This is a genomic window from Vibrio sp. MA40-2, from assembly GCF_047302445.1.
Classification (GTDB): domain Bacteria; phylum Pseudomonadota; class Gammaproteobacteria; order Enterobacterales; family Vibrionaceae; genus Vibrio.
This window is the reverse complement of record NZ_CP178627.1, coordinates 519,042-576,712: the sequence shown is the minus strand read 5'-3', so window position 1 is coordinate 576,712 and position 57,671 is coordinate 519,042. Positions and strand designations below refer to the sequence as shown.

General features: G+C 39.3%; 54 protein-coding genes (2 of these 54 cut by a window edge). 31 read left to right on the top strand and 23 right to left on the bottom strand.

The window, feature by feature from the left end; all coding sequences use genetic code 11:
* Positions 1-1,085, top strand: the 3' portion of a protein-coding gene (cysN, locus tag ACLKML_RS02430; RefSeq protein ID WP_413283495.1) for a sulfate adenylyltransferase subunit CysN. 325 nt of this gene lie to the left of the window's left edge; only the last 1,085 of its 1,410 coding nucleotides appear in the window; its start codon lies off the left edge, out of view; it ends in the stop codon at positions 1,083-1,085.
* Between the two features lie 159 nt (positions 1,086-1,244).
* On the opposite strand, the gene ACLKML_RS02425 is transcribed toward cysN, so the two are convergent.
* The 3 genes from ACLKML_RS02425 to ACLKML_RS02415 form a co-directional block, all read right to left on the bottom strand.
* On the bottom strand, positions 1,245-1,847 hold the full coding sequence (locus ACLKML_RS02425; protein WP_413283494.1) for a TetR/AcrR family transcriptional regulator: 603 nt from the start codon (positions 1,845-1,847) through the stop codon (positions 1,245-1,247).
* Between the two features lie 71 nt (positions 1,848-1,918).
* Positions 1,919-2,251 carry a DUF202 domain-containing protein gene (locus ACLKML_RS02420; protein ID WP_413283493.1) on the bottom strand — a complete coding sequence of 111 codons (333 nt, stop codon included), beginning with the start codon at positions 2,249-2,251 and terminating at the stop codon, positions 1,919-1,921.
* Positions 2,248-2,616 (bottom strand): YidH family protein, encoded by a 369-nt coding sequence (locus ACLKML_RS02415; RefSeq protein ID WP_413283492.1) that lies wholly within the window; start codon positions 2,614-2,616, stop codon positions 2,248-2,250. Before ACLKML_RS02415 ends, ACLKML_RS02420 begins: the two co-directional genes overlap by 4 nt.
* A 239-nt stretch (positions 2,617-2,855) precedes the next feature.
* On the opposite strand from ACLKML_RS02415, the gene ACLKML_RS02410 reads away from it, so the two are divergent.
* The gene (locus ACLKML_RS02410; RefSeq protein ID WP_413283491.1) at positions 2,856-4,493 is read left to right on the top strand and encodes a putative bifunctional diguanylate cyclase/phosphodiesterase; all 1,638 of its coding nucleotides are present in this window, start codon (positions 2,856-2,858) and stop codon (positions 4,491-4,493) included.
* Between the two features lie 93 nt (positions 4,494-4,586).
* Here ACLKML_RS02410 and ACLKML_RS02405 read toward each other — a convergent pair whose 3' ends face one another.
* Positions 4,587-5,393 carry an HAD family hydrolase gene (locus ACLKML_RS02405; protein WP_413283490.1) on the bottom strand — a complete coding sequence of 269 codons (807 nt, stop codon included), beginning with the start codon at positions 5,391-5,393 and terminating at the stop codon, positions 4,587-4,589.
* Between the two features lie 343 nt (positions 5,394-5,736).
* Between ACLKML_RS02405 and ACLKML_RS02400 the strand changes: the two genes are divergently transcribed.
* The 3 genes from ACLKML_RS02400 to ACLKML_RS02390 all read left to right on the top strand — a co-directional run bounded on the left by ACLKML_RS02400 (position 5,737) and on the right by ACLKML_RS02390 (position 9,768).
* Positions 5,737-6,954: a 4Fe-4S binding protein gene (locus ACLKML_RS02400; RefSeq protein ID WP_413283489.1), complete on the top strand. Its 1,218-nt coding sequence runs from the start codon at positions 5,737-5,739 to the stop codon at positions 6,952-6,954.
* 152 nt (positions 6,955-7,106) lie between these two features.
* Entirely contained in the window at positions 7,107-7,961 is an 855-nt protein-coding gene (gene yghU, locus ACLKML_RS02395; RefSeq protein ID WP_413283488.1) for a glutathione-dependent disulfide-bond oxidoreductase, read from the top strand.
* Positions 7,962-8,271: 310 nt separating this feature from the next.
* Complete coding sequence (locus ACLKML_RS02390; protein WP_413283487.1) at positions 8,272-9,768, top strand: dihydrolipoyl dehydrogenase family protein; 1,497 nt, start codon at positions 8,272-8,274, stop codon at positions 9,766-9,768.
* Between the two features lie 68 nt (positions 9,769-9,836).
* On the opposite strand, the gene ACLKML_RS02385 is transcribed toward ACLKML_RS02390, so the two are convergent.
* Complete coding sequence (locus tag ACLKML_RS02385; protein ID WP_413283486.1) at positions 9,837-10,271, bottom strand: hypothetical protein; 435 nt, start codon at positions 10,269-10,271, stop codon at positions 9,837-9,839.
* Between the two features lie 221 nt (positions 10,272-10,492).
* Between ACLKML_RS02385 and ACLKML_RS02380 the strand changes: the two genes are divergently transcribed.
* On the top strand, positions 10,493-10,852 hold the full coding sequence (locus tag ACLKML_RS02380; protein ID WP_413283485.1) for a glutaredoxin family protein: 360 nt from the start codon (positions 10,493-10,495) through the stop codon (positions 10,850-10,852).
* Between the two features lie 76 nt (positions 10,853-10,928).
* On the opposite strand, the gene ACLKML_RS02375 is transcribed toward ACLKML_RS02380, so the two are convergent.
* From ACLKML_RS02375 to ACLKML_RS02355, 5 genes are all read right to left on the bottom strand, one after another.
* Positions 10,929-11,135 (bottom strand): cold-shock protein, encoded by a 207-nt coding sequence (locus ACLKML_RS02375; protein ID WP_411572393.1) that lies wholly within the window; start codon positions 11,133-11,135, stop codon positions 10,929-10,931.
* A 186-nt stretch (positions 11,136-11,321) separates the two neighbouring features.
* Positions 11,322-12,230, bottom strand: coding sequence for a homocysteine S-methyltransferase family protein (locus ACLKML_RS02370; protein ID WP_413283484.1), 909 nt, complete (start codon positions 12,228-12,230; stop codon positions 11,322-11,324).
* A 102-nt stretch (positions 12,231-12,332) separates the two neighbouring features.
* The gene (locus ACLKML_RS02365; RefSeq protein WP_413283483.1) at positions 12,333-12,980 is read right to left on the bottom strand and encodes a DsbA family oxidoreductase; all 648 of its coding nucleotides are present in this window, start codon (positions 12,978-12,980) and stop codon (positions 12,333-12,335) included.
* Positions 12,981-13,172: 192 nt separating this feature from the next.
* On the bottom strand, positions 13,173-14,501 hold the full coding sequence (locus ACLKML_RS02360) for an anaerobic C4-dicarboxylate transporter (RefSeq protein WP_413283482.1): 1,329 nt from the start codon (positions 14,499-14,501) through the stop codon (positions 13,173-13,175).
* 247 nt (positions 14,502-14,748) lie between these two features.
* Positions 14,749-15,342, bottom strand: coding sequence for a 2-hydroxychromene-2-carboxylate isomerase (locus ACLKML_RS02355; RefSeq protein ID WP_413283481.1), 594 nt, complete (start codon positions 15,340-15,342; stop codon positions 14,749-14,751).
* A gap of 148 nt (positions 15,343-15,490) precedes the next feature.
* Between ACLKML_RS02355 and ACLKML_RS02350 the strand changes: the two genes are divergently transcribed.
* Both ACLKML_RS02350 and ACLKML_RS02345 read left to right on the top strand, forming a co-directional pair.
* Positions 15,491-16,240: an AraC family transcriptional regulator gene (locus tag ACLKML_RS02350; RefSeq protein ID WP_413283480.1), complete on the top strand. Its 750-nt coding sequence runs from the start codon at positions 15,491-15,493 to the stop codon at positions 16,238-16,240.
* 206 nt (positions 16,241-16,446) lie between these two features.
* On the top strand, positions 16,447-17,202 hold the full coding sequence (locus ACLKML_RS02345; protein ID WP_413283479.1) for a phosphatase: 756 nt from the start codon (positions 16,447-16,449) through the stop codon (positions 17,200-17,202).
* Between the two features lie 53 nt (positions 17,203-17,255).
* On the opposite strand, the gene ACLKML_RS02340 is transcribed toward ACLKML_RS02345, so the two are convergent.
* The gene (locus tag ACLKML_RS02340; RefSeq protein ID WP_413283478.1) at positions 17,256-18,626 is read right to left on the bottom strand and encodes an MATE family efflux transporter; all 1,371 of its coding nucleotides are present in this window, start codon (positions 18,624-18,626) and stop codon (positions 17,256-17,258) included.
* Positions 18,627-18,726: 100 nt separating this feature from the next.
* Here ACLKML_RS02340 and ACLKML_RS02335 point away from each other — a divergent pair, with 100 nt between their 5' ends.
* The 4 genes from ACLKML_RS02335 (at position 18,727) to ACLKML_RS02320 (ending at position 24,760) form a co-directional block, all read left to right on the top strand.
* Positions 18,727-19,677, top strand: coding sequence for a LysR family transcriptional regulator (locus ACLKML_RS02335; protein WP_413283477.1), 951 nt, complete (start codon positions 18,727-18,729; stop codon positions 19,675-19,677).
* A gap of 151 nt (positions 19,678-19,828) precedes the next feature.
* Positions 19,829-20,719, top strand: a complete 891-nt coding sequence (locus tag ACLKML_RS02330) for a PA4780 family RIO1-like protein kinase (protein ID WP_413283476.1) — start codon at positions 19,829-19,831, stop codon at positions 20,717-20,719.
* A 222-nt stretch (positions 20,720-20,941) separates the two neighbouring features.
* Positions 20,942-21,301, top strand: a complete 360-nt coding sequence (hpf, locus tag ACLKML_RS02325) for a ribosome hibernation-promoting factor, HPF/YfiA family (RefSeq protein ID WP_413283475.1) — start codon at positions 20,942-20,944, stop codon at positions 21,299-21,301.
* A 225-nt stretch (positions 21,302-21,526) separates the two neighbouring features.
* Positions 21,527-24,760 (top strand): EAL domain-containing protein, encoded by a 3,234-nt coding sequence (locus tag ACLKML_RS02320; RefSeq protein ID WP_413283474.1) that lies wholly within the window; start codon positions 21,527-21,529, stop codon positions 24,758-24,760.
* 62 nt (positions 24,761-24,822) lie between these two features.
* Here ACLKML_RS02320 and ACLKML_RS02315 read toward each other — a convergent pair whose 3' ends face one another.
* From ACLKML_RS02315 to ACLKML_RS02305, 3 genes are all read right to left on the bottom strand, one after another.
* A complete protein-coding gene (locus ACLKML_RS02315) occupies positions 24,823-25,902 on the bottom strand; it encodes a glycerol dehydrogenase (RefSeq protein WP_413283473.1) in 1,080 nt (359 codons plus the stop codon).
* Positions 25,903-26,325: 423 nt separating this feature from the next.
* Positions 26,326-26,709, bottom strand: a complete 384-nt coding sequence (locus ACLKML_RS02310) for a VOC family protein (protein WP_413283472.1) — start codon at positions 26,707-26,709, stop codon at positions 26,326-26,328.
* Positions 26,710-26,746: 37 nt separating this feature from the next.
* The gene (locus tag ACLKML_RS02305) at positions 26,747-27,664 is read right to left on the bottom strand and encodes a LysR substrate-binding domain-containing protein (protein WP_413283471.1); all 918 of its coding nucleotides are present in this window, start codon (positions 27,662-27,664) and stop codon (positions 26,747-26,749) included.
* Positions 27,665-27,853: 189 nt separating this feature from the next.
* Between ACLKML_RS02305 and ACLKML_RS02300 the strand changes: the two genes are divergently transcribed.
* The 4 genes from ACLKML_RS02300 to trpS all read left to right on the top strand — a co-directional run bounded on the left by ACLKML_RS02300 (position 27,854) and on the right by trpS (position 31,849).
* A complete protein-coding gene (locus tag ACLKML_RS02300) occupies positions 27,854-29,047 on the top strand; it encodes a glycine C-acetyltransferase (protein ID WP_413283470.1) in 1,194 nt (397 codons plus the stop codon).
* Positions 29,047-30,078, top strand: coding sequence for an L-threonine 3-dehydrogenase (gene tdh / locus ACLKML_RS02295; protein WP_413283469.1), 1,032 nt, complete (start codon positions 29,047-29,049; stop codon positions 30,076-30,078). Before ACLKML_RS02300 ends, tdh begins: the two co-directional genes overlap by 1 nt.
* Positions 30,079-30,270: 192 nt before the next feature.
* Positions 30,271-30,516 carry a hypothetical protein gene (locus tag ACLKML_RS02290; RefSeq protein WP_413283468.1) on the top strand — a complete coding sequence of 82 codons (246 nt, stop codon included), beginning with the start codon at positions 30,271-30,273 and terminating at the stop codon, positions 30,514-30,516.
* A gap of 310 nt (positions 30,517-30,826) precedes the next feature.
* Positions 30,827-31,849 carry a tryptophan--tRNA ligase gene (trpS, locus tag ACLKML_RS02285; RefSeq protein WP_413283467.1) on the top strand — a complete coding sequence of 341 codons (1,023 nt, stop codon included), beginning with the start codon at positions 30,827-30,829 and terminating at the stop codon, positions 31,847-31,849.
* A 107-nt stretch (positions 31,850-31,956) separates the two neighbouring features.
* Here the strand turns inward: trpS and ACLKML_RS02280 are convergent, their stop codons facing one another.
* Positions 31,957-32,871 (bottom strand): LysR family transcriptional regulator, encoded by a 915-nt coding sequence (locus tag ACLKML_RS02280; RefSeq protein ID WP_413283466.1) that lies wholly within the window; start codon positions 32,869-32,871, stop codon positions 31,957-31,959.
* A 117-nt stretch (positions 32,872-32,988) separates the two neighbouring features.
* Between ACLKML_RS02280 and ACLKML_RS02275 the strand changes: the two genes are divergently transcribed.
* A complete protein-coding gene (locus ACLKML_RS02275; protein WP_413283465.1) occupies positions 32,989-33,900 on the top strand; it encodes a DMT family transporter in 912 nt (303 codons plus the stop codon).
* A 71-nt stretch (positions 33,901-33,971) separates the two neighbouring features.
* On the opposite strand, the gene ACLKML_RS02270 is transcribed toward ACLKML_RS02275, so the two are convergent.
* Complete coding sequence (locus tag ACLKML_RS02270) at positions 33,972-34,865, bottom strand: LysR family transcriptional regulator (protein ID WP_413283464.1); 894 nt, start codon at positions 34,863-34,865, stop codon at positions 33,972-33,974.
* A gap of 121 nt (positions 34,866-34,986) precedes the next feature.
* On the opposite strand from ACLKML_RS02270, the gene ACLKML_RS02265 reads away from it, so the two are divergent.
* The 3 genes from ACLKML_RS02265 (at position 34,987) to ACLKML_RS02255 (ending at position 37,982) form a co-directional block, all read left to right on the top strand.
* Entirely contained in the window at positions 34,987-37,011 is a 2,025-nt protein-coding gene (locus ACLKML_RS02265) for an alkyl/aryl-sulfatase (protein ID WP_413283463.1), read from the top strand.
* 228 nt (positions 37,012-37,239) lie between these two features.
* The gene (locus tag ACLKML_RS02260) at positions 37,240-37,515 is read left to right on the top strand and encodes a putative quinol monooxygenase (protein ID WP_413283462.1); all 276 of its coding nucleotides are present in this window, start codon (positions 37,240-37,242) and stop codon (positions 37,513-37,515) included.
* A 152-nt stretch (positions 37,516-37,667) separates the two neighbouring features.
* Positions 37,668-37,982: a DUF4144 family protein gene (locus ACLKML_RS02255; protein ID WP_413283461.1), complete on the top strand. Its 315-nt coding sequence runs from the start codon at positions 37,668-37,670 to the stop codon at positions 37,980-37,982.
* A gap of 129 nt (positions 37,983-38,111) precedes the next feature.
* Here ACLKML_RS02255 and ykgO read toward each other — a convergent pair whose 3' ends face one another.
* The 6 genes from ykgO to ACLKML_RS02225 form a co-directional block, all read right to left on the bottom strand.
* Positions 38,112-38,252 carry a type B 50S ribosomal protein L36 gene (ykgO, locus tag ACLKML_RS02250; protein WP_413283460.1) on the bottom strand — a complete coding sequence of 47 codons (141 nt, stop codon included), beginning with the start codon at positions 38,250-38,252 and terminating at the stop codon, positions 38,112-38,114.
* A 1-nt stretch (position 38,253) separates the two neighbouring features.
* Positions 38,254-38,523 carry a type B 50S ribosomal protein L31 gene (locus ACLKML_RS02245; protein ID WP_413283459.1) on the bottom strand — a complete coding sequence of 90 codons (270 nt, stop codon included), beginning with the start codon at positions 38,521-38,523 and terminating at the stop codon, positions 38,254-38,256.
* A gap of 340 nt (positions 38,524-38,863) precedes the next feature.
* Positions 38,864-40,078 (bottom strand): anaerobic glycerol-3-phosphate dehydrogenase subunit GlpC, encoded by a 1,215-nt coding sequence (gene glpC / locus ACLKML_RS02240; RefSeq protein ID WP_413283458.1) that lies wholly within the window; start codon positions 40,076-40,078, stop codon positions 38,864-38,866.
* Positions 40,075-41,415 carry a glycerol-3-phosphate dehydrogenase subunit GlpB gene (gene glpB / locus ACLKML_RS02235; RefSeq protein WP_413283457.1) on the bottom strand — a complete coding sequence of 447 codons (1,341 nt, stop codon included), beginning with the start codon at positions 41,413-41,415 and terminating at the stop codon, positions 40,075-40,077. The genes glpC and glpB overlap by 4 nt, the downstream gene beginning before the upstream one ends.
* 1 nt (position 41,416) lies before the next feature.
* Positions 41,417-43,072: an anaerobic glycerol-3-phosphate dehydrogenase subunit A gene (gene glpA, locus ACLKML_RS02230; protein ID WP_413283456.1), complete on the bottom strand. Its 1,656-nt coding sequence runs from the start codon at positions 43,070-43,072 to the stop codon at positions 41,417-41,419.
* Between the two features lie 222 nt (positions 43,073-43,294).
* Entirely contained in the window at positions 43,295-44,056 is a 762-nt protein-coding gene (locus ACLKML_RS02225) for a DeoR/GlpR family transcriptional regulator (RefSeq protein WP_413283455.1), read from the bottom strand.
* Positions 44,057-44,391: 335 nt separating this feature from the next.
* Between ACLKML_RS02225 and ACLKML_RS02220 the strand changes: the two genes are divergently transcribed.
* The 10 genes from ACLKML_RS02220 (at position 44,392) to ACLKML_RS02175 (ending at position 54,613) form a co-directional block, all read left to right on the top strand.
* Complete coding sequence (locus tag ACLKML_RS02220; protein WP_413283454.1) at positions 44,392-45,255, top strand: MIP/aquaporin family protein; 864 nt, start codon at positions 44,392-44,394, stop codon at positions 45,253-45,255.
* A gap of 63 nt (positions 45,256-45,318) precedes the next feature.
* Positions 45,319-46,833: a glycerol kinase GlpK gene (gene glpK, locus ACLKML_RS02215; protein ID WP_413283453.1), complete on the top strand. Its 1,515-nt coding sequence runs from the start codon at positions 45,319-45,321 to the stop codon at positions 46,831-46,833.
* A gap of 271 nt (positions 46,834-47,104) precedes the next feature.
* Positions 47,105-47,935, top strand: coding sequence for a DUF3100 domain-containing protein (locus ACLKML_RS02210; RefSeq protein ID WP_413283452.1), 831 nt, complete (start codon positions 47,105-47,107; stop codon positions 47,933-47,935).
* 5 nt (positions 47,936-47,940) lie between these two features.
* Positions 47,941-48,411: a hypothetical protein gene (locus ACLKML_RS02205; protein WP_413283451.1), complete on the top strand. Its 471-nt coding sequence runs from the start codon at positions 47,941-47,943 to the stop codon at positions 48,409-48,411.
* Between the two features lie 64 nt (positions 48,412-48,475).
* The gene (locus ACLKML_RS02200; RefSeq protein ID WP_413283450.1) at positions 48,476-49,648 is read left to right on the top strand and encodes a M20 aminoacylase family protein; all 1,173 of its coding nucleotides are present in this window, start codon (positions 48,476-48,478) and stop codon (positions 49,646-49,648) included.
* Between the two features lie 17 nt (positions 49,649-49,665).
* Entirely contained in the window at positions 49,666-50,568 is a 903-nt protein-coding gene (locus tag ACLKML_RS02195; protein WP_413283449.1) for a LysR family transcriptional regulator, read from the top strand.
* 225 nt (positions 50,569-50,793) lie between these two features.
* Positions 50,794-51,765, top strand: coding sequence for a LysR substrate-binding domain-containing protein (locus ACLKML_RS02190; RefSeq protein ID WP_317715619.1), 972 nt, complete (start codon positions 50,794-50,796; stop codon positions 51,763-51,765).
* A 228-nt stretch (positions 51,766-51,993) separates the two neighbouring features.
* Positions 51,994-53,364, top strand: coding sequence for an L-serine ammonia-lyase (locus ACLKML_RS02185; RefSeq protein WP_413283448.1), 1,371 nt, complete (start codon positions 51,994-51,996; stop codon positions 53,362-53,364).
* Between the two features lie 70 nt (positions 53,365-53,434).
* On the top strand, positions 53,435-53,950 hold the full coding sequence (locus tag ACLKML_RS02180) for a GNAT family N-acetyltransferase (RefSeq protein WP_413283447.1): 516 nt from the start codon (positions 53,435-53,437) through the stop codon (positions 53,948-53,950).
* A gap of 192 nt (positions 53,951-54,142) precedes the next feature.
* Complete coding sequence (locus ACLKML_RS02175; RefSeq protein ID WP_413283446.1) at positions 54,143-54,613, top strand: hypothetical protein; 471 nt, start codon at positions 54,143-54,145, stop codon at positions 54,611-54,613.
* A 167-nt stretch (positions 54,614-54,780) separates the two neighbouring features.
* Here the strand turns inward: ACLKML_RS02175 and ggt are convergent, their stop codons facing one another.
* Positions 54,781-56,526 (bottom strand): gamma-glutamyltransferase, encoded by a 1,746-nt coding sequence (gene ggt / locus ACLKML_RS02170; RefSeq protein WP_413283445.1) that lies wholly within the window; start codon positions 56,524-56,526, stop codon positions 54,781-54,783.
* A gap of 729 nt (positions 56,527-57,255) precedes the next feature.
* Between ggt and tnaA the strand changes: the two genes are divergently transcribed.
* Positions 57,256-57,671, top strand: partial view of a tryptophanase gene (gene tnaA, locus ACLKML_RS02165; protein ID WP_317715624.1) — the 5' portion only. It continues 1,000 nt past the right edge of the window; 416 of the gene's 1,416 nt are visible here — the first part of the coding sequence; its start codon is at positions 57,256-57,258; its stop codon lies off the right edge, out of view.

The window sequence follows — 57,671 nt, the reverse complement described above, 5'->3', positions numbered from 1 at the left end:
CCGATACGCCAGGGCATGAGCAGTACACACGTAACATGGCAACAGGTGCTTCTACTTGTGAGCTAGCCATTGTAATGGTAGATGCTCGCCATGGTATCCAAACGCAAACACGTCGTCACAGTTATATTTGTAGCTTACTGGGAATCAAACATATTATTGTTGCAATCAATAAGATGGATTTGGTCGATTATAGTCAAAAAACCTATCAACAAATTAAAACGGCCTACAGAGACATGGCGAAAGATTTTAATATTGATGATATTCGTTTTGTGCCTATTTCTGCTTTGAAAGGTGACAACGTAGTTACACCGAGTACACAAATGGATTGGTATCCAGGCGCGACATTGATGAAGCTTCTGGAAACAGTGAAGATCGACCAAGACAGAAACCTAGAGCATATGCGTTTCCCTGTTCAGTATGTGAACCGACCTAATCTTAACTTTAGAGGTTTTTGTGGTACGTTAGCGTCTGGTATTGTAGAAGTTGGTGATGAGGTTACGGCACTACCTTCTGGTAAGTCGTCTCGAGTTAAATCTATTTATACTTATGATGGTGAATTGGATTTAGCCCTGCCAGGACAAGCTATAACAGTAACATTAGAAGATGAAATAGATGTTTCTCGTGGAGATATGTTAGTTCATAAAGGTCATGAGCCTGTTGTAACTAAAGCGATTTCTAGCCATGTGGTTTGGATGAGTGAGACGCCACTTCGAACTCATAAAGAGTTTATATTTAAGTTTGCTACTAAATCATGCATCGGTAAAGTAACCAATATTGACTATAAAGTTGATGTAAATACTTTACAGCAACATGCTGAAAATAGTGAAGCCGTTGATTTGAATGAAATAGCGGTGACACAAATTAGCTTAACTGATTCGGTGGTGGTTGATAAATATAAAAAGCTTCCACAAACAGGAGCATTTATCATCATTGACCGACATAGCAACGTTACTGTTGGTGCCGGTATGATCGATACGGTTGGGGCTGAATTTGATGAAGACAAACGATTCTATAGCCAAGCAGAGCGAGATCTTAACGCCCATATTCGTAAGCATTATCCAGAATGGGGTTGTGCAGAAATTTAACGAGTCTGTGCGAAATTTTCTGTAATATTAATAAAGCTAGAATTTGATTCTAGCTTTATTATTTTCTGCGCCACTATTTGAATAGAAAGAGAGAGTTGAATAGAAAGAGATAGTTGAATAGGAAGGGAAAGTTGGTAGCGTTATGAACGCGATATTCCCTTAAGCGCTTTTTGCTGAATTGAGTGCTAGATTAGAAAACAATTCATCAATCATTTCTTTGCCTATCTGCATGTCTTTGTTGGCTCTTATATAAGTTCTTAAGCCAATGATCTGTACTTGCAAATGACGAGCGATCTTATCGGGCTGGCAGGACGAATCAAGTTCACCTTGTTCGATAGCTTGCTTAATTATGCGAGCAAAAATCTCCTCCACACCGGCTAACTTCTGTTTGGCTAAATCTACTAATTCTTGATGCTCATCAGTCAGTTCTGCTATGGTTTTCACTAACATACACATACCACTAGGGGCTGTATTTTGGCTTCCGACCACAATATTCGTAATGAATATTTTAAGTGCCTCAAGAGGTGATTGTGTTTCTTGTAAGCATTTTTTTAATTGAGTGCTACTTAAATCAGCATAATGGTTAAGCGCTTCTTTAAATAGATTCTCTTTACTACCGAAACTGGCGTAGATACTGCCAGGACGCAAATCAACCACTTCTTGAAGGTTGCGCATAGACGTACCATGAAAGCCTTTTTCCCAGTATAGATTGGTGGCTTTGTCTATGACTTCTTCTCTGTTGAATTTGATATGCTTACTCATAATTGTACCTCTTCCCAAAGGCATGAACGAACGTTCATAATAACGTGAACGGAAGATTAAATCTAGCAAGTTTATAGTGCGAGGTAGCGAGCGAGCGATTCAATAGCACAGGTAAATGCAGATAATGCAATAGTAAAAGCTAGGATCCTCTTTGTGTCGATATCTTTATTTTTTACCGCATGATTTAAATCTAACGATTGGCTAAAGCGTCGTCGACTGTAATAAATACCAAGTAGTGTTGCCAGCAATAGAAATGCACCATTTATTTGCACAATTAAGCTTTCGTTACTGCCACCGATCCTCAGCATCAAGGCACCTAATCCTAATGATAGCATGTGAGTGCGCATCCAAGACATTGAGGTTCTCTCTGGTTGTAAGCCAGGATCTCTTTCATGCTCTTTCATATGGAAATGGTAAAAATAATCGCAAGAGTTAAAAATAGCAACACAGCACTGATGACTTTCAAAAAGCTGGTGTAAGGAAGTTGTTGTTTGTTTCTCATCGCTTTTTCGTTTAATGACCATCTTTTGTAGGCAAATATGGCGAGCAAACCAGAACAAAGACAGAGTAAAGTCGACAAAAATATTCGGATTTCCGGGTTGGCGAGATCGGGTGTTAATTGATCTATACCTATTGCTCCAGCAAGTAAGGCTAGGGCTGTTCTAATCCAAGCTAAATAAGTCCGTTCGTTGGCGAGAGAGAAGCGATAATCAGGAGCTTCCCCTTGATGACGCCAATTGAGTTTGGTTGTTCTATCTTTTCGCTTCATAGTTTTATTCTTTATATATGAGAAATATTCTTAAAAATAATATTTTTTACAGATACCGACTATTTATCGTTTTATTTGAGCTATAATTTACATTAATCCGTTGTTATTGAAAATGAATCTAAGAAAATGAATCTAAATAGTTTAACTATGATGTATTCGTCTTCAGTCTACCCTGTAATGAAGATGATTGGTATGGGGAGTGTTGTTGATTAATTATTGTAAAACATTAGAAGGTAGGAATGAACGATTTTGAAAATCAAATGCTGCCTGTTCTAACGGTAGATAAAGGATTCGTTACCTCTTGTAACCAAGTGTTCATAGAATTGTTCGGCTATGCCCAGCATGATATTTTGGGTGCTCCGCTTGATAGTTATATTAGTTTAATCGACTGTGACTATACGTTGGATCAGTTCGTTTCACGTGCGAAATTACAAGCTGATGGCTTAATAATAACAGCGAAGGTCAATAACATTTACCATTATGCTTTGCCTGTTAAAATTCATTGTCAAAAAATAGGCATGAATAATGATGATTTGGTTAGAATTTGCTTTCGCGTATTAGAAAATAAGTCCGTGGATCCTATTTCAGGATTACCTAACGGTTGGGCCATTTCTTCTAGGGCACAACGTTTATTAAATCATTCGGATAATATTAAAAATATTTTTGTATTGATATTTTTTAATGTTGATAACTTTTCAACTATCAATTTTCGTTACGGTTTCGATGCTGGTGATAATTATCTGCTTGTGTTGGGCCGAACCTTAAAATTACTGTTGGGAGAAAGTACCGTTGTTGCGCGTTTTAATAATGCTAAGTTCGGTATATTGATAGAAAATAAACAAGGCCTGCATCTAGATAATTTCCACACTTACCTTGAGTTGTTATGTGAAAACTTATGTAAGTTGTCTGACACTCCTCTAAAGTTGGACAATGGATTAGAGATTAATAAGCCATATAGTATTGGTGTAAGTCAACCTAGTATCGAATATAACAGTTTTCATGCCATAGAAATTGCGGCTGAAACGGCTATGTTACAAGCTAAAAAATACAGCACATCCAGGTATCACTTTTCTACCTCTAAAACTTTGGGGGATATTCTTTCTCACAAACTAATTATCGACGCCTTACCCAGTGCAATAGAACAAAATATAATTGATATTTATTTTCAACCACAATATGAAATTAACACTGGCAAACTTGTCGGCTTAGAAGCTCTATCTCGTTGGCAGCATGGAACACTAGGTAATATTAGGCCAGATGTTTTTGTTGGCATTGCGGAAGAAATAGGCTTGCATTTTGATTTTGATTTATGGGTTTTAAATCAAGTCTGCTCACAGATTGTGTTATGGCAAAGACAAAAAATAGTCACGCCAAAAATTGCTATTAACATTTCATTTAAAACCATAGAAATGACGACTTTTATTAATCGACTGATTGAGGTTATTGAACAGACAAAATGTCCTACAGAGTTAATAGAAATAGAAATTACGGAAACAGCATCGGCCAAAAATATGGATGTGTTGAATAAAAATATTGTTAAGGTTAAGCAATTAGGTATCAGTATCGCGATCGATGATTTTGGTGCCGGTTATTCTTCATTAAGTATGATTCGTGAATTTCATCGTTCTCTGGATAAGCTCAAATTGGACCGGTCGTTAGTAAGCAATATCTGCAATACCGACGTTGATAGAGAGTTTATTCGTAAAATTATAAAGCTTGGTAAAGTACTGAATGTAGAAATTTTAGCTGAAGGAGTAGAAGAGGAGGAACAAAAAATTCTACTTCAGAAACTCGAGTGCGACTATGCGCAAGGATACTATTTTTCTAAACCATTATCCAAACAGCATGTCGAGACCTTACTTAAAACCACTTGTTAGTATCGACGTCTCTTTTCGTGTCGGTGTTAATGGTATTGACGAGTATCCCGATATTTTATACTCGTCTTTGTTAACACAAAACCTAGTGAGAGATTACTCAATGCTGCTCAAATGTTGACTAATTACCTTTAGCACGCCTAAATCTTTGTTGCTTGGGGCAATATGGTTTGCGTGAATCTTCACCCTTTCATGTGCATTTTCCATAGCGTAGGAATGAAAGCTTGCTTGGAGCATTTCTACATCATTGAAGTAGTCACCAAAACTCATCGTCTGTTTGAAACTAAATCCTAGCGTTTTTTGTAAGTGTTTAATTGCTGCACCTTTTGAAGTTGCCGAGTGCATGATATCTAGCCAAATTTTTGCACTAATAACCACTTTGTGGCTATGACCAAATGCTGCGTTAATAGACGGATGAATGTAGCGCTCTGAGCCATCGAAATGACAAATAGCTACTTTAATAATATCGTCCTCGACATCGAGTAGGTCGGCGACTTGTTCATAGCGATGATAATACTTTTTGATCTCTTCAATTGCCGGTTCAGATCTGGTTTCAATATAAGCTGAGTTCTTTCCAGATAATACAATGTGCGCACCATCAATTAGACGAGCTTGAGCGATAATCGCTTTAATCGACGGCTTATCAATGCTATGGCTATACAGTTCTTTATCTTGATACATCACTAACGCGCCATTTTCTGCGATAAATAGGATGTCATCTTTGATGGGAGAGAAGGTGTTCCTCAGACTAAAGTATTGGCGCCCTGATGCTGCACAGAATAATATGTCTTGCTCTGCTAAGTGATGATAAATATCAAAAAATTCTACAGGCAATTTTCCTTGTTGGTCAAGTAAAGTGCCATCCATATCGGCGGCGATAAACTTTATGTCGTTTTGTGGCATTTTATAGCTCCATTCTAATAACTGTTCATCTTAATAGCTGTCGATTTCTAATAAAACGTATTGTCGTGGCTGTGCTGATAAGTGATTAGCTTTGATATCAAATCAGTAAGGTTTCTTGGCAAAATAAGATTTATTGGCGAAGGTGCTCACGTATTTATTCAACAATATGATTATCCTCTGTCAGTTCAACTGAATCAACAGTATCCTAATAGTTAATTGCTTTAGAGTGTATGGCTAAAAATATATCCTTATAAATTAAGCAAATAGTTTTTTTATTTCTTGTATTGTTTCTACATTTTGGAAGCATATACATTGTTAGTGTTGTTTGAATGTGAGTGTAACGATGTCTATTTTAGAATGTGTTATTTTAATGACAGGTTTACTGTTTTGTTTAAATTTGCTTTATTGGAGTTCGAAGACTTGGGGGATGGTTCTCACCTCTGTTTTACTTTTGGTTGCCCTCATTTCTACTTTGTATTGGCCGCTATTTTTAGGTGCCGGCGTTGCCTTTGTCTTTGTCATGGTTTTAAACCGAGCGGAACCAGAGTTAGCTCGCGGCAAGGTTCGAGAGAATACATTAAGAAATTGGGTCCAATATCTGATGTCTTTATCTATGTTACTAGTCGGTGTTCAATACGTTATTTATTATTCGTTGTTAGGTTACGGAATTAAGCTCGGCTTGTCTCGGCCTGATGTTGTTGATGCCTTTCTACCCATCGCGGGTGGCTTGGAGTTAAAGGCGATTATTACACTTGGTCTTTGGGACCAAAGTCATCCGGCGGCGGCGGTAATGCTGTTTACGGTTTTGCTGAGTGGCTTATTGTGTAAACGGGCATTTTGCGGTTGGATATGCCCTCTTGGCCATGCGGGGTCGTATCTGTACCAGTTTCGATTACGCTTTGTTCAAGCAAAATATCTTCCGCCAAATTGGCTAGATTGGCCGTTGAGAATGCTCAAGTATTTATTATTACTTGGCTTACTCTATATTATTGTTTTAGCCCTACCAAGCCGTGCTTTGCCGCATTATTTATCTGGTTACTATCAACAAATAGCTGACTTAAAAATGGCAATGTTTTTTGTTACACCAAGTGTTATTGAAGCGATGCTAATCGGTTTAGTTATTGCTTTAGTATTTTGGCAGGACAGGGCATTTTGCCGTTACCTTTGCCCGTATGGTGCAATGCTTGGATTATTGGGCTTCTTTAGTCCGTTTAAGGTAAAAAGAGATACAACGCACTGTTTGATAAACAGTAAGGGAATAGAGTGCGATAAATGTACACGTGCTTGCCCTGCAAGAATCAGTGTTCATACTTTACAAACAGTACGAACAGATGAGTGTCAAGCGTGTATGCGATGTGTTAACGCTTGTCCACAAAAGAAGGCACTAGGTATAAAATCGGTCACAGGACATACACTCTCGTCTACTGGTGTTCTCATTATATTGCTGTTGCTGATGTTTGGCATTCCTCTTGCTGCTTATGTTGGAGGCTTTTGGCATAGTCAAGTGACCGATGATGTTCGGATGGAATTAATGAAATATATCCATCAAATTAATCATTAATTGAACTAGTATAAATATAAATTATGCGCCTTATAATGATGAGAGTTTATCCGATAAGACTTGAATAAGTGTAAAGAAAGCGCTACTTTCAATGTTGAACGACTGTTCATGACATTATATTGACAATCCTAATTAGATAGAGGTACATAGCGATGAATGAATATACACCCCCTAAAATTTGGGTGAATGATACTAATGGCGGTAACAAATGGGCAAATATCAACAGTCCTGAGTCAGGGGCGAGATTCGAAAAAGACTTGCCAGTTGGCGACCATTCTTTACAGCTATACTCTCTAGGAACACCAAATGGTCAAAAGGTAACAATATTACTTGAAGAATTATTGGCGTTAGGAATAAAAGAAGCGGAATACGATGCCTTTTTGATCAATATCGGTGAATCGGATCAGTTTTCATCCGGTTTTGTTGGTGTCAATCCGAACTCTAAAATTCCTGCTCTAGTTGATAAATCTGGAGAAGAAGATGTCAACGTATTTGAGTCGGCTTCTATTCTTGTTCACTTAGCGGAAAAGTTTGCAGTTTTTTTACCTAAAGAAGGCTCTGCGCGCACTCAGACATTTAACTGGTTATTTTGGGCGCAAGGTTCTGCACCGTTTTTAGGTGGTGGTTTTGGCCATTTTTATGCGTATGCCGATGAGAAACAAGAGTACCCAATTAATCGTTTCGCTATGGAAGCAAAACGCCAATTAGATGTACTGGATAAGCAGCTCGCTAACAACACTTTTGTTGCAGGCGAAGAGTACACTATTGCTGATATGGCAATTTGGCCATGGTATGGCAATTTAGTACTAGGTAGACTTTACGATGCGGCTGAATTTTTACAGGTTGAGTCTTATACCAACGTTGTTCGTTGGGCGAAAATGCTGGATGCTCGTGAGCCAGTTCAAAGAGGAAGAATAATAAATAAACCGTTTGGCGAAGAGTGGGAAAAAGTGACTGAACGCCATTCTGCTGAAGATATCGACAAGGTCCTCAAGCTTAAGCCGTAGTTTTATCTGCTTTGTGTCAATGTTAAACGTTGTGAGTAATAAACTATTCACAACGTTGCTTCTTACGTGGCTAAGGTTGCTTTTTCCGTAGCTCTAGTTAGGTGCCAATCTTGAACTGATAGTAAGCAAGATGTAACCGGCTTCTACTTCGGTCGACAATACTGATTGAAGAATGGTTAATGACCAAGATTACTGACTAATTAAAATAAATCGTCAATTAGTTGAAATTAATTTCTAATAACACCTGTCTTCTATTATATGCAAGTTAAGCGAACGAATTGTTCCATTCACAATGAAAATGGTAGTAAAAATGAATAAAGACGGATTAAGTAAAAATTGGAAAAAGCCACGTAGTTTTGATCGTAATTTAATTGTGATTGGTGGTGGTGCGGGTGGTTTGGTAACCAGTTATATTGCAGCAGCAGTAAAAGCGAAAGTGACTTTGATTGAAGCAGGAGAAATGGGAGGTGATTGTTTAAATTACGGTTGTGTTCCAAGTAAAGCGATAATCAAAAGTGCCAAAATTGCTTATCAAATGAAAAATGCCCACAATTATGGCTTAGAAGGCACCGTCGTACCGTTTTCATTCAAAAAAGTGATGCAACGTGTTCATGACGTAATCGCTGAAGTGGCACCACACGATAGCGTTGAGCGTTATACCGATCTTGGTGTTGAAGTTCTTAAAGGTTACGGTAAATTGATTGACCCGTGGACGGTCGAAATTGCCTATGAAAATGGTTCTACAACTCGTCTAACGGCACGTAGCATCGTTATTGCTACAGGTGCTCGTCCATTTGTTCCACCTTTACCGGGTATAGAAGAAACAGGCTATGTAACCAGTGATACGCTTTGGAGTGAGTTCGCTAAACTAGAGCAAGCACCAGAAAAATTGGTTGTATTGGGCGGTGGGCCGATTGGTTCAGAACTGGCGCAGTCTTTTGCTCGACTCGGTTCGAATGTCACTCAAGTTGAGATGGCAGATCGCATTATGATTAGAGAAGATCTCGAAGTGTCTGAATTTGCCACTAAAGCGTTACAAAAGAGTGGTGTGAATATTCTAACGTCTCACCAAGCGCTTCGTTGTGAATTAAAAGATGGCAAAAAATTTATTGTCGTGAAGCACAATGATCAAGAAATAGAATTGGAATACGATCAATTACTTTGTGCGGTAGGGCGTAGTGCTCGCTTAGAAGGCTATGGTCTTGAAGATCTTGGTATTGAAACCAACCGAACAATTGTGACAAATGAATATCTAGAGACTTTGCATCCAAATATTTTTGCTGCTGGTGATATTGTAGGTCCATATCAATTTACCCATGTTGCTGCACACCAAGGTTGGTATGCCGCTGTAAATGCTTTATTTGGTCAGTTTAAGAAGTTTAAAGTCGATTATCGAGTGATTCCATGGACGACTTTTATCGATCCCGAAGTTGCTCGAGTCGGTATTAATGAACATGAAGCAAAAGAGAAAGGAATTGATTACGAAATTACTCGCTTTGATTTTAAAGAGCTAGACAGAGCGATTACTGACAGTGCGACCGAAGGTTTTATTAAAGTGATTACTCCGAAAGGAAAAGATAAAATTTTAGGTGTGACGATTGTTTCTGAGCATGCAGGTGATCTTATCGCTGAATTTGTGTTAGCAATGAAACATGGCCTGGGGTTGAATAAAATATTAGGCACGATTCACAGTTATCCCACTTGGGCAGAAGCGAATAAATACGCAGCAGGCGAATGGAAACGCGATCATGCACCACAAACGATTCTTCGTTTGTTAGAAAAATATCACACCTGGAGACGCGGTTAATTGTTGATTTAGACGGTATTTTACCGTCTAAATATGCTAAATTAGAGCGCATTCTGCGCCTAATTTAGCTAACTCAATGTACCACTACAAATAGTAGATATTAGCGCTAATACAACAAGTAGCGCATGTGGATAAGCGATAGTTGGTCTTAAAGACTGACAAATATATTCTTTTACTAAGCCAAATTGGCTTGGTCTAGATAACAAATATTGGCTATTAAATTGGAAAGCTAGACAGTCACTCTTTTCTGATTCACCGTTTTTTATTGCTTGTTCTAGTTCGAGTAATCTTGGTTCAATTCTTGATTGAAAGGTTTTCCAAATAGCATCCTGTATCCATAAAACAAATAAAATACCGATGACTATCAAAGTGATATTACCAAATAAATAAAAGCCGCAGAACATAAAAATGTTAAATAGCTTTATCAACAAAGAATATTTTTCATAATTATCAAATTGACTTTGAAGCAATAACCATTCTTTTTCTAGTCCAGATTTATTCACAATCGTAACCTTAATTTTTTGCATAATCAGATATGCTTTTGAGTATTGCTATTTTTGAACAATATGAAAAGAAATATTTGTTTAGCACTTATATTATTTGATTCACTATTGTTAACTGCATGCATCATCATATGTTCAAGTCAGACAATCAACAACATTAGAGTGTACGGGCTAACACTGTTACAATAATGTAAATTATTGCTCAATAAAAAAGAGGTATCATGAAGGTTATTCGCTGGTTGTTAGGGAAAGTTATTTTGACGCTTAATTTTATATTCACTCCCAAAGGCGTTAAAAGAGATGCAGAATCTCAACAAGAAGTCGATAAGAAAGCAAGTTTAATGGCACTTTACCAGTTTGATGCTTGCCCATTTTGTGTAAAGGTTCGGCGTGCAATGAAGCGTCAATCGGTACAAATCGAGTTAAGAGATGCTAAGAATAATCCAACGCATAGAGAAGAGTTGTTAACTGATGGTGGCGTAATTAAAGTACCATGCTTACGAATAGAAAAAGAAGGCAAAAGTATCTGGATGTATGAATCATCAGAGATTGTTGCGTATTTAGAAAAAGAATTTGCTTAAAAATAGTCATAAAAAAAGGTAAACCGATTAGGTTTACCTTTTTTCTAAATATTGTTAGCTTAAATTTCGTGAGAAATTAGATAGCTACGATATTTTCAGCGTTAGGGCCTTTTTGACCTTGGCTGATAGTAAATTCAACTTTTTGACCTTCAGCAAGAGTTTTGAAACCGTCGCCAGAGATAGCACTGAAGTGTGCGAAAACATCTGGGCCAGATTCTTGCTCGATGAAACCAAAACCTTTAGATTCGTTGAACCATTTAACGGTACCTTTAACTTTAGACATAATATTATCCTGTAATTTTAATTAATGTTGCCTTTAATAGGCTGTAAGAGCGTAAAAACAGACTGACACTTAAAAACTACAGAGCGCGGTATTATGGATAAACAACGAAATGGAGAATATAAACAAAAGGCTTTCTTTTTTACTGAGCGCAATTATATAGGCTATTTAAACTATGTCAAGTTATGTTTAATCAGTTATGTTTAAGGTGTAGTTTATTTTCCATTCTGCTAGGGCTTTAATATGAGCAGGGCCAATACCACAACAGCCTCCAAGGATAGAAGCACCTGCTTTATACCAGCGTTTGGCGTAAGTTAAATATGCTTCTGGCGACAGTTCACGCATAGGTTGCATTGTTCCATTGGCCTTGTGGTTGGTTAGTATAGGCATAAAATTATTAGCATAAACACCTATCTGCATGTCGACTTTTGCTTTTTGGATGGTTATTTTACTAACTTCGACCGCTTGTTCCATTACTTCAGGAACCGAACAATTGAAAAGAATGCCTTTGACATTATTTTGTTGTACCACTTTTTCAATAGCAGACTGTACCGATTGCCCAGATCGTAAATTAGCGTGGTCGGTATGAGAATCATCTAAGCTAAACGAGTAGAAAGAATCTTTATTACTGTGGTGTAAAGCCTGATAAATAACGTCAAATTCTTCAATGCTGCAAATTGTTTCCACTAGCCATAAATCAACGTAGGGATCTTGTGCATCAATTAACGTGTTGACTATTTCTACTGCTTCTTCGGTATCAAACAAATCAGGTCGATAGCTACCAAATGGCGGGGGAATAGCACCAGCAACTTGAACAGAAGTATCTTGAGCAACGGATTGCGCTATTTTAGCTGCCTTACGAGCTAACTGCGCTCCTTCAGCTTTAAATCGTGCCTCGCCAAGATGAAAAGGGACACAGGCATAACTATTAGCAATAATTATTTCAGCACCTGAATCGATAAAACTTTGGTGTACTTGGGTGACATGATCTGGAGATTCAATCAGAGCTTGTGCACTCCAAAGTGGCTGTGAGAATGGTGCACCGATCGCTTTAAGTTGTCGTCCCATTCCACCGTCAAGTATGGTAATTTTGTTCATAATTACGTTCTAAATTATTGAAAAAGTCTGGTAAAGAGAGAATACCAGACCAATCAGTCTAAGGCGAAAATATTGATGGAGTATTTTCCCTTTGCAACGGCTTTATTCTTGTTGCATTAATTCAGTTAATACCTGTTTAAAAGTGTCGACAGGATGTGCGCCAGATAATGCAGTTGTACGGTTAAATACCACCGTAGGTACACTAGAAATGCCGGCTTGTGTCCAAAACTGTTGGTTGGTTCGTACTTCATTTTGGCAAGAAGGAGCGTCTAAGCGCTTGCGTGCCTCTATGTCATTTAACCCGATACTTGCTAATTCTTTAAGTAATACTTCTCGATCAGACACATCTTTTTTCTCGGTGAAAAAGGCACTAAATAACCGCAATTTTAACTCAGTTTGTTTACCCATTTCTTTTGCGTATTCTAATAGAATATGTGCCTCAAAGGTGTTGACTATCTTCATACCATCAAAATAGTTAAACTCAAAACCATGCTTAGCTCCTTGCGCGGTGATGTTTTCTCTTGCTCGGGCACTATCTTCTGCAGAAGAGCCGTATTTTCTCGCAACATGAGCTCGAAGTTCTTCTCCTTCTGGTAGCATATCTGGGTTTAGTTCGAAAGGTTGCCACTCAATTTCTATTTGGTCTTGTATTCCTAGTTCACTAATGGCTGCTTGCAGATGGTTGTAACCGACGATACACCAAGGACATACAACATCAGAGACGATATCTAACTTTATCTTATTTTTCATAATTAACCTTTCTTGAACAGTTGTTCATTTTTAATAAGTGTACACTTTCAAGTAATAATTACAATAAATAAGGCTGAGGTTTATATGAGATTGTCTATGAAGGAGATAAAAAAACCACGCCTAGGCGTGGTTTTCGATTCAAGAAGTCAGTTTAGGTAAACATTGGCTCTTCTCCAGAAGCATCCTTATGCATTAGCCAATGAAGATTTGTCCTAATACATAACCGACACAACAAGCACTAATTACACCAATAAGACCAACCGACATAAATGAGTGATTAAAGTACCATTTGCCGATTTTGGTTGTACCAGAAGAGTCAAAGTTAACGGTTGCAATATCTGAAGGATAGTTTGGTATAAAGAAGTAGCCATATACCGCTGGCATAATACCAATGAGTAGCGCTGGGTCTAAACCTAAGCCTAGTCCAACAGGCAGCATCATTCTAGCTGTCGCTGCTTGCGAATTAACTACCACTGACACAATGAATAGCGCGAAGGCAAAACTCCAAGGGTAATCCGTAACCATGCCGATAATGCCTTCTTTAAACTCTGGCAAAGCATATTTGAAATAAGTATCTGACATCCACGCGATACCAAAGATAGCGATAGCTGCAACCATACCGGATTTAAATACCACGCCTTCAGGCACCAGTCTTGGGTCGGTTTTGGTTGCTAATAAGATAACACCACCGAATGCCAACATCATCATTTGAATAATTACTGACATTGAGATGGGTTTTCCGCCATCGACAACCGTACGAACTTCCGGAACCATGGCGATAAAGACGATAACTAACAAGGCAGAAATAAATATTAATACTGAATTTCTTGCAGAAGTCGGCAAGGTTTCATCTAATGTAGTGCTGGTTGTATTAAGTATTTTTTCACGCCACATCGGATCTTTCAGTCGACGTTGATATTCTGGATCATCTTCAAGTTCTTTACCACGGCGCAAGCTATATAGAGACATTAAGAAGGTGCCGGCTAACGTAGAAGGTACGGTAACTAAAAGGATAGAAACGAGGGTAATATCAGCTTGAATGTTAGATATTTGCGCTAGATAGTATACAACCGCAGCAGAAATAGGGGAGGCAGTAATGGCGATTTGAGATGCAACCGAAGCAGCTGCCATTGGACGTTCTGGACGGATCCCATTTTTTAGCGCTACATCACCAATAATAGGCATAATAGAGTAAACAGCGTGACCCGTTCCTAGCATAAATGTCATTGTGTAGGTTACAAATGGTGCTATTAGCGTTACGTTCTTAGGATTTTTTCTAAGAATTCTTTCCGCAACTTGTAGCATGTATTTAAGCCCACCGGCTGCTTCTAAAATGGAAGCACATGTTACCACCGCCAATATAATTAACATTACAGTAACAGGTGGAGAGGTTGGCGGCATTCTAAATATGAATACTTCAACCACCAGACCGATACCAGATACGACACCTAATCCGATACCCCCATAACGTGAGCCCATATAGAGCATCACCAGCAAAAACAAAAACTCTAGATACAACATAAAAATTTCCTGATTATTTAATTAACTAAAATTATTTTGCGCCTTAAAAGAATAAAGAGAATTAATCAATATCAATTTTTAATGATATCTTTAGAAGATATTTAAGTCTTATATGCTTTAGCTCACAGCTTGTAGGGGTGTGTGACGACTTTCAACGTGTTTTATCGCACAAGTTTGAAGAACAATAGATCGAAGAGCATCCTCTATTTTTCATTAATAGAGGATGTTTTAGAAAGCTTAGTGGCGGTTATGCAAGTACGTCATTGAGTAGTTCTAGTCGATCTTGTCCCCAAAACTGTTCATTATTGAAGTAATAAGCAGGCACACCTAGCACATCATCAGCAATAGCTTGATCGGTATTGCTTTGATATATGGCTTGGATTTGTTCTGAGTTAGCGAGTGCAATCACGGCAGCAGCATCGAGATCTAATGAGGTTAAAATATCGTACAACACAGATTCTTCAGCAATATCTTTTTCTTGCGACCAACATGCAGCCAAAACTTGGGCAACAAATTGACCAGCATTTAGCTTTAATTCTTGTAGGGCGATACAACATTTGTCTGCCAGTGCTGGGTTGGTAGGAAAATAAGCCGGCTGTAAGTTTACAGGCAAGTTACGCTTAGTTGCCCAACGTTTGATTTCAAGTAAGCGATATTGTTGTTTGTTTTGTGGACGTTGGCCTAAAGGAAGTGTGCCATTGGTGCCAAAAATTTGGCCTAAAATAACAGGTTTAAAGTGTATGCCTTTATTTGCTCCATCAGCTATTTCGAGCAGTAAATTGTGCCCTAAATAGGTAAATGGCGACAGGCTAGTGAAGTAATAGTCGATATTTTTGTTCATAAATTTTACATCCTTGAAATGACCGTTCGAATAAGGTTTATAGGGCGTTTTAAGTGATTGGTTTGCGCCTTGATTGTTAGAATGCGATAAAAATGTCATTATAAAGTCCATATAACATGATAATAAGTCCGTTTTTAAGTGAGATGTGATGGCGAAATTAGATAGACTTTCAGCACTAATTGCTCGATTTGAGCTAAAAGCAGATGTAACCGATGATCTTACTAGAGCCAATCTTTTTATATTGTCGGATAAAAATAGCGGTGAATTGACTCGTATAGAGTTTTGGCCTATTTCTTTAGGTGAGTTAGATTTTGTGGCCGAGCAAGAGCAGTTGTTGATTGCCGCATTAGTCAATCTAGGAGGCGAAGCCAATCCATTGGCTAGAGCATTGCCAAGGAAAACCACGCTTTCGATAGATGAAGATAATAATTTAAAGGAATTGGCCCAATTGATATTGGGTGAAGTACATGCCCAACGTTGTGGAAGCGCTACTACGTTGCAAAAATTATTTGAAGTATTGGTTATTATTTTACTTAGAAAAGTAATGCGGCAGCATGCCGACAACCCAGGTTTAATTGCTGGTTTAGCAGATAGTAAACTGAGTAAAGCCTTGGTAGCTATCCATGAAAACCCAGAGTTTAATTGGAAAATAGAAGACTTAGCTGATATTGCAGGGTTATCTCGTAGCCAGTTTATGCAACGATTTAAACATTGTGTTGGTTCTACTCCAGCGCAATATTTACGCGAATGGCGTCTGTCACTCGCACGACAAGATTTAGCAAAGGGAGACAGAGTAAAAACGGTCGCTCAACGTTATTGTTATAGTAGCCAAGAAGCGCTAAGCCGAGCATTTGTATCACAATATCAATGTAGTCCAGCTCAGATGCGTCGACAGTAGTCTGTTTAGTGAAAACAAAAAATCGATAGTAAAAAGAAAACCTGCTGTCCTGAAAAATAATTGTTAGACTTATTTAATATAGACTGTAAATAACAAAGTCTATTACGCTAATTTTAAAGAGGTTAGCTGTCAAAAAATCGGTTTCGGTTATTTAGAGTACAAGTTACTTAACATACCAACAGTATATAAATTGTTAGTGAGGTTTTATGAAGTTTGAAGTGGATACCCACACCCATACGTATGCTAGTGGTCATGCGTATAGCACGTTAATTGAAAATGCCAAATTAGCACACGAGAATGGTTTGAAGATTTTTTGCAGCACAGATCATGCTGAATCGATGCCAGGTGCGCCTCATTATTGGTTCTTCGCTAATCAGAAAATATTGCCACGCTTCCTATCTGGTGTCGGAATTATTCGTGGTATGGAAGCCAATATTCTTAATGTTAAAGGTGAACTGGATATACACCCTTCTCTTGACCAAAAATTAGACTGGATTATTGCTAGTTTTCACGAACCAGTTTACGCACCATCCGACAGTGCAACACATACAGAAACCTTGATTAATGTGATAAAAAGTGGCCGCATTGATGCACTAGGCCATTTAGGTAACCCTAATTTTGACTTCGATTTCCACAAAGTATTAACGTGTGCTAAACAGCACAATGTTGCAGTGGAAATTAATAATAGCTCGCTTAAAGGCCACAGCCGAGTGGGCAGTATTGATCGTTGTTTACAGATTGCAAAAGTAGCAAAAGAAATAGGAACCTATGTGACGACAGGATCGGACGCTCATTTTTGTGTCGATATTGGCCGACTAGAACAGGTAAGTCATATGCTTGATGAAGTGGAAATGCCCGCTACACAAGTTATTACCCACACTGCACAGCAGTTTTTGCAATTTTTAGCGCGACGTAACCGTGCGCCTATTGACGAATTTTCCGTGTTAAAAACCGGCATTTAATTAAGGCAATGTAAACTTTTCGACAAGCATATATTTGCTTGTCGCAAGTTAAATTAGTGCGTTGCAGTGGCGTTTTTTCTCTGCATTTTTATCGATATTGAAGGGCCAATAACACTTAGTAACTGTATAAGTAACAGAACCCCTGTTATTGCCAAGCCAATTCCAATTCCTGCCCAGATACCTGACAGTCCATAGCGTTGCATCAACCACCAAGCGGCTGGTAAACCAAATACCCAGTAGCCAATAGCGGTAAGAATAGTGGGAGATAGGACGATTTTCATCCCTCTCAATAAGTTAAGTGCTAATAATTGCCATCCATCAACAATAAAACACAAAGCCACTACCCAAATAGATGAAATCAGTAGCTCAGTCAGTTCAGTGTTAGCTAGTTGGTTATTTTGTTCTAAACGGAATAATTCAGCAATGACTTGCGGCCAAAGAATAAACAACACAGAAAGCACTATACTGATCGCTGTAACCAATATAAAGCTTTTAAGACACGTTTGTTTTATTTCAGCTATGTTGTCTGCACCATAGTCTTTGCCAACTAAAATTGCCGCCGCTTGAGAGAAGCCAAAATTAATATTCCAGGTGAAACTTAAACATTGCAAAAGAATTTGATGTGTTGCTAATGACGCAACACTGATCATTCCTGCCATTAGTGTCCCCCCATAAATGAGCCCGTGTTCTAAAACACTGGCTAAAGCAATCGGTAAGCCCATGCTTAGTAACGGTAAGATCAGCTTTAATGAATAGTCTTGCAAATAGTACCAAGGAGCAAAGCGTTGGTATTTTTCGCGCTTAAATACCCAATATCCGTAGCCAAATAAAGCAATAAATGCCGCGAATGATGTTCCTGCACCAAGACCCGCTATTCCATAATCTAAAGTAAAAGCGAGAAAATAGCTGATAGGGACGTTCAGCCAAACCGTTGCAACAGACATCACCATTACCGAACGTGCATCGCCAAAAGTACTGGTTAAGCCACGTAATACTAATAATAAAAGTGTTGGAAGCATTGCCCATTTTAAAGCATGTAAATATTGCATAGCGATTGAAATAACCGCATCTGATTGGTTAGCATCATGTAAAAAACTCGGCACATAATAGAAACTAATAGAAAGTAATATGGTGCATAATATTGATAGAATAACAGCACCTTTTACCGCATTTCTTATTTGCTGAGTGCCAAATTCTGGGCGAGATAAACTTTGTCCATAAGCAATAGCAATAAGGTTAGCGCTGCACCCCACCGTACTCGCAGCAATAAGAAAAACAAACGAATACACAGATGCACCCAAACCACCCGCTGCAAGAGATGTCATACTTATGCGCGACATCATCCAAATATCAGTCAGTACCAAAGCCATAGAGATAAGCTGAGAAATAATGAGCGGTAGCGCGAGTGAGAAGATTTTTTGCATAACAACCTCTGTGATTTTGAGCTCAAAATATCGATTTTTCGTCTGGTGTTCAATTTACATTTATGTCAATCTGTCATTACATAAACTCATGTGAATGAAAATGAAACCTTATCCAAATTTACCGTATTCTCATAAAGGTCTAAAAGTATTCGAATCAGTAGCAAGACTGATGAGCTTTACCTTAGCCGCAAAAGAGCTGCATGTAACACAAAGTGCAGTCAGCCGACAAGTAAAGCAATTAGAAGATGATCTCAAGGAATCGTTAATTATTCGAAACAATCGTTCGATAGAATTGACGTTAAAGGGACAGTCCCTGTTTGCAACGCTACAAAAAAACTATCAGGCTCTAGAATCGCTCATTGCTATGTGGCAGCAAGAACAACCAAAAAAAATAGTCATAAAAGCCGCATTAAGTTATGCCACTCGTTCACTTATACCTAAAATTCACCAGTTGCATGAAAAATATCCTAGTTATGAAATTGTTGTTATCCCAACTATTGATGAAGATGAAAGTATTAATTCTAATGATTATGATCTACTGATATTTAATTCTCGGCGAGGGAGTTTTTATAGCAATCAACCTGATGTTATGTATTTACGTGAAGAATATATGGCGCCCGTTTGTGCTCAACAGTTAATTACCAGTCAAGCAACCATTGAAACGGTTATCCAGTTGCCGAGGTTGCATCCTACAATGGATCACCATGATTGGAGCACATGGCTAAACGCCACAGAATACGACATAACTTCTACTGCTCGTAATACCACATTTTTAACATTAGATATGGCCTTGAGCGCTTGTTTATCCGGGCAGGGTGTTACGGTAACCGATTTACTGCTGGTATTACCTGAACTCGAACGTGGTTATTTAGTTTGCCCAGAGTTAGCCTCCATACAGTACAGTTCATGGCAGTACTTTTGCCATTATAGGAATCAATCTCCGATCGTAGATGAACTTATAACCTGGTTAAAGGATGAAACGGCTAAAGAAAAACAGACGATTCATCGATTAGCGGAAAAGCACCACTGGCAGGGAGTAGTAACTGAGTAATTTGAACTTATGCATAACCAATGTTACAACTAATATTGAAATTGAGAATAATAATTATATTTAGATAGATTATTAATATAATTTGTAAAAATAATGATCCATTTTATGGCTGAATATTACATCTTTTTACGAACTAAGGTATAACGTTGTTATGAAAATACCTAAGAGAATACAGCCTTTAGTCGACGATGGTTTAATCGACGAAGTGCAAAGCCAACTGATGAGTGGCAAAGAAGCTTCTGTTTATATTGTGCGTTGCGGAGATAATATCCGTTGCGCCAAAGTTTACAAGGAGTCCAACCAACGAAGCTTTAAACAAGCAGTAGCCTATCGAGAAGGCCGAAAAGTTCGCAATAGTCGCCGCGCTCGTGCCATGGAAAAAGGATCGGGTTTCGGTCGTCAACAGCAAGAAAAAGTCTGGCAGAGTGCAGAAGTGGATGCCTTATACAAGCTCGCGGCAGCAGGCGTAAGAGTACCAGAACCGTATGGTTGTGTTGATGGTGTGTTATTAATGGAATTGATCACCGATGATGAAGGTTACGTAGCACCTAGACTTAACGATGTCATGATGTCTGCAGAACAGGCGATAGAAGATCACCAAGAGATGATGACTTATGTAGTAAAAATGCTATGCGAAGGCATTATTCACGGCGATTTATCGGAGTTTAATGTATTAGTGGATGAGTATGGGCCAGTAATTATTGATTTACCCCAAGCGGTAGATGCTGCCGCTAATAATAATGCTGAGTGGATGCTAGCGCGAGATATCAATAACATTCGTGACTACTATGGTCAGTTTGCTCCGGAATTATTAACAACAGAATACGCTAAAGAAATATGGGCGCTGTATGAAAAAGGCGACTTGAAGCCAGATAGTGAATTGACTGGACAATTTATTGAAGGGGATACTGAAGCGGATATCGCTGCCATAATGCAAGAAATTGATGCCGCTCGTGATGAAGAAAAATTTAGAAGGGAGCGAATCAAAGAAGCAAAAGAAGGGGTAGATAAAAGTAAATTTAACTGGGCGGATGAAAATTGATAAGTTATGTTGCATTTATAAATCAATGAGTTATATTTAATTTATAAGTAAAATGAACATTAAGGAGCAGGCTACATTTTAACCGTTTTGTGTATTCAAGGGCTTAGAGTCATAAAATTTGATAATACGGAACTCAATCACACATGTGCAAATCTATACTTGGTCAAGGTTCTTAACCTTTGCTACGTTTAAAGAACACAGTAATTGAAAAGGTACAATTATATGAAAGTAAATATTCAAACACATCATGTATCAATTAATGACGACTCGCGTAAAGAAATTGAAAGTAAATTCGAAAAGATATCCGCTCACTTTCCCCAACTAATCAGTAGTGACATCATCATCACCAAAGAGCATGGACAACATGAAGTAGAAATATTTACTAATTATGAAGGCGTAAGAGTGTCGGCTAAGTCATCCAATGCAATTATGTATCCTGCAATTTCAGCCGCGTTGAAAAAATTAGAAGCAGGATTAAGTAACCGTAAAGGCCAGCTTAAATCGGATCTTCATGCAAAACCAACCAGTACTAAACCAGAAATTGCCTCAGAAATCATTCAAGAAATGAAGTTAGTTAAATAAAACTCCATACTTTTTTACACTGCTAGCAGGAACTTCTTGCTAGCTTTTTAATATGAAATTTGTTGTATTTTTTATTTATACCTTAGTGCTTTAGTATATAAATTCGTTATATTTATCCCTTTATATAATTTAATCCGTACGTTATATTGATGTTTCTGAAATTAATTATTTCACTTAAACTACCATAATGTTTAGTTAGAAGTGTAAGATCAGGATGTCATTATTTTGGTAAAAAAAACCTTCACTTCTTCTCAAAAACAATCAGTGTTCTTGGCCGTTTTCCAGGTTTTTAGATTTAAACATCATAAAAATACCAACGTGTTAGCCGTGTTAGTTGGTCGTCTTTGTTATTTTTTTCCTTTCATTAGTATTTTTCATGTCTCTGTTTCATTTGCCTCTCAATCTGAGCCGTTAGACACAGTTTATTTACAGCTGCGTTGGCACCACCAGTTTCAATTTGCAGGCTACTATGCGGCATTAGAAAAAGGTTTTTATAAAGATGAAGGCTTGGATGTTAGGATTAAGAGCGGTAGTCCTGTTCGCCAACCAACCACAGAAGTGTTGTCTGGAAGAGTACAGTATGGAGAAGGTAATAGTGAGGTGCTTTACCAACGGTTGTTGGGTAAACCACTGGTTGCTCTGGCGCCGATCTTTCAGCATTCACCTTCAGTATTGATTACTTTACAGAGTTCAGGTATTCAAACTGTTCACGATCTTATTGACAAAAAGGTCATGTTAACCGGCGAATCTGAAGATGCCGATTTTCTTACTATGTTTCTTAATGAGGGAGTTTCATTCTCACAGCTCGACATCGTTGCAAGTAGCTATCAACTAGACGACCTTATTTCGGGTAAAGTAGCGGCATTTAATTCATATACGACTAACGAACCATATCTATTAACAAAGCAGAATATTGCCTACAATATTATTAACCCTATTTCTTATAGTGTCGATTTCTATAGTGATATTCTCTTTACGTCTGAGGATGAAGTAAAAAACAACCCTGCACGTGTCGAAGCAATGCTTCGGGCTACATTGAAAGGTTGGCGGTACGCTTTGGATAACCCTGAAGAGATTATCGACCTTATAAAAACCAAATATAAAGTGAGCAAAACTCGAGATCATTTGAGATTTGAAGCAGAACAAATACGTAAATTAATAATTCCTGATTTGATTCAAATTGGACATACCAACCCAGAACGTTGGCAGCACATGGCGGATACGTTCATAAAGACAGGGTTAGTGCCTGATGATACCTATCTTGATGGATTTATTTATCAAAAATCAGCGAATAATTTGCCAAGATGGGTACTGCCGGCATTGATGATTGCGCTTATTTTAGTTGTATTTACGAGCTCTATTACTTTTTACTTACATCGCTTTAATAAGCGAATTGCCATTACTCAAAAGACATTATTAGAAAGTGAAGAACGATTCAAAGCACTGAGTGCCGCAACCTATGGCGGCATTCTCATTCATGATAACGGTAACATTTTAGAATGTAATAGTGGTTTAACGGATATTACCGGCTTTAATTATTTTGAACTGATTAGTATGAATGAACTTAGGTTTATTGCTCCTGAATACCTTGAGATCATGTCACATGAAATAACAATTGAGCATGAAAATAGTTATCAAATAGAAGGTATTCGTAAAGACGGTTCACGTTTTCCAATAGCCGTAAAGGGCAAATCTATTATCTATAAAGGCACTAATGCTCGAGTGATGGAGATCCGAGATATTACTGAGCGAAAAGAGACAGAAGAGCAACTAGAATTAGCGGCCAGCGTATTTACGCATGCAAGAGAAGGTATCATGATTACCGATCCATTAGGCCAGATCATTGACGTTAATGATACCTTTAGCCGTATTACTGGATATAGCAAAGCGGAAGCATTAGGGAAAAACCCACGTTTTCTTAGTTCAGATTTACAAAGTAAAGCATTTTATTGCCAAATGTGGACCTCATTAGTAGCCGACCAACAATGGTCTGGCGAAATCTGGAATAAACGTAAAAACGGGGAATTATTTGCGGAATTAGTCACTATTAGTGCAGTGTTAGACGTTCGAGGAAATATTAAAAATTACGTGGCACTTTTTTCTGATATTACTCCAATGAAGAAACATCAACAGCAGCTCGAACACATTGCTCACTATGATATTTTAACCAACTTACCAAATAGAATACTATTGGCTGATCGTTTAAATTTAGCGATGCGAGAAAGCGAATCCACAGGAGTGTCCACAGCGGTAGCCTATCTAGATCTGGATGGTTTTAAAATTATTAATGATACCTATGGTCACAATGTAGGTGATGATCTTTTGATAGAACTTTCTGCTTTAATGAATAGGTGCTTGCGTGAGGGTGATACGCTCGCTCGCATCGGTGGTGATGAATTTGTTGCCGTGCTTACTGGTATTGAAAATATGAAGCAATGCCAAACAGTATTAAAGCGTTTATTAAATGCAGCGATGAGTTCGGTAAATATAGGGGATCAAACGTTACAGGTTTCGACCAGTATTGGCATCACTTTATACCCACAAGATGGTGTAGATGCCGACCAATTACTACGCCACGCCGATCACGCAATGTACATTGCTAAACAAACAGGAAAAAATAAATACCATTTATTTGATATACATAAAGATAGATCTATAAAAACCCAGCGTGAAATGATTGAGCAGATAGAACACGGGTTGGAGTGTTCTGAGTTTGAATTATTTCATCAACCGAAAGTCAATATGCGCACGGGTCAAGTAGTAGGTGTTGAAGCGTTAATAAGATGGCATCATCCAGAATCAGGGTTACTTCTTCCTGATGACTTCCTACCGTTTATAGATTGCCATAAGCTAAGTCTTTTATTAGGTGAATGGGTTCTTGCCACTGCACTGAATCAAATAGAAGAATGGCAGAGTCGAGGTTATGATATTGCTATTAGCGTTAATATTGACGCTTTTCACATCCAACAAAGTGATTTTGTGAACAATCTTTCCATGCTGTTAGCAAAACACCCTGCAATTAAGCCGTATTCATTACAAATTGAAATATTAGAAACCAGTGCCTTAGGCGACATTGCCGATGTTATGTCAACCATGCAAGCATGCATGGATATTGGCGTTAATTTTGCGTTAGATGACTTTGGGACAGGGTTCTCATCATTAACCTATCTTAAACGTTTACCCGCGGATCTGTTAAAAATAGACCAAAGTTTTGTCAGAGATATGCTGATCGATTCTGATGATAGAGCAATAGTTAAAGGCGTTATTAATTTGGCTGCTGCTTTTAATCGTGAAGTGATAGCTGAAGGAGTAGAGAGTACCGAACACGGGACTCAGTTGTTATCAATGGGCTGCGATTTAGCCCAAGGCTATGGTATCGCAAGGCCTATGCCCGCAAACGAATTTATTGAATGGTTGTTGGAATGGCGTCCCGATAAAGCTTGGGCGAACAAAAATTAAAAAACAGGCCCGAATGACTAACATTCATATGACCTGTTGAATTGATGAACTACTTGGTAAGGTTACTTATCTGAACCGATTCTGTCTGCGGTTAATATCGCCGCCAATACACTTTCTGCTGTCACAGTAAATGGCATGTTATGAATTGTCTCTCCTTCTGCCGTCGCAAGTTTCGCTACTTGGTATAGTTTATCTTTATCTATTTGTTTTACTCCCATATCGGCAAGACAGGTTGGCAATCCTACGCTATGACAGAAATGCAACACTTCCTCGATCTCTTCGGTCGGTGCATTTTCTAATATAAGTTGGGTAAGCGTACCAAATGCTACTTTTTCACCATGGTAGAGATGGTGGCATTCTTCTAATAAGGTTAAACCATTATGAATCGCATGAGCGGCAGCTAAACCACCACTTTCGAATCCAACTCCACTTAAATAGGTATTGGCTTCAACAATATTTTCTAGAGCTTTAGTTGATACGTCGGCATCTGCTGCTGCTTTGGCAAGATAACCTTGTTCAATTAGGGTGTCGTAACATAAGCGAGCCAGTGTTAGCGCTGCATTAGTCGTTAAACCACCTAACATGTTTGCCGCTTGAGCCGCTTTTGCTGCTCTTGCTTCAAAATACGTCGCTAGCGCGTCGCCCATTCCAGCAACCAGTAAACGAGTAGGGGCTTTAGAAATAATGTCGGTATCCATTAAAACCACATTAGGGTTACTTGGTAATAGCAGATATTGGTCAAATACGCCGTCTTCAGTGTAAAGAACAGAAAGCGCGCTACAGGGAGCATCAGTGGAGGCGATAGTAGGAACAATGACAACTGGAAGGTTTTGGTAATAGGCCATCGCTTTTGCGGTGTCGAGAGTTTTCCCGCCTCCTATACCGACAATCATTTCGCTACCATATTGAGATATTTTACTTGTTAATCGGTCAATTTCGATTTTTGAACATTCACCGTTGAATAATTCAAAATCAACCTCTACTTGTTGTGATTTATAGCTTGCTAATACTAAATCTTTGGTTATCCCCATAACGAACTCATCGGCGATAATAAGTGAACGTTTATTGGCATAACTTGCAATATTGTTGATTGAACCGCTACCTTGTATATATTTTCCCGGAGAAACGATAATACTGTCCATGCTACATTCCTTATCTAATAGTTGAATGAATACTTATAGTGAATGAATATTTAATTGTTATATTTTACTGACAACCCGCTATTTTTTGCTTACAAGCGATTATGTTTGGCTTACAAGCAATTATGTTTTACTGACAAATTGCAATTTTGCTATGAATATAACAACAATGGATATTAAATTTTCATTAGATTAAAGAGAGACGGATAAGACAAATTTAACCTAAACCAGACTTTTTAACTGATCATAATAAGGCGTAGGCATTACAAGATATAAATATAGGGCGCTGTAACAGTAAAAACATGCAGCACGTACACCATCAAAATGGTATTTATTTGCTGTCAATTTATCCAGATAATGTGATTAAAAGCAGATTGTTGCTGAAAGAGCGACCACTTAAGAACAAATGGAACGGTTGTGTATAAACTACTGCTGATAAATTTCTAATGGCAAATTGTCTGGATCTTTAAAAAAAGTAAACATTTTACCGGTATATTCGTCAACTCGAATTGGCTCTACTTCTACTCCTTTGGCTTCTAATTCTGCTTTGACTTTTTCAACCGAATCAACAACAAAAGCAAGATGCCTTAATCCTTGGGCCTCTGGTGTTGTAGGGCGTTCTGGAGCATTTGGAAAAGAAAATAATTCAATTTGTCCGCCGTCTGGCAGAGCAAGATCCAGTTTGTAGGAATCCCGATGTGTACGATAGTTTTCTGCCACCAGTTTCAAGCCTAGTATTTCGATATAAAACTGCTTTGAAACTTGATAATCGGAACAGATAATCGCGGCATGATGAATTCGTTTCAACATATAATCAATCCTTATACATTTATTTGTTGTAAATAAGTTATTTGCTGATAGATAAATTGTCCATCATGTAGTCAATAAATACCCGAAAACGAGCGGGCATATAGTTAGTTTGTGCAAATTGTAATGCCACTATACCGTGATAGTTGCCTTTGATGGTCCAGTCACTAAGGACTTCTTCTACTTGTCCTGATTGTATTGCCTCTTGCACGACAAAATCATGGAATATTCCAATGCCTAACCCATTTTTAACGCCATTTAACCGCATTTGTGAATGGTTTACTGCGTAGCGGCCTGAAACGGTTATTTGATGTAGCTGACCATCTTTGACCAAATTCCACCTATTGTCATCTTCTGTTTCTGCCAAATAGAGACAATCGTGATCGAGCAAATGTTTTGGATGAGTAGGATTTCCTCGTTTGCGTAAATAGTCAGGGCTGGCACAAAGCATCAATTTTGTTTCACCAATCTCTTTCAATACTAAGTTTTCATCTGGTTTGTCGGTAAGGCGAAAAACAATATCTATGCCGGTTTTAAAAATATCTACCGACCCATCGGCGGCGCGCAGCTTCAATTGAATATCGGGATAACGCTTTAAAAAAGGAATAACAAACGGTTGCAATACTGAGTTTAAAAACGCTTCCGGTGCGGCTACAGTTATGGAACCGCTAGGTTGATTATGATCTTCGTTAGAAATTTCTATTGCTTGCTGTGCTGAATTAACCATGATGATGCACTCATCGTAAATCTTCTTTCCAGCATCAGTAATGATCAAGGTTCGTGTCGTACGCTCAAACAGTTTGACTGATAACGCTTTTTCTAGCCGTGTGATTGTTTTACTTAACGCCGACGGGGTGACATTGAGTTTTTTTGCCGCCGCGGTAAAGCTTTTTTCTTGTTCAACAAGAATAAAAGCCGCTAGATCGGGTAGCAAAGAGAGTAATTGGCTCGAAATCATACTTATTTGTGCCTAAGATTCATTAATGGTTTTCCATGATAGGGGATAATAGTCTTTATCTAGATCAATTAAAATAACTTTACACTGTAAATAGGTAAGGCGAGCACTTTGTTAATGGTGTAATCGTCTTCTGACAAAACATCAACTAGCACTATAGACGACTCCCCATTTTTTATAAGGAATACAAGCATGTCTTCTGCATTTTATGAGCAAATTAGCCAACAGATTGACCAAGTAAAAGAAGAAGGGCTTTATAAATCTGAACGTATTATTACTTCAGCACAAAAGGCCGCCGTCTCTATTTCAACTGGAGAAGAAGTGCTTAATTTTTGTGCAAATAATTACTTAGGCTTGGCTAATCATCCTGCATTAATTCAAGCAGCAAAAGAGGGTATGGACCAACACGGTTTTGGTATGGCATCAGTTCGCTTTATTTGTGGAACACAAAATAGCCACAAATTGTTAGAACAGAAATTATCCGAATTTTTAGGCAAAGAAGATACCATTCTGTATACATCGTGTTTTGATGCAAATGCTGGTCTATTTGAAACGATTTTAGGCAAAGAAGACGCCATTATCTCCGATGCTTTAAACCATGCTTCAATTATTGATGGGGTTCGCTTATGCAAAGCCATGCGTTTTCGTTATGCCAACAACAATATGCAACAGCTAGAGCAACAGTTGATCGACGCTGACAACGCAGGGGCTCGCCATAAACTGATTGTTACCGACGGTGTATTTTCAATGGATGGCGTGGTGGCCAACCTTCCGGCTATTTGTGATTTGGCGGATAAATACAATGCACTTGTTATGGTTGATGATTCTCATGCTGTTGGTTTTATGGGAGAAAATGGCGCGGGCACACATGAGTATCATGACGTGATCGATCGTATTGATATTATTACTGGTACGCTTGGTAAAGCCATGGGCGGAGCATCAGGTGGTTATACCTCTGGTAAAAAAGAAGTCATTGATTGGTTACGCCAACGTTCTCGTCCGTATTTATTCTCAAACTCTGTTGCGCCCGCCATTGTGTCTGCGTCTATCCGTGTACTGGATTTGTTGAAAGAAAGCGGCGAGTTACGTGATCGTTTATGGGAAAATGCGGCTCATTTCCGTACTCGTATGGAGAGTGCTGGCTTTAATATGGGTGGCGCCGATCATGCGATTATTCCTATTATGTTAGGCGATGCTAAAGTTGCTGCTGAATTTGCCGAACGCGCATTAGAAAAAGGCATTTATGTGGTTGGTTTCTCTTTTCCTGTTGTGCCTAAAGGGCAAGCTCGCATTCGTACGCAAATGTCTGCGGCTCACACTCGTGAAGAACTTGATAAAGCAATTGATGTATTTATTCAAGTTGGCAAAGATATGGGTATTATTTAATGAAAATCAAAGCATTAGCAAAGTTAAAAGCAGAAGAAGGTATCTGGCTCACTGAGGTGGACAAACCTGAAATTGGCCACAATGATCTGTTAATCCGCATCAAAAAAACCGCGATTTGTGGTACAGATATCCATATCTATAATTGGGATGAGTGGGCACAAAATACTATTCCAGTACCAATGGTCGTTGGGCATGAATATGTTGGAGAAGTTGTCGGTATAGGCCAAGAAGTTCGAGGTTTCGAACTTGGTGATCGCGTTTCAGGTGAAGGTCATATAACCTGTGGTCACTGTCGAAACTGCCGAGGGGGCCGAACCCATCTGTGCCGCAATACCGTTGGTGTTGGCGTTAACCGTACTGGTGCATTTTCTGAATTTTTGGTGATTCCTGCATTTAATGCCTTTAAGATCCCAGACAGTATTTCCGACGATCTAGCTTCTATATTTGACCCATTTGGCAACGCAGTACATACCGCGCTATCGTTTGACCTTGTTGGCGAAGATGTGCTAATTACTGGCGCCGGACCTATCGGTATTATGGCTGCGGCGGTTGCAAAACATGTTGGAGCTCGTAATGTTGTGATAACCGATGTAAATGAGTATCGGCTAGAATTGGCCAAAAAAATGGGCGTAACCCGAGCAGTCAATGTCTCCAATCACAGCCTTGAACAAGTAATGAACGAATTGCAAATGACAGAAGGCTTTGATGTAGGCTTAGAAATGTCAGGTAATCCGATGGCATTTAACAGCATGCTTAACGCAATGAATCATGGTAGCCGAGTAGCTCTGCTAGGTATTCCGCCTAAAGATATGGGAATTGACTGGAACCAAGTGATATTTAAAGGCATGGTCATTAAAGGTATTTACGGACGTGAAATGTTCGAAACTTGGTATAAAATGGCAAGCCTCATTCAATCTGGCCTAGATCTAACCCCAATTATCACTCACCATTTCAAGATTGATGATTTCCAAAAAGGCTTCGACACCATGCGTAGCGGGCAGTCTGGCAAGGTTATCTTGGATTGGGAGTAGAGTAGAAGACTGATCTAAACTAGAAATTGTATCACTGGCTAAATACTGTTTTTATTCATAGTGAAATGGAAAATAAAGTCGTATTTAGCCTCACGGAAAGCCCTAGAAATGCTTTATGATACAGGCTGATAAATTATAAAAGCTTGTGGCTTTTGCTACAAAAATTCTCCATTTTAAACGAAAAGACTGATTATGAATTTTGATATCAATGCATTGAGACACCACCAACTGGTTGAAGATGGTCAACTAGAAGGGTGCTACATTCATCAGCCAGTACAAGGCAGTCAACAAAATGATAAGGCGGTTTTAGTTGAGCGCCAAGCGTTGGAAAACATGGGATATAAAGTGATACAGGTTCAAGCTAAAGGTGGAACAACAACGTTTGCCGAGGCGATGCAAAAACTTGCGAAGAAGACGGGTCACCAACCCAAGGAGTAATTTACAGATATATCTTCTAGTCAATGTAGATAACTATTTGAAATTAAATATAAATAGTATTTGTATTGTCATGCTGTTGTAGATTTTAAGTTTTTCTTTAAACCAACACTCTGCAGAGTTGAATTTCAAAAGAATTGTTGCTAGATTATCCCAATGAAATACATTTCAATGCCTACATCATTCTTCTTCTGGTGGCGCTCTAATTAGAGTGGCGCGGAATTTTTACATTCTTAAGCTGCTGGAAGGTAGCTAAGACTGTTATTTCTTTTATATCTCCAGTAGCGATCTATTTTACCTCGGAGATATACTCATGAATACAAAGCAAACTGTTGATAAACCAGAAATTATTTTAACCGGTGATAGAGCGACAGGGCCGTTGCATTTAGGTCATTATGTCGGTTCTTTAAAGCAGCGCGTTGTTTTACAAGCGCGGCATGAACAAACAATTCTTGTTGCTGACATGCAAGGCCTTACTGACAACGCTCATAATCCGAAAAAGGTATCATCCAACATTTTAAATGTCGTTGCAGATTATTTAGCGGTTGGCATCGACCCTTCTAAAACAACTATTTGCCTTCAATCACAACTGCCCGCTCTGGCTGAATTGACAATGTATTACAGTAACCTTGTAACCATCAGTCGATTAGAGCGCAATCCAACCGTTAAAAGTGAAATCCAAAACAAAGGATTTGAACGATCTATTCCAGCTGGTTTTCTTACTTACCCTATATCACAGGCTGCAGATATCACGGGGTTTAAGGCGTCTTTAGTTCCTGTGGGTGATGACCAGTTACCAATGCTTGAACAAACTAATGAGATAGTGAGAAAGATTAACGCACTTGCAGGGCATAATGTTTTGAATGAATGTAGGCCTTTATTGAGTACAGCATCACGCTTACCTAGCACAGATGGCAAAAGTAAGATGTCCAAGTCGATGGGCAACGCCATTAATCTTGGTGCCACTGAGAAGGAAATCTCCGCAGCGGTTAAATCGATGTATACCGACCCTAATCACCTGAGGGTTGACGATCCCGGCAATATCCAAGGAAATATTGTGTTTACCTATCTTAATGCTTTTCATTCAGATAAAGGCTATATCAGTCAACTAAAACAACATTATCAACATGGAGGACTTGGTGACGGAACAACGAAAAAAATACTGGAAGAGTGTTTGCAGGACATGCTCAGGCCAATAAGAGATAGAAGAGCAGAATTTCTAAACGATAAGGCCCAATTAGTTGATATTTTAGTAAAGGGAAGCCGGGTTTCTAGAGAAAAAACAGCGCAAGTACTGTTTGACGTAAAAGGTATTTTTGGACTGAATATTTTCTGATTAACTTATTTTCAACAACCAGCTTCGAGAAGCTCATTGGAAGCGTCTGTCGAAGCTGGTTAGGTATTGAATGTTCCAATTTTTAATCATTTTTTGTCGTAGAAATTTTAGAGTAGTAATTGTTCAGCAGCCAGAAAATCAATAAAAGCTTTAAGTTGATTTGGAATGTATCTTGATTGTGGATATTGCGCCACAATGCTGCCTTGATAACCCCCTTTAATATGCCATTCAGGTAGAACTTGAATTAGATCACCTGACGCGAGGTATTTAGCGACGGTGAAATCTGGAAAAATTGAAATACCTAATCCTTGTAATACCGCTTCTCGTCTTATTTCACTGTGGTTAACAGCCAGAGGGCCTTTAATTTTTAAGGTGTGCTTTTTTGCGCCCAATGTGAGAGTCCATGAATCATCAGCTGGTGTTTCACCATAGCCTATACATTGATGTGAAATGAGATCGCTAGGGTGGGTGGGTAAGCCATATTTATTAATATATTCGGGAGTGGCGCAAGCAATTCGCTTTACTGTACCGAGTGTTTTGGCAACTAAACGCTCAACAGGGTGTGTGGTAATATGAATAACAATATCAACCTCGCCACCTATCGGATCAATGTAATGGTCTGTTACTTTCCATTTTAACTGAACATTTGGATACGCTTTTACAAAGGCAAGAGTTCGTGGCATCAAAATTTGTCGAGCCAGTGCTTTAGGCGCAGCAACGGTAAGTTCACCTACGGCTTCATTTTGACTAGCTTGCGCTGCGTGAACCGCTTGTTTTGCCGATTGAAGCATCGCTAAACAAAGCTGAAAGACTTCTTCCCCAACACTGGTTAAACGGAGACTTCGAGTGGTTCTTTCGATTAACTTTTGTTGTAACGCATTTTCAAGTTTACTGATTGAACGACTGACTGATGAAGGCATTACACCTAACTTCTGTGCAGCTTTAGAAAAACTGCCTTCTTCTATAACACTAACGAATGTGGCCATTTCAGGCATCAAATTCATAATTTTATTTGTGTCCACAGCGCAATTATCCTTTGCATAATTACCCAATTGTTACGTTAAAGTTACTGATTTATATTGTGTATGTCAAAGCAGTGAAATCATTCTCGGGCTACATCAGTAAAATAGAGGGACGGTATGAGTAATATTACGCCAGCAAGAAATACTAACAGTACAATTTATTTTCCTACTTTAGAGGCCGCACTTTTACTAGTGGCAATTTTTTGGGGTACAAGTTATGGGCTTACAAAACAAGCGCTTATCTACACGTCCGTTATGATGTTTATAGCCATACGATTTTCACTCACTTGTTTAGTGCTGCTGCCAATGACAGTGAGAGACTTAAAAACAGCAAGGAGTTCAGATTGGAAAGTGGCGTTGCCAACAGGATTAATTTTGGCCGCTATCTTCGCATTTGAGGTGATGGGTGTATTTAAAACCACTGCAAGTAATGCAGCATTCTTGATCAGCCTATCTGTCATTTTTACTTTATTTGTTGAAGCGCTGGTCAATAAAAGTGCGATTAACAAAACAATGTTGATACTCGCGTTAGCAAGTATTGTTGGGGTTTTCTTATTAACCCGTTCTACTCGATTTGAGATGGAATTAAATTACGGTGATTATTTTATTCTTTCTGCTGCTGTGTTGCGTGCATTGATGGTGACGACAACCAAAAAGCTGACCGATGGTAAAAAAATCACCAATGGAACATTAACTTGTATTCAATCATTTGTAGTTGCAATGTGCGCGTTAGGGATCGTGTTGATTGATTCTGACTTAAATTTTGAGCTTCCAACACATTATCTGTTTTGGGGAATGATGTGTTACTTGGTGGTTTGCTGTACTTTGTACGCGTTTTTTGTACAGAATCATGCAGTAAGGAAGTTATCACCAACCAAGGTTTCATTACTTATGGGCAGTGAACCTCTGTTTGGCGCACTGTTTGCGGTAGTTTGGTTAAATGAGAGCTTATCTATTATACAAATTATCGGTGGTTGTATAATTTTTGTTTGTGTGATTATGGCTTCATTGCTTAAAACAACCGATTGACCTGAACTGGCAGTAGAATTGGCCATCTTCAATTAACAAAACATGTTCCGCTTATTCTTCCAATAACCGCTCTACTTAAAATAGGATTTAATTTTGTTTCTTAGCCATATACTTGACGGACTTTTCTTATCGCGATTGTGCACCATGAGACGGTGATTAATGGGGATAGAGGTAAATGGACTCGGTAGAATCAGAATATCGAGTTTATCGGCAAACATATGAGCAATGCTTTTGGTCATAATGGCGATGCAATCACTGGTTGAGACCATCGACATTTGTGAAAGTAATGAGGTACATTCGGCGGCGACAGTCCTCTCTTGTAGCTTTTCTGTAGTGAAGTAATCGGCTAAATAGATCTGTTCTCTACGAAGCTTCAACGTAATATGTCGCTCTTTATAAAAATCTTGTTCTGAGATTGAATCGATTATTCTTGGATGGCCTTTGCGTACAATTACACACATCTCATCTTCAAATAACATTTCTGTAAAAAAAGAGCTAGAAGCATGGTTAGAGAACTCAATAGCTAAGTCTGCCTGACGTTGCTGAAGGTCACTAATTAATTGATCTTCGTTTGAACGTGTAGGGTGCAATTCGATACGGACCTGACCAAGCTCAGTATCGGCCTCTATCATTGGTAACAGCATTAGCATGATCGGTTCCGAAGTGTACACCACAAATCGGTGTGGATATTCGGTATTAAAACCATCCAAGTTTTCTAACGCGTTATTAATTTGAATCAGGGCAGGCTCGATTTGACGGATCAACTCTCGAGCATGACAAGTTGGTGCGATACCTCGACCAGAGCGAATAAAAAGTTCGCTCCCTAGCTGCGCTTTCAGGCGTTTTAATAAACCACTCACACCTGGTTGCGTCATTCCCATTTCTTCTGCTGCAAGGGTGATGGATTGGTGACGATATACGGTTGCAAATACTTGAAGAAGATTTAAGTCGATTTTATCTATCATGAGCCATGAACCTATTCATAACAATATGTGATGTTTCAAATATAGTTTCATTTATATATTGTGATGTGTCAATTGGTTAAATTAGTCGCATACAAACTTGAGACACAAAATGAGGCTCAGCATGAAAACCAATTTAAATCCTTCAGTATTATCTTTAGCCGTTGTTATGTCATTTAGCGTTACTGCAAATGACTATGCTTCAATCGATACCTATGAAGGTAAACCAGCGACACCACATACGGTAAAAGCGAATGCGTTAATGTCTACAACTCTGCCTTGGGACGATACATCCGCATTCGATAGAACAACACGCGGTTTGATTGCTGAGCTTGGTACACATGAAGCAGGAGAATTAAAAAATAGGTTTGAATACATGACAGATATGTCGGTTGAGGATTTACCGCCAACGGTTAATCCATCTATTTGGCGTCAAGGTATGTTGAATTACGCTGCTGGTGGCCTCTATCAAGTGACCGATGGTGTGTACCAAATTCGTGGGGCAGACCTTTCAAATATGACCATCTATCGAACAGAAAATGGTTATGTTATCCATGATCCTTTGCTTTCTAAAGAAGCAGCAGACGCCTCATGGAAATTTGCCAAACAACATCTTCCAGCAATTAATGGACAACACAAGATCACCGGTATGATTTACTCTCATATGCATGCGGACCATTTCGGTGGCTCTCGAGGGATCATCGAGTCTGGTGATTTTGATCAAAACGCAAAAATTTACGCGCCAAAAGACTTCCTTAAAGAGCTCGCAGATGAAAACGTGATTGCAGGGGCTGCGATGAGTCGACGTGGAAACTATCAATACGGAACCACGTTAGATAATAACACCAAAGGTATTGTTGATAACGCATTAGGCTTGGGGACATCGCGTGGCGTTGTAACCCTTGTTGCGCCGACAGATGAAATTCAAGAGCGTGAAAAAATAATCACAATTGATGGGTTAGATTTTCACACAATTAATATGCCTGGCGCAGAAGCGCCAGCAGAGATTGTGGTTTATGTACCGGCTTATCGCTCACTGAATACGGCTGAGTTAACTTACGATGGCATGCACAATATATATACTTTCCGAGGGGCAAAAGTGCGTGATTCTTTGGTTTGGACTAAGTACCTGACTGAACTCAAAGTACGCTTCGTGGATAGTGGTCTGGTAGATAATATTCATGCGGCACACTCCGCTCCGGTATGGAATGAACCAAGTACTGATGTTAATGAAGTCTCTGAATATATGACGTTACAACGTGATAACTATGGCTTTATTCATAATCAAGCGATGCGCTTAGCCAACCATGGTGTGACTATCAATGATGTGGGTAGAGAGATTGAGAAAATCGTCCCTCAAACGCAGCTAGATACATGGCATACCAATGGTTATCACGGTTCATACAGTCACAATGCACGTGGGGTAGTGAATCTATATCTTGGTTATCACGATATGAATCCGGTCAATACTAACCCACTTCAATCGATAGATAAGTCTTGTGTCTATGTGAATGCCGCTGGTGCTGACGTTCTGTATAACGCAGGTCAGCAGCACTTTGATAACGGTGAATACCAACAGGCATCTCAGTTATTTAATGATTTAGTGTTATGCAGTCCCCACAATATTGACTATCGTTTTGCATTGGCGGACAGTTTTGAACAACAAGGCTACCAATCGGAAACAATGGCATGGCGTAATAGTTATTTGCAAGCCGCTGCAGAACTCCGAACAGGTGAAATTTTGCCTTCGATTAAATTGGGTTCTCCTGATGTCATTGCCAACACACCAACAGGCATGTTCTTAGATTTTGTTGCGGTAAGCCTCAATGCGCCGAAAGTAGAGGCAGCGGGACTAGATTTCACCTTTGGTGTGCGTCATCCAGATGTTGATGAGCAATACTATGGTGAAGTATCTAACGCCAATATGGCCAACATTCAAGTTGCTACGATGCCAGCAGTTGATTTTGAACTCATTATCAACAAAACGGACTTTACTAAGCTAGTACTAGGAGAGACAACGCTGGATACGTTACTTGAATCTGGCCAAGCGGGTATTAAAGGTAATGAGGCATTATTAGACCAATTGAGCGCAACACTGGACACTTTTGATGGCTTGTTTGAAATTCTGCCAATGCCGACGGAGTCTTAGTTTGGGCTAGTATCAATAGAAATATCGATATAAGTATTAACCAGAAAAAAAATGATTAATTAAGCGGTTTCAGACATATTCTGAAGCCGTTTTGTATTATTGGTATCTTAACAGCGGTTGATGTTAAATGGGTGAGTGAAAGCGGTTGGGAAAGGTAAAGATAAAGATGATTAAGTGAGTAGTTGATGTAACATGGCGTAACACTGCGTCATACATTGAAGGAAAAACATGGCCAAGATTATACTTGAAGGATATATTGTCGTTCCCAAAAATGAGCTTATTAACGTGCTCAACCAACTTGAAATGCACAAACAACTCACTCTTGAAGAACAAGGCTGCCTTGTTTTTGAGGTAACTCAACATCCGAATGATCCTACTCGATTTGACGTCTATGAAGAATTTGTCGATAAAACGGCATTCAATAGTCATCAAAAGCGTGTGGCTGCATCAAACTGGGGTGCGGCCACGCAGAATGTGCAACGGTTTTACCAATTACGCGAATGAATGTATAAAAAACAATTCAAATCCACGCGTAAGGTATCGCAACACACGGTATGATAAATTTCTTTAGGTTTAACGTATTTAATAGCTAAGTTTGCACTTAAGTTGCTTGTTAGAAAACGGGGTATTAAGCGTTATGTTGGGAGAGGTATTATATGGTTAACTGGCCTTGTGTCTTAAAATTAGAAGGTGACAATGAGCTCGAGTATTTTAAATCAGAAGTAGAGTTTATGAGAGAGTGTAACTCGCTGATTTTGAGTGAAGATGATCATCTAATCGATTCAGTTGGTCAATGTTATTCATTAAACTACAGCAGCTACAAGAATATAATGTTGGAGCCGCTTAGTCGCACTTACTCAACGGACGAAGTGACACTTTTAATACAGGCTCACGAGTTCTCTAAAGCTGAAATGTGCTTAACAAAAATTCAGTTTACCAGTGTATCTGAGGCGATAGCTTCGTTAGCGTGAAATAGAAAAGGGAATAGGTGGTAGCGATAATACTCTGTAAGATCGCTACTTTCTCAGCCTCGGAATGGTGTGTTAGAGTAAGGTTAGCATCCTCTTGCTCCATAAATATCCTCTTGCTCTTTTTTGACACTATGTTCTTTTTTTCTTGCCTTGAACCGCCTTAAAACGAGGATTTGATTTGCAGATCACATAGGTGCGACCTTTTCTTTTGACTATTTGACAGTCTGGACTGCGCTTCTTTGCGCTCTTTAGTGAATTCAATACTTTCATACTATGACTCTTCTTTTTGTGTTGAAGCTAAACGACCAAAACGTCGATTAAAATTAGCTACACGGCCTTCTTTATTAATGATACGCTGTTTGCCAGTGTAAAAAGGATGAGATTCTGATGACACCTCAATCGTGAAATAAGGATAAGTATGGCCATCTTTCCATTCAATTGTGCGGTCAGTTTGTAGAGTAGAGCCAATTAAAAAATACTGATCAACACTGGTATCATGAAATACGACGGTGCGATATTGTGGATGAATATTGGGTTTCACATCATTTCCCTTTAATTAATAATATCATTTGATATGTTATAACATATCAAATGATAACACTTCTCGTTTGTGTGTTCGAGTGTTTTTTTGATATTGATGCAATAGCAGTGATGAAATAGGTTAGCAAAAAGGTTAAAAACAATTAAATTAAAGGGTGTGGTCGGATAAATCTAAGGTTAGAAATTGTAGGAATAAAGGCATTAACCGTATTTAAACATCTAAGTGTTGTTTTATCTCTATCAGAATGGTCAATATAGAGCATAAAAAAAGACCTCCGAAGAGGTCAAAAACGAGCATTTTAGGACTTCACTATAATTTTTAGCGGACGTAGACAATCAACTTACTGACTTAATGCCTCCGCAATTAGGCTGATAGGATGGATACAGTCAAGTTTGGTATTTTCCTCTATTTGCCACTTGCACGTTTCACAATCGGTAATCGCATAGTCGGCGGATGAATCATTGATTTGCTTGAATAAACCACTGCCTATTCGCATTGACACATCATAGTTTTCTTCTTTAAAGCCATAGGTTCCTGCTAAACCGCAGCATTCACTATCTAAAATGATAACGTTTAATCCCGGGATCATTTTTAATATTTCTATAGTGAAAACAACATCACCACTACGCTCTAAATGGCATGGAGTGTGGTAAACAATAGTTTTGTTTAACGGCTTCATTTTCGGTACATTACCGCTCATAAATTGTTGCAGTAAGAAGCGGCTAAAGAAGCTGATTTTTTTCACTACTTTTTGATTATCAACTCCTAGTACATGAGGATATTCATCTTGTAATGTAAAACAGCAAGTTGAAGAGGTAGATAAGATCGCTTGAGTGTTTTCCTCCACTGCTTTCTCTAGATTTTTAACATTTAATTCGGCGTTTTTTTTGGCTTTATCGTGAAAGCCATTAGCAATTAATGGTACACCGCAACATTTTTCTTTATCCAGTAATCGAACGCCAAAATCCATCGCATTTAACACTTGGACAAAATCTTTACCTAATTGTGGGTGGTTGTAATTTACGTAACAGCCATGAAAATAGCTGACATAACGTTTAAAGGCCGTTTGGTCCGGTGCTTGTTTTTTGTACCAACGGCGAAAGGTGCCATGTGAATATTTTGGTAGCGATTTGTGATCATGTACTCCAATGGTTTTATGCATCACTTTTTTAACCACCGGAATTTCAGTGATTTTGTTCACTATTGGAGCAAATGGTGTCGCTATAGAACCAAATAGATCGGTGTGGCTTAATACATAATCTCTGACAGTTTTGGGGTTTATTGGTTTTTTGCCATATTCTCCACGAGCCACGGCAATAATATCGCCAATTCGCACGCCCGAAGGGCAAGCGGTTTCGCAACGCTTACAGTTGGTACAGAGTTTCAACATATCATCATAAAATTCAGGGCTTTTGATTCTAAGACGTTCGCCATCAGGACCGCATTGTTTTGGACCTGGGTATTCTGGATTCTCTTTAGCGACGGGGCAATATACCGTGCAAACGGTGCATTTTATGCATTGGTCAAATGTAGTATCTCTATTGGCGATATTCATACTGTCGCCTCCTTCAATTGCATGGCTTCTGTTCGGTCGGTAATAATATTCTCTACGGCGTTAAATGCGGTACTAATGGCAACACCGCTCCCACAACCATGACTGATCGGATTGTAATCGGATAACACTGCACCCGCGCAGAAAAGATTACTGACTTTTTTTCCTTGTATACTGGGTAAGAATCGCTCGTCAGTTTGAACTCCAAAGGAAAGGAACTCATGCGGATTCGGACTGAAAAATTCGCCTTGATGCCAATCAGGGCGTTCACCAATGTCGCACATATCCAGATCAAAAACAGGTTCAAGAATTTGTTGTTGTTGAGCAATAAGCCCTTTACTGAAAAAGCTCCCAGTTGCAAAAATAAAGTGTTTGGCTGATAAGGGTAACTCTGCCATTTTTTTAGTTTGTACACTGGTTAACGTTAAGGTTCCGTTATCTTCTTCGAAGTTGCCTTTGAGTACCTCATCGCCTTTATGTAGTCCTCCACCATTTTTGATAAAAGTGCGCATCATGGTATCTTCAATGCGTATGCCTAATAATGACGGGGGCATAGTGGGTACTTCATGGAAATTTAACTTGGTGTAGCCTTTTAATTTATTTAGTAAAGTCAGTCCATCTCCATTGCCCATAATAGAAGGCAGCACAACCAGATCGTCTGTATTTGCAGCGGACATAAGTTGGTCGGCGAACTCTTTAAATTGGTGATCATTTCTTAAGATTCGAGAGATGTCTATCGAACGAAAATCATGAGGATTTCGATTTAATTGGCCGAATGCCGTAAGTGTGACATTAATGGTTTCGATAGGTATAGCGGAAAACTCAGTGTATCTTTTTAAGTTGTCTTGGGCGATTTGTGGCTGAAAATCCCGAAAGCCTTGCACAGACAACATAACAATACGCTTGATACCTTTTAAGTTATCAAAACTATAATCAATTTTTCGTACAAAAGGCTGTGATAGCCAAGTGGGCTTTAGTGTCCCCATTGTGGTGATGCGATAATGATTCTGTAATGAATCAAGTTTGCTTAATGGTAACCCTTCATCTTGCATTTTTGCTTGGAACCAGTCCAAGGCGTTCAGCACTTTATCTACCCCTAATTTTGCATACGGGTGATTTGGTAATTGCTGGTCAAGTTTGGCTATTTCCTTGAGAGGAGAGCGAATAGGTTGATTTGTAATTGGAGAATGTGAAAGCAAATCTATTGAGCCAGAAGAGAAATGCAGCGCACTTTGACCACTACTGATAATCGCTGTTTTTAACCCATGCTCTAGGCACTGCATACCTGCAGAGTACCCAGCAACCCCGCCACCAATAATAATTACGTCATAATTCAACATGTTAAATTTCATCCTCTTGGCTAGCTAGCATTGAGGTTTGATCCGCAGGGATGTCACCCGCACCAAACAATCCTTGATAAATCCAATAGCTAAATTCAGCTTCGCGTAAGGCATCTCCCCAGAAGATAGGTTTAATGCCTTTCCAACGCTCTTCTAGGAAATCGACTAATAGTTGTCCAGATTGGTGCCCAGATATATTGCTATATTCTTCAAACAAACTTGCTGCACGATAAGTACAAAGTTCACCTTGACAAGGTCCCATGCCTAAGCGAGTTCGACGACGTAAATCGACCAAATTATGCACATCGAGTTTTTTTATCGCATATTCTATTTCACCAGCGGTGACCATCTCGCATTCACAAATAATAGCTTGGTTTTTTGGTTGTTCGGAGAGAAAAGACATGGCTCTTTCACCGTGTCGATAAACGGCCGATTGATAAATCGGTTTAGCGATGCTCGCCGTTTTTTTAACTTGTTTTGGCGATTCATTCGAGCCAGGAAGAGGTTGGATATGTGTTTCACATGGCGAGCTATTGCCAAGTTTTTTGGCGATAACATCGGTTGCTTGTTCCGCCATTAAGCGATAGGTCATTAACTTACCGCCGGTAATCGTGGTTAATCCATTTAATCCATCGCGTTCAGCATGGTCGAGTAAGACAATGCCACGGCTTATATTACGGCCACTCCCGTCATCATCCACAGCAACCAACGGTCTCACTCCTGCGTACGCACGTAGTACGCGAGTATTGTTCATAATTGGAGCGAGTTTTGCGCCTTGCTCAAGTAACAGATCCACTTCTTTAGCGGTCACGTGCAGGTCATCAATTTTATCGTAATCGATATGTTCAGATGTGGTACCGATGATGGCAATAGTATCGCCTGGCACAAGAATATCGGCATCGGAAGGCTTGCGGCATCGATTGATAACCAAGTTATTGATGCGATAATCTAAAATTAACAGGGCACCTTTAGCTGGGAACATTTTGATATTTAAATCAGCGTATTCACAGATATTTTGTCCCCAAATACCCGCTGCATTAATAACTTCATGGGCGAACACTTGAAATGGCAATTTAGAACGCGTGTTAACGCAGTTAACCCCAATTACTTGGTCGCCTTCTCGTATTAGTGATGTTACCAAAGAATGGCTAAACAGACGTGCGCCATGTTCTTTCGCATCCAGGACATTAGAAGCACATAATCGAAATGGATCGAGTGTTCCGTCAGGCACTTTTACCGCCCCTATCAGTTCAGGATTGGTGTTCGGCTCTAACAATAATGCTTCTTTTGGGGTAAGTTTTTGTGTTTCTATTCCTGCGCTGTTGCAGGATTTGATAAAGGTATCCTGAAAACCAAGGTCATCTTCTGGTAGGGTAATAAATAAGCCATCGGTACTTTCAACACAGTGGCGAGCAATATTTTTTAGAATTTTATTTTCTTGAATGCACTCTTTGGCTGAATGTTGATCCGTGACGGCGTAACGGGCCCCTGAATGAAGGAGTCCATGGTTTCGTCCAGTGGTTCCTGATGCGAGATCATCTTTCTCGAGTAATATACAGTCTATACCTCGCAGGGCACAGTCTCGCATAATGCCTGTTCCGGTGGCACCACCACCAATTATAATAACGTCGGTTTCGTATCGAGCTGTCGGTTTCATTGCCAATCTCACTTATCATTAACGCATAGTAATTGTGTCATTTGTTTTCGATAATGTTCGAGATTTTAATCACAAATGTTCGTATGAGCATTTTAAATTAATGTATAAGTGAAGAAATAGTGATCTATGTTAGGGTTTTGTGTGAATTTATGCGAAGGAACAAAAAAAGCCAGTTAAATATTTAACTGGCTTGAACAAATGAATATAGTTTTTGAGTAAAAATTAGACGATTTCTAACAGTATGTTGTGTTCTTTCAATACCGAACAAATTTCTTCGGCTGGCAGTTCGTCGGTGATGACTAGATCAACTTCTTCGATTCCTCCCAGTTTTACCATCGCATTTCTGCCAAATTTGGTATGGTCTACACCCAGAATGACACGTCGACTGTTTTCTATAATAGATTTCTTTACTCTGACTTCGTGGTAATCAAAATCCAACAGAGAACCATCAAAATCGATACCACTGATACCTAAAATACCAAAGTCTAATCTAAACTGAGAAATAAAATCCATCGTTGCTTCACCTGTGACGCCACCATCACGACTTCGCACTTCGCCACCGGCCAAAATAACTTTAAAATCCTCTTTAATCATAAGGATAGAGGCTGCGTTTATATTGTTAGTCACAATACGTAAGTTTTGGTGATTTTTAATCAATGCTTTGGCGATAACTTCTGGTGTGGTACCTATATCAATAAATAAGGTGGAGCCATCTGGGATATGTTCGATGAGTTTATCGGCAATACGTTCTTTTTCAGATTGGTTGGATACTTTCCTTGATTGATATGATGAGTTTTCCGAACTTGTTACTATCGTTGCTCCGCCATGATTGCGTTTAATTTTATTTAAATCGGCAAGTTCATTTAAGTCGCGACGAATGGTTTGCGGGCTAACATTAAAATTATCAACTAAATCATCAGTACTCACATAACCGTGAGTTTTGACTAATTCAATAATTTCTTGGTGACGTTTAATCGCTTTCAACAACTCCACTCCATTCACTCTTTTAGTAATCTAGAGTTTACTGCGAACATGCATAAATTCAAATACTAAATAATGTTTGGCTAAATGTTATCTAATTGTGAGAGGTTTATTTAATTTATTGATCTTATATAGCGAATGAGCATTAAAGTGCCCGGTTTAACGTGAGAAAATAGGCAAAGTGTGCAGTATTTAACAAATTAGAACATAATTAGAACATTTTTGATGTTCGTACGCACATTTGGGATCTGAATGCATTCCTACGCGAACTTTTCTGTATAAAATAGTTGGCACATTACTCAGTGCTGAGTAGTGATTTAACGTCCAAGGAAAAGATTATGGCTATTAAAAAAGATCATACATTAATGGGGCAGTGCATTGCTGAGTTTATAGGTACCGGTTTGCTTATATTCTTTGGTGTCGGCTGTGTTGCTGCCTTGGTGTTAACGGGGGCACAATTTGGGCAATGGGAAATTAGTATTGTATGGGGCTTTGCTGTTGCGCTTGCCGTCTACTGTACCGCTGGTGTCTCAGGTGCGCATATTAATCCCGCGGTTACCATCGCTCTGGCTGCATTCCATGGTTTTGAAAAACATAAAGTACTGCCTTATATTGCGTCGCAAGTAGCAGGAGCATTCTGTGCTGCAGCGTTAGTATATAGTTTGTACAGTAACTTATTTGTTGATTGGGAAGTTGCCAACGGTATTGCACGTAACACCCCAGAAGCACTCGCTACTGCGGGCATATTTTCTACTTATCCTAACCCTTCACTCTCATTTTCTGGTGCATTTGCGGTAGAGTTTGTGATTACTGCAGTATTAGTGTTCGGCATTTTAGCGTTAGGTGATGAGAATAACGGTGCAAATCGTGGTCCAATGAATCCATTACTGATTGGTATTCTAGTGGCGACTATAGGTGGCTCTCTTGGTCCACTAACTGGGTTTGCAATGAACCCTGCACGTGACATCGGACCAAAACTGTTTGCTTATTTCGCTGGTTGGGATTATGCCTTGTCAGGCGCTAAAGAAATCCCGTATTTCATCGTTCCAATCCTAGCACCTATTTTAGGTGGTTGTTTCGGTGGGTGGTTATATCCAAAAGTGATCGGTGCATATTTACCAACAGAAGGTATTGGCTGTACTATCCCAAATCAATGCGAAGAGTGTGATATCGAAGACACCGAAGAGAAAGCAAAAGCTTAATAAATCCAGTAATCTAAACAAAATAATAAACTCTAAATAAAAAGTGAAACGAAGGACCCTAATATGACTAAGAAATATATTGTTGCGCTAGACCAAGGTACAACCAGCTCACGAACTGTGGTTTTAGATCACGACGCGAATATAGTCAGTGTTGCGCAGCGCGAGTTCACTCAAATTTATCCGCAAGCGGGTTGGGTGGAACATGATCCATTAGAAATTTACGCGACTCAAAGTTCGACTTTAATTGAAGCCCTTGGACAAAAAGGTATTCGTTCGGACGAAGTTGCAGGTATTGGTATTACCAACCAACGTGAAACAACTATCGTTTGGAACAAAGAAACTGGTGAACCTGTTTACAACGCCATCGTGTGGCAATGCCGTCGTACAGCCGATATGTGTAATGAGCTGAAAAAAATTGACGGTTTCGAAGAATATGTCAAAGAAAATACAGGACTTGTTCTTGACCCTTACTTCTCTGGCACAAAAGTAAAATGGATCCTTGACAATGTAGAAGGTGCTAGAGAACAAGCGGAAGAAGGTAAATTATTGTTTGGTACAGTTGATACCTGGCTATTGTGGAAAATGACTCAACGCCGTGTGCATGTTACTGACTATACTAACGCTTCTCGTACTATGCTATTTAATATTAATACATTGAAGTGGGATGAAAAAATCCTTAAAGAATACAACATTCCGCTATCTATGATGCCAGAAGTTAAATCGTCGTCGGAAGTCTACGGTGAAACAAACATTGGTGGTAAAGGCGGTACTCGTATTCCTTTAGCTGGCATTGCTGGAGACCAACAAGCGGCGCTGTTTGGTCAAATGTGTGTTGAACCAGGACAAGCGAAAAATACTTACGGTACGGGTTGTTTCTTGTTGATGAACACCGGTAAAGAGAAAATCACTTCTAAAAATGGTTTGTTGACCACGTTAGGTTGTGGGCCAAAAGGAGAAGTTGCTTACGCGCTAGAAGGGTCTGTCTTTATGGGCGGTGCGTCTATCCAGTGGCTACGAGATGAAATGAAGTTGATATCGGATGCAAAAGATTCTGAATATTTTGCAACTAAAGTCGATTCATCCAATGGGGTATATGTTGTTCCTGCTTTTGCTGGTCTCGGTGCGCCATATTGGGATGCTTATGCTCGCGGTACTATCGTTGGTATGACTCGTGGTACTAATTCAAATCATCTTATTCGTGCAACATTAGAAAGTATTGCTTACCAAAGCCGTGATGTTATTGATGCAATGCAAGCGGATTCAGGTATTAAACTGGCGACCTTACGTGTTGACGGTGGTGCAGTAGCAAATAATTTCTTGATGCAGTTCCAATCCGATATTTTAGATACCGATGTTCTTAGACCAAAAGTGACTGAAGTCACCGCTCTAGGTGCAGCATACCTAGCAGGGTTAGCAGTCGGTTTCTGGGATAGTATTGATGAAGTGTCTAACAAGGCAGTGATTGACAAAACATTCGTACCTGCCCATGACGAAGAAAAACGTGCGTTACGTTACAATGGCTGGAAAAGAGCAGTACGCGGAGTACTTGCTTGGTCAGAAGTTGCTAACGAAGAATAACCAAGTTTTGTGGGATTAAACGCTTAAATCAAGTCACAATTAATTTCTAAAAAACAAGCAAACGTATGCACATGTCTATGTGTGTACGTTTTTTTTATTTGATTTCTAACTATTAGTCTTAATACGTATCTTGATAATTTTTACTTTTATTTGCTCTATTGTTGCTTTTTTTAGAACGGTTTGTTGGTTTTATAGTGTTAGTTTTGTCAACTTAGTTATGATTTAATCGTTTGCGTAAGTCACTTTATGTATTTTAATTAGGAATTTAACTATGGATAGTTTGAAAAACCAGTTAACCAACTGGAAGCTTCACCTTGTGGTGATCGGAATATCGGTTATCGCCGAGCTCATTGGTGTAGCAAAAATACCACTCGGTGGTGGTATCGTTGTTGTACTATTGCCTCTATTTTACGCCTTTATTATTGGTTTACTGCTCAACCCAAATGTTATTAGTAAAGCCAAAGTCATTTTGACCTCAAAACAAGCTGAACGTGCCACACCAATCATTATTATTTCGGTTCTCCCTTTTTTAGCTAAATTCGGCACACTTATCGGACCGTCGTTAAATAAAATATTGGCTATTGGTCCAGCGATGATTTTTCAAGAACTAGGCAATTTAGGGACAATCTTAGTTGCTATGCCTGTCGCTATTTTACTATTAAAAATGGGCAGAGAATCGGTTGGTGCTTGTTTTTCTATCGCACGTGAGCCCAATATCGCCCTTATCTCAGATAAATACGGCCTGAAAAGCTCGGAAGGTATCGGTGTTATGGGTATCTACGTAATGGGAACCATGTTTGGTACCTTGTATTTCGCAGTGTTAGCTTCAGTACTAGCTTCTACCGAATGGTTTGATATTCGAGCATTGGCTATGGCTTGTGGTGTTGGTAGTGGCAGTATGACCGCGGCTTGTTCTGCAGCACTAAGTGAAACGGTTCCTGCGATGAAAGATGAAATTTTAGCACTGGCAGGAGCAAGTAATTTGCTAACTAATGCAACCGGTCTATTTGTCGGTCTGTTTATCGCATTACCGCTAACAGAAAAACTATATACGCTTTTGACAATAAAGAATAAACCAGAAACTAAATCGGTAGCGGAGTAATCAACATGGCGACTACAGCAGTTAAAAAGAACATAAACTCAAGCATTAACCTTATTGATTACGCAATGGTTTTAGCCATCGTTTGTGTTATTGCACTTATTAGTAACTGGGCGGGTACAGGTACCACACCTCTTTCTGCATTACCTGGCATGGCGATAATTTTTGCTATGGTTATCATGAGCTTGGCCATTGCTAAAATCATGCCTTTCTATTTACCTTCGGTTGCATGGTTATCATTGGTGAGTGTATTACTAACGATACCTGCTTCTCCTTTGTCTGAACCAATTCTTACTTATGTTAAAGACATTGATTTTTTAAGTTTAGTTAGCCCGGTATTAGCCTACGCAGGTATTGCTATTACTAAGCAAGAAATTACTACCTTTAAAACGGCAGGTATCAAGATTGTGGTTATTGCTATTTTGATTTTTACAGGCACATTTGTTGGTTCAACGCTAGTTGCAAACGCTCTATTGTAGTTTGTCCTGTTTGATTAATATGAAACCCACATGAAAATAAACAACAACTAAGAAAGTAAAGGCTATGACTGAATACATCGAAAAAAACTCCGAACTTCATGACCAACTTATACAGTGGAGACGAGATATTCACGCTAATCCGGAAACGGCTTACCAAGAGTTTAGGACATCCGAAATAGTAGCAGATATTCTAACTCGCTATGGTATGGAAGTGCATAGAGGATTGGGTGGTACAGGTGTTGTCGCGACGTTGAAAGGTAACTTAGGCTCTGGTGATACTATTGGCTTAAGAGCGGATATGGATGCGCTAGACCTAAGTGAGTTGAATACGTTTTCTCACTGTTCGAAACATGAAGGTAAGATGCATGCGTGTGGCCATGATGGCCATACAACTATGCTTTTAGGCGCTGCCATCATGTTAGCTCAAGCTCCGGATTTTAAAGGTACGGTTCACTTCATCTTTCAACCAGCAGAAGAAAATGAAGCGGGTGCGAAATCGATGATCGAAGATGGTTTGTTCGAGTTGTTTCCGGTAAAAGCAGTTTATGGCCTGCACAATTGGCCGGCATTGCCTGCGGGCAGTGCCGCCGTTCATGATGGCGCAGTAATGGCATCGTTTGATACTTTTGACATTCGTGTTATAGGTAATGGTGGCCATGGCGCGATGCCACATGACACGATTGATCCTGTCTATACGTCTAGTTTAATTATTAATGCGCTTCAGGGTGTGATTAGCCGAAACTTAGACCCACAGAAATCTGGTGTGATCAGTGTTACTCAAGTAAATGGGGGGCATGCGTATAACGTTATTCCTGAAGAGGTCACACTAAAAGGAACGACGCGTTCATTCTGCCCAGAGGTGCGTGATTTAATCGAAGCTCGCATGAAAGAAGTGGTTGATGGTGTATGTGCTTCTCAAGGATGTAAAGCCGAGATCTTGTATACCAGACGTTACCCTGCGACGGTTAATACACCAGCAGAAGCGCAAAAGTGCCGTACAGTGTTAGAAAGTATGTCAGAGATAAATCAAGTTCACCTTAATCCACCAGCAAGCATGGGCGGAGAAGATTTCTCTTTCATGCTAGAGCAGTGCCCCGGCGCTTATATTTGGTTGGGGAATGGCAGCGAAAATCACTGTCATAATCTTCATAGTCCAAACTACGACTTTAATGACGACGTACTGCCGATTGGTGCTAACTTCTGGATTAAAATGGTACAACAGTTACTTTCTAACTAACTTTTTGTAAGAGTATTATGGACGAGCGTGCATTAAAATATTTTGAGGTGGTGGCTAAAACGCAGAGCATTCGCGCAGCCTCTGAAGTTCTGCACGTCTCTCCTTCTGCCATTAGTCGTAAAATCGTTCAGTTAGAATCGCAACTCGATGTTCGTTTGATGGATCGAGTTGGTCGAGGTATTCAGATAACTGAATCTGGGGTGTATCTTGCCAAGTACATTCAAGATGTAAATAAGAGGAAAAATGTGCTTATTTCGCAAATTTCAGAGCTTGAACTTTTGCAAACAGGCACATTGCGTATTTCTATCGGCGGCGGTTTTATTCCGGATTTAATTAGTAGCGTTATTAGCCAGTTTTCTCAGAAGCATCCTGGTATTAAGTTGGTGTTACAGGTTGGTGGCGGAGACGATGTTATAGAGAGTGTTAAGAATGAGCAGGCGGATATCGGTTTACTACTGAATTCTAAACCAGATCCTAAAGTGGACATTCTTCATTCGTGCCGATTTCAGGAGTTGAGTTTACTTGTTCCTAACACGAGTGTCTGGGCCAGCTTAGATAAATGCACCGCTGCACAGCTGGCAGATATTCCGTTAGCGTTACTCAATGAAACGTTTAGTATCCGTCGAGCTGTTGATTTGTATGAAGTTCGTCAGCAAATACGTTTGAAAGCCTTATTAGAGTGCAACTCTTTTGAAGCGCTGAAAAACTTTGTTGAGGCAGGATTAGGTGGAACATTATTACCTAAGGTGTGCGTGACAAAAGAACTGCGTGCGAAAACATTTACTGCGATTGCAGTGGAAGGGATGCATGCACTTGATACTTCTATAGATTTGGTTATGCGTAAAGGAAGAGTACAAAGTGCTTCTACTCGAGAAATTCAATCTTGCATCATTAATAGTATGGATGCCTTTAATGTCTAGTGTTGTAACCTAACGATACGCTCAGTCACATTTATATATTGCTAAACGATATACGCTAAGCAATATATAACTGAACAATACATCACTAAACAATATTGTATCGCTAAACAATTTGGTCAGTGAGTTTACGGATTTGCTTGCTCTTATTAGACTAATCTTGTTATAACCAATAATTCCATAGATAAGTGTTTGTCGGGCGATAACAGCCGCAATAAGGATTAGACAATGAAGCTGCAGCAACTTCGTTATATTAGTGAGATACAGCGAAATGGGTATAACATCTCTTTAACCGCAGAGAAGTTATTTACCTCTCAACCTGGCATAAGCAAACAGGTTGCTTTGCTAGAAGATGAGCTCAGTGTACAAATTTTTGAAAGAAGTGGTAAACACTTGTCTGGTTCAACAGAGGTTGGTAAAGAGATCATTCATGAAGCAACAAAATTGCTGCATATAGAAGAGAGAATTCGATCTATTTCTGCCAGTATGACCTCGCCAGATCAAGGTCGTCTTAATATCTATACGACCAATGCTATCGCCAAATTTCTGCTGCCTAACAGCGTGCATTATTTCATGAATCGTTACCCTAAAGTATCGCTTCATATGGGAACTATCGAACCAAGTTCGCGCGGTAAGACTTTACCTACTGGGCCATCGGATCTTTTTATTGTGGCTCAAGATGTTGAGGAACATACCGATTTAGTGATGTTGCCTGTCTATAAGTGGTCATTAAGCTTGATTGTTGCTTCGGATCATCCGCTCGCAACCGTTGAAAACATTACGCTAGAGCAGATTGCACAAGAAAAACTGATTAGTTATGAATTGAAATCGACAGGTCGCACCGCCATTGATAATGCCTTCCAGCAAAAAGGTCTTGATCCAAACTATATCGTGACCGCAATGGACGTTGACGTGATAAAAGAATACGTCAGTCTTGGTGTTGGGGTAGGAATCATTGCTTCGGTTGCGAAGCATACCATGGGCGATTCTATTACCGTACGCTCTCTAGAAGGTTTAGTTCCGGATTGTTACGCATGGCTTTGCTATAATAAAAATATCTATTTGCAGCGCTATATGTATGATTTTATAGAAAAATTTGCTCCGCACCTTACTAGGACAGTTATTGAAGAAACCGCGCATTTGTCTAAAGCTGAGTTATTAGAGCGGTTTGCTGACGTAAAATTAACAACCTATCGATAAGTTGGCCATAAAGCTCATTAAATATTCAAAGCGTCAATTACATGCAGTTGAAATCAGTATGAATAACGTTTGTATTTTAGGCGGTTTATTGTTTGTGAGTTGCTCGATATGACAGTTGCGAAGCTGTCATTTTTTTTATCGTTTATTTTTATATTGGGCTTGTTATAAACGAGCCAGTATTGCGTGTGATGAAGTCATCCACTTAATTTCACCTTAAGAGTAAAGACAATGTTATCCATCTTTGATATCTACAAAATCGGTGTTGGTCCTTCCAGTTCACATACCAATGGACCTATGATTGCAGGTTTTGAATTTAGTCAAAAAATCGCATCTATTATTAATCAAGTGCATAAGATTAATATCAATTTGTATGGCTCATTATCATTAACTGGCCGTGGGCATCACACCGATAGAGCGACAGTCATCGGTTTGATGGGTAATAAACCGGACAATATTAATATTGAACAAGCTAACCAAAAATATGCGCATTGTGTTGAGAATAATCAGTTAGTCTTACCACAGAATCAGATCATAGATTTTAGTTTCGAACACGATATTATCTTTCATTCCGATAATCTTCCACTGCATGAAAACGGTATGATTATCTCGGCCTTTTCTCCAGATGGTAGCGTGTTAATTAAGGAAACGTATTACTCTATCGGTGGCGGTTTTATTGCAACGGAATCGGAAATGCTCAATGGTTCGGACAAACAACCAGTTCAACTTGCTTTCCCTTTTAAATCGGCCGAAGCGTTACTTAACCAAGCCGAGAAAAACGGTTACTGTATTGGTGGTTTAGTGCTGAGAAATGAGCTCGCTTTTCGCAATCAGCAACAGATTGATGATAGAGCTGAGCAAATATGGCAGATTATGTCCGCTTGTGTTGATAAAGGATTACAGACGGAAGGGATTTTGGAAGGGGGCTTAAATGTGATTCGTCGAGCGCCGGCATTGTTAAAAAAGCTCGAAGCAAATCACGCGTTGCATAGCGATCCTATGGAAATCATGGACTGGATTAATGTTTACGCTTTTGCTGTAAGTGAAGAAAATGCAGCGGGTGGTCAGGTTGTTACTTCTCCAACCAATGGTGCCGCAGGGGTTATTCCTGCCGTATTAATGTATTACCATACCTTTATCAAAGAGCTTGATTTAAACCAGATTAAAGATTTTCTTGCGGTATCAGCAGCCATTGGCATGCTATATAAAATGAATGCCTCTATTTCTGGTGCCGAAGTAGGGTGTCAGGGTGAAATTGGTGTTTCTTCTTCAATGGCGGCAGCAGGATTGACGGCTTTACGAGGTGGCAGCAATGAACAAATATGCATTGCCGCAGAGATAGCAATGGAACATTCGCTAGGAATGACGTGTGATCCTATTGGTGGTCTTGTGCAAGTTCCTTGTATTGAGAGAAATGCAATGGGCGCAGTTAAAGCGATAAATGCTTCCAGAATGGCCCTAAAAAGAACAAGTAAAGGATTGATATCATTAGATAAGGTAATTGACACTATGTATCAAACTGGTAAAGATATGAACAAGAAATATCGAGAAACATCTTTAGGTGGTCTAGCGGTGATTCATTTTGCTCCGCCATGTGAATAAGCGGTATTAACGACTACATAACCGTTAGCCAAGTTAACTGGTAGCCAAGTTAATATGAGAGACAAGATGAATGAAATTTCAATACATTAAAGATAGTGATGTTTCAGATAGTCTAGATTTAAAATTACGGCACTTGTTGAGTCATTGCTTTGTTCAAAATAATGACTCGGAGATATTCAGCCAACAACGTTACTATAATGACATGCCACAACACCGTTATATGCTTTGGGCTGGTGATCAATTAGCCGCTCATATAGCGGTGCATGACAAACAAGTGCAGATAAATGAAATAGTGGTTGCTATTTGTGGGATAGCTGAAGTGTGTGTGACCGCAGAATATAGAAAGCAAGGTTTAGTTAAAAATCTGTTGGACAAAATTCATCTAGATCGGTTAACGCAAGGTGATGCATTTTCAGTGTTATTTGGCGATGTTGAGGTGTACGGTTCCAGTGGTTATAAGAGTGTGAATAATCTGAAAGCACTGAACCCTGATAATGCATGGACTGTGACGGGGCACACGATGGTTCGTCCACTCAATCAACACTGGCCGGTTTCGGAGGTTAGGCTGGTTGGCATTCCTTTTTAGCTGTCTACTTTGCGGTTAGTTTGTTAGCACAGTTTTGACTATTTCCGTTATAGTGGATGAGATGTTTAATTAGAGTAGCTGTTATAGCATTGTTTTCAAATATGAGAATTTATTATGTAAAATTCATTATATATTCAGCTTGATTGACGTGTTTAGATCCCATTCCATCGACTATCATTTTAGAGGTTTGCAATGAGCTGGACAATTTTAGGTACAACGCGTTATCTGTCGGAGTTTGGACTGAAACCGGTACGTAGCAGAATAAGTGTTGAAGACGGCACAATTTATCTCAGTGAGTTGTTGAAAGTTGACCCTAACAATATGATGAATTCTAACGGTTATGCTTATTATATTTGTAGTCAAAAAGAACAAGTCAAAGCTCTGTTGATTACAACGTCTATTGAAGATAAAAAATATCAGCAACAATCAGAATCTCTATTTAAACGATTAGTTAAAAGTTTAGTCAAACAAACGACAGCGGGCAGCATCAGTAAAGAGGTTGATCTAGTTCAGGATCACCTTGAACAAATTGGAGAGCATACTTTTAGGATTGAAAAAAATGCGGCTAATCATCCTAACTCATTGCGCTGTATTTTGAGCCTAACTGAAGATGCGGACGCAGCGAAAGGTTGGTTAGACAAAATTGATTTCCATGCTGAGTAATATTAGTAAGGTTATTATTGTCGAATTTAGTTAAAAGAAAAGGCCTGTTATCATTTAAGATAACAGGCCTTTTTAGCTATTTGACGGTTTTAATTTTTTATCAATTCTTAAAGATATATCGATTCTTAACGATATATTAATTTTCAACTGTTATCGCTATTAGAAGCTTAATCACCTAAAGCTATTCCCTCGCGGCGTGGATCTGCAGCGCCAATTAACTGACCATCTTTAAATAAAATAGCCTGTAAGCCAGAATTTAAGTCACGGATATTAACTTTGAATCCCATCTCTTCAAGTGGTTGCTTGAACTTTTCTGCCGAGGTACCTTGTTCGATATCATAAGTGCCAAAGCGGTTTAGCATATGCGGCATATTAATCGCTTCTTGAATATCCATTCCCCAATCAAGGTGTGCCACCAAGGTTTGAGCAACATAACCGATGATTCTAGAACCGCCTGGAGACCCTATTGCCATATAAGGTTGATCATCTTTCATTACAATCGTCGGTGCCATTGATGAGCGTGGACGTTTGCCCGGTTCAATCCGATTAGCAATAGGGTAGCCATCTTTATGAGTGGCAAATGAAAAATCAGTCAGTTCATTATTTAGGATAAATCCATTACTCATCACCCGAGAACCAAAACCGTTTTCTACAGTACTCGTCATTGAGATAATGTTACCTTGTTGATCGGCAATAACGATATGTGTGGTACTCGGTAGTTCAAGAGATTGATCATCTGCGAGTGCGACTTTATCTGCCCATGGTGGTTCACCTGGGCTAACCGTTTCTAATGCTTGTCCTTTTTTTATCAACCAAGCTCTACTGGCCAAATAGTCTTGGTCTAATAATCCTTCAGGAACAGGGACATAATCGGTATCGGCCATATATCGACCTCGGTCAGCGAAGGCAAGTCGGGAAGCGTCGCCCAGTATTTGCCAAGAAATTGGATCGTCTGGCCCCATTTCTCTCAAATCAAACCGGTTTGATATGCCAAGAATTTGCCCTATAGTTAATGCGCCTGAACTTGGTGGACCCATACCACAAATATCGTATTGTCGATAAGGGGCACAAGTTGTTGGTCGTTCTACGACACTATAATGAGTAAAATCGAGTTGAGAAAGATAGCCCGGATTATCGTCAATCCCGGTCACTTTGGCGATAATATCTTTGGCAATTTGACCTTGATAAAAAGCGCTTTCACCTTGTTTTGCAAGAGTGGTCAATGTTTGGGCATATGCAGGGTTTTTCAAAAGACTGCCTTGCGATAAAGGCTCACCATCAGGGGTAAAAAAGTACGCTTTGGTTTCAGGGTATCGACTTAAACGATCCTTGTCATTACGAATAGAAGAAGCTAACCGTTCGGATACAGCAAAGCCATCCGTTGCGAGTTTAGTAGCAGGTTCAAATAATTCGGCCCACTCTTTGTTTCCGTATTTTTGGTGCATTGTTGCAATTAGTTTTACGGTTCCGGGTGTACCAACCGATCGGCCACCCACAACTGCATCATAAAATTTTAGAGGTTTGCCGTTTTCGTCTTGGAACAATTCTGGCTTGACATTAAGCGGTGCAGTTTCTCTGCCGTCAAAAGTGGTCATCTTATTCGTTTTTGCGTCGTAGTAAACCAAAAATGCGCCGCCCCCTAATCCAGAGGACTGTGGCTCGACTAGACCTAACACGGTTTGAACTGCAACTAACGCATCGGCGGCGTTGCCTCCACTTTTCAATATATTATAACCAGCTTGTACCGCTAACGGGTTTGCTGCCGCAACCATATATTGTTCAGCGACGACTTGTTGTTTAGCCGATATTTTACTGGTAAGTTCTGGAGCGACAGCGTCGGTGATTTGCTGTGCTGCGTTGGTGTTGATTGAAATAAGAAACAAACCAACTGAGGCGATTGATTTCTGGTACATATATGTCCTTATATGGTTATTAACTTGTCGAAATAAAGAAACTTCAAGCAATTGTTGTTCCAAATCTATTCAAATAAAAATCAACAAGTTATGCCGTTTTTTGTTATTAATCACTATTACTTGCTTCAATTAAGTGGTGTTGCACTCAATTAGTGAAAGTATAGCAGGGTATGATAATACTATCGTGGCGGTGGGATTAGTGTACAAGTAGGACAATTAATCATAGGTAATCTGCATAAACAGACTACCGATTGTTTGTGTTAATTGTTATTATCGTGGTGTTAAATCACCGGCATAGAGTAACGTTCTTTGCCGTCTTATATTGCTAACCGAAACGAGAACACATAATGAACATGTACCTCAAATGGCAATCCACCTCTTTCCAAACCGTTATGGCGTGGTTTAACCTCGATCATAAGCTTTCTATTCTTTTCTTTATTCGATAGTTCATTTAGGCACTAGTTCTGTTGCCGTTCTAAAAGTTTGGCCATCTTGATTTTACGCAATTTAATATTGTTTTTGGCAAAGATATCTACTTTTTAGGAGTATCAAGTGAACGAGTACTTCAATAACGTACCTGGCAGGCGTTGGTACAACGAAGATCATCGAATCTCGTACAATATGATGTTTAGTTGTTGATTAATCATCGGTTTTATAAGTTTTTTCTTATCAAAATTGATTTTTTAATTTTAAGTTCAATTCCGAACAAACAACAATTAAGGCATTATTATGGAAAATTTTAAGCATTTACCTGAACCATTCAGAATCCGTGTTATTGAACCAGTAAAACGCACTACTCGAGCGTATCGTGAATCCGCTATCGTAAAAGCAGGCATGAACCCATTTTTATTGGACAGTGAAGATGTGTTTATCGATCTACTTACCGATAGCGGGACAGGCGCGATAACTCAAGAAATGCAAGCGGCCATGTTCCGTGGTGATGAAGCGTACAGTGGCAGCCGTAGCTATTACGCGCTCTCAAACGCGGTTAAAGATATTTTTGGCTACGAGTTAACCATTCCAACTCACCAAGGGCGTGGTGCTGAACAGATCTATATTCCGGTTTTAATCAAAAAACGTGAGCTAGAGAAAGGCTTAGATCGTAATAAAATGGTGGCATTATCGAACTATTTTTTTGACACCAC

Coding starts and splice junctions, on each gene's coding strand:
- ACLKML_RS02345 (WP_413283479.1), top strand. CDS start 16,447: ATGAAGTTTGAAGTGGATACCCACACCCATACGTATGCTAGTGGTCAT.
- ACLKML_RS02365 (WP_413283483.1), bottom strand. CDS start 12,980: ATGAAAAATAAGATAAAGTTAGATATCGTCTCTGATGTTGTATGTCCT.
- ACLKML_RS02180 (WP_413283447.1), top strand. CDS start 53,435: ATGAAATTTCAATACATTAAAGATAGTGATGTTTCAGATAGTCTAGAT.
- ggt (WP_413283445.1), bottom strand. CDS start 56,526: ATGTACCAGAAATCAATCGCCTCAGTTGGTTTGTTTCTTATTTCAATC.
- ACLKML_RS02420 (WP_413283493.1), bottom strand. CDS start 2,251: ATGAAAGAGCATGAAAGAGATCCTGGCTTACAACCAGAGAGAACCTCA.
- yghU (WP_413283488.1), top strand. CDS start 7,107: ATGAATGAATATACACCCCCTAAAATTTGGGTGAATGATACTAATGGC.
- ACLKML_RS02270 (WP_413283464.1), bottom strand. CDS start 34,865: ATGATAGATAAAATCGACTTAAATCTTCTTCAAGTATTTGCAACCGTA.
- ACLKML_RS02260 (WP_413283462.1), top strand. CDS start 37,240: ATGGCCAAGATTATACTTGAAGGATATATTGTCGTTCCCAAAAATGAG.
- ACLKML_RS02195 (WP_413283449.1), top strand. CDS start 49,666: ATGGACGAGCGTGCATTAAAATATTTTGAGGTGGTGGCTAAAACGCAG.
- ACLKML_RS02380 (WP_413283485.1), top strand. CDS start 10,493: ATGAAGGTTATTCGCTGGTTGTTAGGGAAAGTTATTTTGACGCTTAAT.
- tdh (WP_413283469.1), top strand. CDS start 29,047: ATGAAAATCAAAGCATTAGCAAAGTTAAAAGCAGAAGAAGGTATCTGG.
- hpf (WP_413283475.1), top strand. CDS start 20,942: ATGAAAGTAAATATTCAAACACATCATGTATCAATTAATGACGACTCG.
- glpB (WP_413283457.1), bottom strand. CDS start 41,415: ATGTTGAATTATGACGTAATTATTATTGGTGGCGGGGTTGCTGGGTAC.
- ACLKML_RS02175 (WP_413283446.1), top strand. CDS start 54,143: ATGAGCTGGACAATTTTAGGTACAACGCGTTATCTGTCGGAGTTTGGA.
- ACLKML_RS02360 (WP_413283482.1), bottom strand. CDS start 14,501: ATGTTGTATCTAGAGTTTTTGTTTTTGCTGGTGATGCTCTATATGGGC.
- ACLKML_RS02330 (WP_413283476.1), top strand. CDS start 19,829: ATGAAAATACCTAAGAGAATACAGCCTTTAGTCGACGATGGTTTAATC.
- ACLKML_RS02375 (WP_411572393.1), bottom strand. CDS start 11,135: ATGTCTAAAGTTAAAGGTACCGTTAAATGGTTCAACGAATCTAAAGGT.
- ACLKML_RS02275 (WP_413283465.1), top strand. CDS start 32,989: ATGAGTAATATTACGCCAGCAAGAAATACTAACAGTACAATTTATTTT.
- ACLKML_RS02335 (WP_413283477.1), top strand. CDS start 18,727: ATGAAACCTTATCCAAATTTACCGTATTCTCATAAAGGTCTAAAAGTA.
- ykgO (WP_413283460.1), bottom strand. CDS start 38,252: ATGAAAGTATTGAATTCACTAAAGAGCGCAAAGAAGCGCAGTCCAGAC.
- ACLKML_RS02350 (WP_413283480.1), top strand. CDS start 15,491: ATGGCGAAATTAGATAGACTTTCAGCACTAATTGCTCGATTTGAGCTA.
- glpC (WP_413283458.1), bottom strand. CDS start 40,078: ATGAATATCGCCAATAGAGATACTACATTTGACCAATGCATAAAATGC.
- ACLKML_RS02305 (WP_413283471.1), bottom strand. CDS start 27,664: ATGATTTCGAGCCAATTACTCTCTTTGCTACCCGATCTAGCGGCTTTT.
- ACLKML_RS02315 (WP_413283473.1), bottom strand. CDS start 25,902: ATGGACAGTATTATCGTTTCTCCGGGAAAATATATACAAGGTAGCGGT.
- ACLKML_RS02290 (WP_413283468.1), top strand. CDS start 30,271: ATGAATTTTGATATCAATGCATTGAGACACCACCAACTGGTTGAAGAT.
- ACLKML_RS02210 (WP_413283452.1), top strand. CDS start 47,105: ATGGATAGTTTGAAAAACCAGTTAACCAACTGGAAGCTTCACCTTGTG.
- ACLKML_RS02300 (WP_413283470.1), top strand. CDS start 27,854: ATGTCTTCTGCATTTTATGAGCAAATTAGCCAACAGATTGACCAAGTA.
- ACLKML_RS02265 (WP_413283463.1), top strand. CDS start 34,987: ATGAAAACCAATTTAAATCCTTCAGTATTATCTTTAGCCGTTGTTATG.
- ACLKML_RS02205 (WP_413283451.1), top strand. CDS start 47,941: ATGGCGACTACAGCAGTTAAAAAGAACATAAACTCAAGCATTAACCTT.
- ACLKML_RS02185 (WP_413283448.1), top strand. CDS start 51,994: ATGTTATCCATCTTTGATATCTACAAAATCGGTGTTGGTCCTTCCAGT.
- ACLKML_RS02425 (WP_413283494.1), bottom strand. CDS start 1,847: ATGAGTAAGCATATCAAATTCAACAGAGAAGAAGTCATAGACAAAGCC.
- ACLKML_RS02370 (WP_413283484.1), bottom strand. CDS start 12,230: ATGAACAAAATTACCATACTTGACGGTGGAATGGGACGACAACTTAAA.
- ACLKML_RS02310 (WP_413283472.1), bottom strand. CDS start 26,709: ATGTTGAAACGAATTCATCATGCCGCGATTATCTGTTCCGATTATCAA.
- glpK (WP_413283453.1), top strand. CDS start 45,319: ATGACTAAGAAATATATTGTTGCGCTAGACCAAGGTACAACCAGCTCA.
- trpS (WP_413283467.1), top strand. CDS start 30,827: ATGAATACAAAGCAAACTGTTGATAAACCAGAAATTATTTTAACCGGT.
- ACLKML_RS02355 (WP_413283481.1), bottom strand. CDS start 15,342: ATGAACAAAAATATCGACTATTACTTCACTAGCCTGTCGCCATTTACC.
- ACLKML_RS02390 (WP_413283487.1), top strand. CDS start 8,272: ATGAATAAAGACGGATTAAGTAAAAATTGGAAAAAGCCACGTAGTTTT.
- ACLKML_RS02340 (WP_413283478.1), bottom strand. CDS start 18,626: ATGCAAAAAATCTTCTCACTCGCGCTACCGCTCATTATTTCTCAGCTT.
- ACLKML_RS02415 (WP_413283492.1), bottom strand. CDS start 2,616: ATGAAGCGAAAAGATAGAACAACCAAACTCAATTGGCGTCATCAAGGG.
- glpA (WP_413283456.1), bottom strand. CDS start 43,072: ATGAAACCGACAGCTCGATACGAAACCGACGTTATTATAATTGGTGGT.
- ACLKML_RS02200 (WP_413283450.1), top strand. CDS start 48,476: ATGACTGAATACATCGAAAAAAACTCCGAACTTCATGACCAACTTATA.
- ACLKML_RS02400 (WP_413283489.1), top strand. CDS start 5,737: ATGTCTATTTTAGAATGTGTTATTTTAATGACAGGTTTACTGTTTTGT.
- ACLKML_RS02255 (WP_413283461.1), top strand. CDS start 37,668: ATGGTTAACTGGCCTTGTGTCTTAAAATTAGAAGGTGACAATGAGCTC.
- ACLKML_RS02190 (WP_317715619.1), top strand. CDS start 50,794: ATGAAGCTGCAGCAACTTCGTTATATTAGTGAGATACAGCGAAATGGG.
- ACLKML_RS02405 (WP_413283490.1), bottom strand. CDS start 5,393: ATGCCACAAAACGACATAAAGTTTATCGCCGCCGATATGGATGGCACT.
- ACLKML_RS02220 (WP_413283454.1), top strand. CDS start 44,392: ATGGCTATTAAAAAAGATCATACATTAATGGGGCAGTGCATTGCTGAG.
- ACLKML_RS02410 (WP_413283491.1), top strand. CDS start 2,856: ATGAACGATTTTGAAAATCAAATGCTGCCTGTTCTAACGGTAGATAAA.